The following is a 56,035-nucleotide window of genomic DNA, read 5'->3' on the forward strand; positions in this document are numbered from 1 at the left end:
CAGCAGCCCGGCTACAACAAACGGCTCCGGGCCGCCGGGACTCTGATCTCCGCGACTATCACAGCCTTGGCCAAGGACACTCCGTCCTGGCATGACGTGCTCCGCCTGGTCGATTCCACCCCGCTGCCCTGCGGGATGTCACGGGAAACCGTCAAACGCAGCGATCTCTCCGGTCACGCCGGTTATGGCTACTGCGCTTCCCATTCCCGCTACTTCTGGGGCTTCCGGCTCTACCTCATCAGCACCCCGGACGGCATGCCTGTCATCTGGGGTCTGGCGAACCCGAAAATCGGGGAACGCGAAGTCACCCAGGCCCTGCTGGAAAAAGACCACCACCTCGTCCGCGCCGGCCAAGTCATCCTCGGAGACAAAGGCTTCGCCGGCAAAGACTTCGAACGGTTCATCACCGAAGACCTCGGCGCCCACCTCATCAGACCCGACCGCAAGGACGAAAAGCCACGCTTCGGCAAACTCGGCGGCATCCGGCAATGGATCGAATCCGTCTTCGACACCCTCAAAGGCCAACTCACCCTCGAACAACACGGCGGCCGAACCACCGAAGGCGTCTACGCACGCGTCGCCGCCCGGCTCCTGGCCCTCGCCGCCGGAATCTGGCACAACTGGCTAACCGGAGCACCCCGCAAACGCTCCCTGATCGCCTACGACCACTAAATCCAATCGGAATTAATCATCTAGGGGACCATCCAGCGCGTTCACATCGTTGCTGGCTTGATGCGCAACCCAACTCACAACGCCGCACACCAGCGGCCCCTGAAAATTTGGAAGAGGAAAGCAGCATGACACTTCGAGTCGGAATCATCGGTGCCGGCCCCAGCGGCCTGGCCCAACTGCGGGCGTTTGAATCGGCACGCCAAAAAGGCGCCCCCATCCCCGAGATCCTCTGCTTTGAGAAGCAGGACGACTGGGGCGGGCAGTGGAACAACAGCTGGCGGATCGGCCTGGACGCTCACGGCGAGCCGGTGCACTCCAGCATGTACCGCCATCTATGGTCCAATGGGCCCAAGGAATGCCTCGAGTTCTCGGACTACTCCTTTGACGAGCACTTTGGCCGCCCCATTTCCTCTTTCCCGCCCCGCGAGGTTCTCTTCGACTACATCAAGGGCCGGGTGGAAAAGTCCGACGTCCGCAAGTACGTCAAGTTCAACACCGTCGCCCGCCACACCAGCTACAACGAGGCAACGCAGGAATTCACGCTGACGGTTGAAGACCTCAAAACCAACCTCACCGAAACCCACGTGTTCGACAAGCTCGTGGTCGCCACCGGACACTTTTCCGTCCCCTCCGTCCCCGAGTTCAAAGGCATCAAATCCTTTCCGGGCGAGGTTCTGCACGCCCACGACTTCCGCGGAGCCGAGCGCTTTTACGGAAAAAACCTGCTCATGATCGGCAGCAGCTATTCCGCCGAGGACATTGGCATGCAGGCCCACAAAATGGGCGCCGCATCCATCACCATCAGCTACCGGACAGCCCCCATGGGCTATCACTGGCCGGAGAACACGTTTGAGCGCCCACTCGTCACCCACTTCCAAGGCAGCACCGCACACTTTAGCGACGGCACCCAGGATGACTTTGACGCCGTTGTACTTGGCACCGGATACCAGCACAAGTACCCGTTCCTGCCCAGCGAGCTATCGCTGAAGTCGCCAAACGTGCTGTACCCGGGCAACCTTTACAAAGGCGTGGTGTGGCAGCAAAACACCAACCTGTTCTACCTTGGCGCGCAGGACCAGTACTACACCTTCAACATGTTTGACGCGCAAGCGTGGTTTGCCCGCGACGTCATGACAGGAGCGATTGACCTAGCGTCCATTGCCGAGCGCGAGGCGGACATCCAGCTCTGGCTCGCGCGCCAGGCCGCGCTGCCTGATCACGACGCGGAGGCCGATTTCCAGACGGACTACCTGCGGGAACTCATCGATGCCACGGATTACCCGCCCTTCGATCTGGATGCTGTTTCCCAGTTGTTCAAAGACTGGATGCACCACAAGGAAACGGACATCCTGGGGTACCGCGACATGGTCCATCGCTCCGTGGTCACCGGCACCATGGCAACCAAGCACCACACCCGCTGGCTCAACGCCATGGATGACTCCATGAAGCGGTATTTGGAAGGGCCTTCGCAGGATGTGGACACCGGCTCACCTGCCGCTGTAGATGACATCCTTGCCGCGAGGTAGCTACAGGATATTCGCGCTCCGGACCGTATCCTGGCTGTTGCATCGACAGCCAGGGTACGGTCTCCTGCGGTACCAAAATCCATTCCTTCAACGCCAGGTGCAAGGGGTGCTCCATGCGGGCCATTGCCAAGGAGGCTAATGCTCCGTTGGCTACGGCTCATTATTGCTTCAGCGATAAAGACGAGCTCATGGACAAGGCCGCCGAGGCCTGGCTAAAGAGCAGGCAAGCCTACTTGCTGAGATCGAACTCATTCTGTGGGCAACACGCAATGCCGCCGTCAGCCCGCTGGCAGCGAAGATTTATCCCGCCTGCGAAGTGCAACTGGGCAACATGTTCTTACGCTGCCGCGAAGTGTTCTCCCATCCGGACGAAGTGGTTTCCGCCGCCGGGAAGGCGGAGCATGCCCGCAATGCTGGTGTCGATTCGACCGTCGTCGTTGGCGTCGCGATAGTTGCCAAAGGCGGCGACATGAGCCGGCTCCTGCCCCGTGACCATCCGGCTCATGTTGACGCAGTAGCACCCAGCATCGAAAAGTGCGCCGCCGCCGAGCCCTGCATACCAGCGGATGTTGTCGTCCCCGCCCGCATCAAAGGAGTGCCCAACGTGGACAAAGGTCAACGTGCCCACCGCGTTGGCTCCAAGCAACTCCTGCAGCTTTTCGAAACGTGGGTGGAAACGGTACATAAAGCCTTCTAAGACTTTCATCCCGGTTTTCGTCGGCCTTTTCCTAGGTGCGGGAAGCGACCTACGGCATCGCCGATGCTTCTCGAGGCGTCAAATGAACTCATCAAAGATGCCCCATCAACAACGCGTCTCTCGTTACCGGATGCCCTGTTTCCGTGAGCCGCCCTTGAAACGGGAGGTCGGAAAATGGGACAGGCACGCGAGGTAATGGATCGCTTAACCTCGGCCATGACAGCGAGAGATAAAGAGACGCAGGCAGCTTGTTATGCCGCTGATGCGGTCGCCGTTACCCCGGATCAAGGCGAGATTACCGGGCAGTGTCACCGGAACCAACACAGGACCGCTGCCCTTGCCATCCGGCGAAAGCCTGCCTGCAACGGGCAAAAGCATCAGGGTGAGAAGTTGCGACGTAGCGCACGTAGAGGCTGGCCTAATCAAACAGCACGCATTCTACTTTGACCAGATGGAGCTCATGGCACAGCTTGGCCTGCTCCCTGAATCCGTTTCCAAGCCAGGAGCCTGAATGGCAGATCAGGACCACCGGTAGCGCCACAATCGGAATTTTTCAAGCTGAGCGGTACCAGTGGGAGTTAGGCGGCTGACTGTTCGGTGATTTCCTTTGGCTGGTTGATCCAGGCTGGTCCTGGGAGTGCGAGGATTTTGGGATCTGTTTTCTTGGTGAAGCGTTCGGGGTGTCTCGCGCGGGCTGCAGCGAGGGTTGCAGAGCGTTCCTTGGCCACGGTGGAGGCGTGGCCGTAATGGACATTGGCGGGCGTGTGGAAGCCGATGCCGGAGTGCTGGTGATGATGGTTATACCAGTCCACGAACCCGCTGATAAATGCGCCGGCATCGTGGACTGAGGCGAAGCGTTCGGGGAATTCCGGACCGTATTTCAGCGTCTTGAACAGCGCCTCGCTGTAGGGATTGTCATTGCTCACCCGGGGTCTGGAATGGGATCGGGTGACTTCCAGATCCGAGAGCAGCGCGGCGACGGTTTTGGATGTCATGGACGTTCCACGGTCCGCGTTAAGCCGAATTCGGCTTAACGCGGATTATGCCGAGGAAAACGCTAAGCCGAGGAACTGTGTTGTGGGCCGTGCTACTCGGGGAATCGGGATTCTTTCTTCGGCTTAGCATTTTTGAGGTTACCGGAGCGTGTAGAGGATTTGTAGTCTTTCTTCGCTGAGCCATTCGGTGTCAGCGTGGCTGATTCCGGGGGTTGCGGCGTTCATGGCTTTCGTCATCATGTCCAGGGTGGCAAAGGCGTAGAAGGCCGAGGTGGTGCTCATGCTTTCGTGTCCGAGCAGTTGCATGATGATCGGCAGCGGAATCCCTTGCTTGTAGAGGTCCATGGCCTTGGTCTTGCGCAGCATGTGGCAATTTAGCTTGTCCGGAATTGACGGACAGGATCCCCGCGCGATTTCCCCGGCCTTCTTGAGGATCGCCGAGACACTGTCTTCCGAGAGCCTGGTAGGTTCCCCGAAATGGGTGCTGTTGAACAGCGGGCGCGTGGCCGGCAGGCTCGCCCGCCGGGAATGAAACTCCTCCAGATAGACCTGCAGGTGCTCGACCGTTTTATCGCCCAGGGGGACGACGCGGCTCTTGTTCCCTTTACCGGTCAGCGTCAGGTGCGCCGACCGTGCCAGCTGCAGGTCCCCGAGGGTCAGACCGGTGATTTCACTGACGCGTGCCGCGGACTCGTAGAGGAGTATCAGGAGCATGCGGTTGCGCCGCGACTTCACGCTTGCGCCGGTGAAGGCCGCAAGGATCGCCGCGGTTTCGTGCTGCTCCAAGTATTCGATGGGCTTCTTCGCCACGGCTGGGGCCTTGAGTGTCTTGGCCGCATCATGCAACGCCACCAACCGAAGGTCCTCTTGGGAGGCGTAGCGCAGGAACGCCCTGATCGCGGTCGGTCAGACGCAGACCCAGGGTTTTTGGCTGATAGTTTTTGCTCTCCCGCATCCAGATCAGCCAGCCCTTGAGGAAGCGTCGTTCGAAGTGGTCAAAGCCGATGTCCTCGTGCTGGATATGCTGCTCGGTGACGAGGTAGTCCACGAAGCACTCCAATGAGATCCGGTAGGCTTCGATGGTTTTTGGGGACAGGTCCCTGACTTTGGGCATGTATTCGTGCAAATAGTTACGCGCGTATCCCCAGAAGTTCGGGGTATCGCTGCTGGTGTCTCGTTTCATTCGAATCCCACCTCAGGCAGTATCTTCTGGCCTTCACGGACGATGTCGGCGTAGCCGCCCATGAAATCCGCGGATGTATGGATGTAGTAATAGGTGCTGTCTAGCGACGCGTGGCCCATGTACCGGGCCAGGTAGGGCAGCATGGCATTGACGTCAACGCCTTCGGCCATCCACCGCTCGATGTTGGCATAGGCATAGTGATGTCTCAGGTCATAGGGCCTCGGTTGCTTCCCTTCAAGGGGCCGCGGCAGCCGGGCCTGGTCCCAGATCCTGGTGAACATCACCCCAACGGATACCGGGTCTACCGGGTTGCCGGTGGAGGAAGCGAAGAATGCGGCTCGTTTTTTGCCCAGGGTCCGCTCCAACGCCCGATCGCATTCAGCCAGGATGCCAACGACCTGATCGGTGATCGGAAGCTGGCGGCTGCGGTTGCCCTTGGACCAGCGCACGTCGATGAACCTTTCATCAAGGTTCACATCGTTTACTGCCAGGCGGCGCACCTCGCAGGTGCGCAGCCCGCACGAATGCATGAGGGCGAAGAACGCGAGCCCCTGCCACTTCCATGGCGAGATGCTTTCCAACCGTGCCGCGGCATCGAAGAACCTGCTGACTTCTTCGTGCGAGAACAGATACGGCTGGATGCGGATGCGTTTGCTCTTCCACTGATCCGATAACACGTACGCATTCTCGTTGCCGTTGATGCGCTCCCAGCGCCCGAAGTCTCTGATGTATGACATCCACGACCGGCAGGAATTCGGCCGGCCCGAAAGCCTTGAGGTGACCCATCCTTCAAGGGCGGACCGGTCAAAATTCTGCAGGCCGTGGTCTGTGCAGTAGCGATCGAAATTCTTCAAATACCACAGCCGGGATGCGCAATGAATGCCCATGCTTTCCTTGAAGCCAAGGAAACGTTCAAGATCGGGCGCGAACACACTGGTGAACCTGGGCCCGTTCACCGGATGACTCCTTGCCGGATCGGGAGCGGGAGCACGCACGCGCGCATATGCTCGGTGTCAGTACTCAAATAGACGTCGGTGGAATCAGGGCTTGAATGGCCCAAAACCGCCGATATCGTTGGCAGCGGTGTCCCTGCACGCAGGAGCTTGGAGGCCGCATTGTGGCGTAGCAACCTTGTCCCCACCCTTGTACGTTCCAACCCTGCTGTTTTGAACACCCGCGCGGTCACTCGATAAATCGCCGCGTGGCCCGCCAGTTCAGTATGGGGCGCCACCACACGCAAAAACACGTGCTCGTCCACAACGTTCGGCCGCTCACCAAGGACGTACTCTGCAAGTTTCCCCGCGATCGCAGGAGGCAACGGCATTGTCAGCGGATTGCTGGTCTTCTGTTGGACGATCCCGACCGTCCGCCCTCGCCAGTCGATGTCCTGCAAACGCAGGGAAACAAGATCACACGCCCTCAGGCCGGTCACCAGCGCCAGCAGTGTGATCGCTGCGTCACGTGCGGAAACTTGCCCATTCATGCAGGCTTGAACAACAATTTCTTCTTCGTCGTTGCCCAGCAAGGGAACGATGCCGTGGTGACGTTTCACCCCGGCCATTTTCAGTGCATTGAGCAGGTCGACACGTTGGGTGAAGTTCAGGAACGGACGGAAACTCGTGACCGCAGACCACAACGCAGTTTTCGCCCAGCGATCGCTCAATGATTCCAGGAACCCAAATACACTGGCCCCGTCGGCCTCCTGAAGGGACATGATTCCGTTGGCCTCCAAATAGAGGAGGTAATCGCACGCGGCACGACTGTAAGCGCTCTGGGTGGCCACTGCCAGACCGCGCTGCTCCATCTCCGCCGACCACGCAGCCAAGAGCACGGTGAAATCCTTTGACTGCGGAACAACCCGACCACCGCCGTGCCTTTTCGCCGAAAGGTCCACCTGCCCGGTGAACACGTAGGAGTCGAAGACTCCAGCCAAGCGGGCAAAGTCCGCACGCGGCCTCGGACTGAATACCTTTCCAGTGCGTGGGTCTGCAGTCATCACGGCAAAGTCGGCACCTAACGCAGGCGAATATTCTTCACCACGATCTTGAGCGAGTATTTCCAACCACCGAATTGCGTTGCGGTACTGGACAATCGTTAGCTTCGCATGGCCGTCGGCTTCCAACGCAGCAACAACCCGCTCGCCAATCTCTCTGACCTTCGTATCCATGACATTCCCCTTTCACCGGGTCTATGGATACGACGACGGTAACCCCGCAATGAGTCCCCAGCACTAAGCCGAAGAAAGAATCCCGATTCCCCGAGTAGCACGGCCCACAACACAGTTCCTCGGCTTAGCGTTTTCCTCGGCATAATCCGCGTGCACGACCTGGGGGATGCCGTGGATTCCGAAGATTCCCTTCATCATTTCCACCGCCAGCGCCCCGGATTCGGTGGCGTGGACGTGCGCGCCGACTATGAATCTGGAATGGATATCGATCATCATGTAGCAGTCGAAGTACTTGCCCCTGACCGGGCCCGCAAGCTTTGTAATATCCCACGTGAACACCTGCCCCGGGGCGGTGGCGACCAGTTCAGGAACCGTCCGGGGCGGGTGCTTAGCCAGCCGGCGGCGTTCTTTGACCTGCTTGTTTTCCTCCAGCACACGATAGAAGGTCGACAGGGATCCCAGATAGATTCCCTCGTCCAGCAGCTTCGTATAGACCTGCATGGGTGCCAGGTCCACGAACTCCAGCGAGTTCAGCGCGGCCAGGATCTCCGCCCGCTCAGCGGCGCTGAGCTTGTTCTGCGGCAACACCGCATGGTGGTCCCGCGGCGGTGCCGGTTTGCGGTTCGCGGTCGTCCTGGAAACGCCGGTCAATGCCGCCGCCCGGCGTGATGGAATCTTCAGTTCCAGCATCGACCGGTACGTTGCCATCAGCGTTTCTTGGATCGGGGCTCGTCCGGCATATCCTCTGAGGCGCTCTCTAAGAACGCCTGTAGTTTTCCCATCAGGTCCAGGGCTGCCTCGGTCTTCTTCAACCGGCTCTCGCTCACCTCTAACTGGCGGCGCAAACGCGCGTTCTCGGCCTGGTCCGCCGAGAGTTTCCCGATCGATTCCCCGGCCTTCTTTCCGGCCAGGACGCCGGCGTCCCTCAGCCGCCTCCATTCGGTCATCTGCGACGAGTACAGGCCCTCTGTGCGCAGGAAAGCACCACCCTCATTGCTCTCGCAGGCATTCTCATATGCCGCCAAGAACTCGAGCTTCTGGGCCGGGGTGAATGACCGGCGAGGCCGCGGCCCGCCGGCCCGCGGCCCAGAACTACTACTACTACTACTACTACTACTACTACTACTACTACTACTACTACTACTACTACTACTACTACTACTACTACTACTACTACTACTACTCACAGCACTATCTTCGCGTACTGCACTCAAAACTGGACTGGACATGATGACTGGATTCCTGGCTCTCGCCCCACGCGATTAAACGGACTTGCTACGAGCCCCTGGTACCGTTCCAGCCTGACACGTAGGGCAATCGGAAATGATCTGGGCGGCCGGGAGCTATCCCAAGGGTAAGACCTCGCTTCTTGCCTAAGAGCAGGCTCGCCCACCTGACAGAAGGGGCCAACAACTGGATTAGTTGGAGGAAAATCGAGGGGAATCTAATATTTGCACGGGAAAGGTGCAGGCAAAGACCTGTCCATCACATTGTGGGACTCTGAGGATTCCATGACCGCGAGCCGGGAGACGGCGAATAAGATCATGACAGAGACCAGCGCAGCTGAAGGAACTCAGATCCTCACAGTGAATTCGAAGTGACGGCCAGCAGCTTCGAAGACTGAACATCCCCAGCCTGTGTCACATCCACCAGGACTTGCCCCCTTGCGGCCCGCAACAACAGGGGTCCCCGGGGAGGTGGTCCGGTACATGCGCGTGCTCGAACCGGACGCGGCCCGAGGCGGCGGGCGGGGACTCAGCCGCCGGCGGCGGCCACCTGAAACCTCAATCCCTGCACCCGGAACTTCTGCACCTGGGCCGGGTCGGCGCCGAGGAACACGCGGTCAAAGCTCATCCGCTCCAGGGCCGCCTCGGCCAGGGGGCCTGCGAAGCTTTGGCTCAGGGTCCGCAGGGGGCCGCCGAGGCAGTCCACCTCGATGCCGTCGGACTCGGGCAGTTGCTGCATGGTGTTGACGCCCGGTGTGGTTACGGACAACCGATCAAACCCGCGCAGTTCGTGGGCCAGGGCACCCACGGTGGAGCCGGCGTCGAGCAGGATGTGCTCCCCGGGCCGGATCACGGACGCCGCCCGGCGGGCGATTGCCTGTTTCTGCTCAAACGCCTCGCCGGTGCGCTGCCGCAACGATGCTTCCGGGTACCAGGCAACGCTCTTGGCCTAGCCAGAAGCCCTCAGCCGTTCACGCCGCCGGTGCATAGGGCCCCCGGCTCCGGAGCGTTGGGGGACTGGGCGTAGGCGCGCATGAAAGTGGCAATGCGCGGATCGGCGGCATCGGTCACGGTCAGCTGGGCACCCCAGGCCGTGGCCGTGATTTCGGTCCCGGAGTCCGTACCGGGGCTGAGTAGAACGTAGGGCTTGTCCTTGGCTACCGCGGTCAGCGCGGTAACGTCGGCAGCGGCCAGGCCGGAGCCGTACGTGATGCTGACGGCGCCGTGCTCCAAGGAGTGGACGGCGCGCTCTTTGTTGACGGGTTCGGTGTAGATCCCGCAATTGGTCCAGGTGGCCGCATGGTCACCACCGACGCCGGGCGGGTGGGGGTAATTCACGGGTCCTTCCACGTGGTTCCGGGACAGGCCGGTAAAGGTCTGGATGCCCTCGATGGGTTGCTTGGCGGCCTCGGCTGCGGCGTTCTTTTCCTGCACGGACCCGACGATGGTCAGGGTGACGGCGGTGATGATGCCCGCCACGAGCAGGCCAAAACCGCCGAAGAGGAGGATCTTGAGGCGGCGCCGTTTCGCCTGCTGCCGTGCGCGGATACCGGCCACGGTCTGTTCGTTTTCGGCGCGTCGTTGTTCTACGTTACTCATGCGGAGTTTCCTTTACTGGCGGGGCGGGTTCCGTGGCGTCGTGGAGTGCGACGGGTCCGCCGGGGGCGGGTTCTTTCGGGGCGGGCGGGACGGCGGAGCGGGGTCGGGTCCTGAGCCGCTGGAAGAGGACGAGCCCGGCCAGGAAGAGCAGGCCGGCCACCCAGGTGTTCACGCGCAGGCCCAGGATCAGGTTGGCCGGGTCCGAGCGCATCAGCTCGAAGGCGAAGCGACCGGCAGTGTAAAACACGATGTACAGGGCGAACACTGAACCGGAACCAAGGGTGTAGCGGCCATCCAGGAACATCAGCAGCGCCGCCGCGGCCAGGACCCAGAGTGACTCGTACAGGAAGGTCGGCTGAAAATAGCCCAAGACCTCAGGGCCGCCGTCGGCACCGGTCAGCGCTTGCCCGGTGACGGGGTCCATGGCATGGATCTGGAGTTTCCAGGGCAGATCCGTCGGTTCGCCGAAGAGTTCGTTGTTGAACCAGTTGCCCCAGCGGCCCAGGCCCTGGGCGATCAGCAGGCCCGGTGCCGCCGCGTCCACGAACGCAGGGAACGGAACCCCGGCGCGGCGGGCCCCGATCAGGGCTCCAACGAGTCCGAGGGCAACGGCGCCCCAGATCCCGAGGCCGCCTTCCCAGATCCGGAATGCACCCCAGGGGTCACGGCCGGGGCCGAAGTAGAGCTGGTTGTCCGTGATGACGTGGTAGATCCGGCCGCCGACGATGCCGAACGGCACTGCCCAGGTCACAATGTCGAGGGTCTGGGAGGTGGTGCCGCCGCGGGCCCTGAGCCGGCGGGCGGTAAGCCAGACGCCAACGACGATGCCGGCCAGGATGGCGAGGGCGTAGAAGCGGATGGTCAACGGCCCGAGCTGGAAGGCACTGAACGTGGGGGAGGGAAAGAAGGGCTCTGTCGCGACAGGTATGTTCATGGTCCGGCTCCGTTATTTGATGTAGGAGAAGACGCCAATCATGCCGCGTTCGGCATGGTAGGCGTTGTGGCAGTGCGTGAGCCATTGGCCGGGGTTGTCGGCGTCAAAGATCACCGTAACCGTTTGTTTGGGCCGGACGATGACGGTGTCCTTCCGGGCGCCGTCCGCCCCAACCTGGAAGGTGTGCCCGTGCAGGTGCATCGGGTGCCACATGTCCGTTTCGTTGACGAACCTCACCTTAACCCTCTCGCCGGCTTTGATCTCGAAGGCATTCCGGAACGGGTCGTTCATGTCGAATCGGCCGTTGTTGATGCCCCAGTCGTACTGCATCATGCCGCCGGTGAGCCGGAGCTCGTGGGTCCGGTCCGGGGTTTTCGGGGCGAAGCTGACACTGGGGTCCGCCTTGAGTTGGCCGCCGTCGACGACGGTGCCGTCCAAAGTGAACGGCAGCGTCGCAGCGGGCGGTTGCTTGCCGGAGCCGGTGCTGATGAATCCCAAGGCCTGCCCGGTCTTGCCCTCTGGCAGCGCAAGTACCGGAGTGAACCCCTCAGGGACGGTCAGCAGGGCGTCGATGCGTTCGCCCATGCCGAGCACGACGGCGTCGACGTCCCGGTGCTGCACCGGGAATCCGTCGGTGTGCGTGAGAGTGAGCGTACGCCCGGGGACGCCGACGCGGTAGGCGGTATCGCCGGCGGCGTTGATGATCCGGAGCCGGATGACATCCCCGGCCTTGGCGGCAAGGACGTCAGCTTCGTCCGGCGCCTTGGTATTGAAGAGGTGGAGCGGGAAGCGGACATCACCGGCGTCGCCGCCGAGGAAATCGCTGCGGGCACCCATCAGCATGTGACTCGTTCCCATGCCCGATGCTCCGCCGCTGGTGGAGGGTTCCGGGGTTGAGCCCATGGAGCCGTGGTCCATGCCGGGCCTGGAGGTCCCGGACATAGCCCCGCCAGACATGGACATTCCGCCGGAGAGTTCTTCCAGGACTTCGTCAGGGGTGCCGGTGATGCCGTCCAGCCAGTCGTCAAGCACGATCACCCAGTCCTGGTCGTAGATGAGTTTTTCGGCCGGGTCCTCGATAATGAGCGCACCGTAGAGGGCCCGTTCGCGCTGCATCTCGACGTGGGAGTGATACCAGTAGGTGCCGGGGTGTGGCAGCAGGAATTCATAGTCGAACCCGGCCCCGGCTGCGGTCGGGGCCTGGGTGACGTGTGGGACGCCGTCCTGGTCGTTCCGCAGCGCCAGGCCGTGCCAGTGGATGCTGGTCGGATCCTTCAGGCCGTTGGCCAGGCCGACCTGGAGCCGGTCACCTGCCACGGCGCGGATGGTGGGGGCGCTGAGTCCGCCGTTATAGCCCCAGGTCGTGACGGGCTTCCCCGCAACAGTGGTTTGGAATGATGCCGCTTTCAAATCCTGTGTCACGGTTGTTCCGCTGAACGCCCGTCGGGCCTCGTAATCGGCGACGGCGGCATCAGTGGGCAGGACCCGGTCCGGCAGGTCTGCCGGGGGCTGGGTGTTGGTGCAGGCTGCGAGGGCCGCGGCGGCGGCCGTGGCGGCGGACAGGCCCATAAAACGGCGCCGGTCCAGGTGGTAATCGGTGCGAATGCTCATGTGAAGTCCTTCGTAGGGGGTTCTGGAGACGCCGGTGCGCACCGGATCAGTCCGCGTCTGAGGGCCGGAATGACGCCCCGCCGTCCTTCGACACGATCACACCCTTTGAGGTGGCGGCCCAGATCCACGGCTTTCCGTCCGTGCCTTCCGTTGCGGTAATGGCCTGAACCTCGCCGCTGACGGCGCCCGTCTGTTCCCAGGACACGCCGGCGTCGGGGGAGTAGTACACGGTCCCGTCCGGTGCGACGCCGACGGCCTTGCCGGCGCTCGCAAACGAGGCGAACTGAATCACAGGTGCCGCCTCGTTCAGCGTCCAGGTGGTTCCGCCATCGGTCGAGCGCTGCACGCCCTTCTGGGTGGTGGCGAGGACGGCGTCGCCGGCGGGATGAGCGGCCAACACAGCGGGCACGAAGTCGACGGCGGCCGTCTGCCACGTTTCGCCGTCGACACTGGTCCGAAGTGTCCCGTCGAAGGCCACGATGCCGGATTTTGTGGCGGCCAGGGCGTGGAAGTCGGATTGCTTCTGCCGTGAGAGTTGCTGCCAGGTCCTGCCGCCGTCAGTGCTCTTGATCAGGCCGAGCGGATTGGGCAGGTCCGAGCCTGCGCCAGGGTGCCCCGAAGCGTAGAACACGTCCGGGTCACCGGCCGCGGTGAATCCCATGTAGTCATTGGTTGGTCCGATCTTGACGGCAGGGTTCCGGGACATGTCGAACAGGCCCTCGTGGGTGGCCAGGAGCACCTGACCGGTTTCGCCGTTGACGCTCAGCCCATGGACGTGGGCGCTCGGCAGTCCGGGCGCCGCGCCGGCTGCTGGGGCTGTTGCTGATCCACCTCCGGAGGGCGAATCGGTGGCTGCCGGGGTGCAGGCGGAAAGAGCAACAATCAGGGCTGCTGCCGCGGCTGCCGCGGCTGCCGCTGCTGTCCTGGCGGAGACGGGCGGGCGCTGGCGGGAGGTAAAAGACATAGGGGGCTCCAAACGAAGACGGGAAAAGTCAGGGAATACATGCGCCGGTCCGCTGCGGGGACCGGCGCGTCTACAGCGCTGGCTAGAGGGAGCCGAGCAGAATCTGCATTTCCTCGATTTCTGCCTGCTGGGCCGCGATGATCTCCTTGCCCAGCGCCAGCGCGTCGGCATTCTGGCCGTCGGCCCCCTCAGTCCGGGCCATCATCACGGCCCCCTGGTGGTGCGCGATCATCTGGGTCAGGAACAACCTGGCCGCGTCCGCGCCCTGCGCGGCCTGGAGCTTGGCCGTGTCTTCCCCGTCCACCATCCCGGACATGCTGTGACCGGCGGCCATCTGTTCGGGCTCATTCCATGACTTCAGCCACCCGGTCATGGTGCTGATCTCCGGGGCCTGGGCGGCCTTGATTTTGGTGGCAAGGGCCGTGACCTGCGGATCAATGTCAGGCTTCTGGAGGATGATGTCGCTCATCTCCACAGCCTGGCTGTGGTGCGGGACCATGCCCTGAACGAACATGATGTCGGCCGCGTTCGGAGTCACGGTGTCGAGCGGGGCGGCGGTCGCCGGCATGCTGGAACTGCCGTGGTCCATGCCGGGCATGCTGCTGCCGGCAGTTCCGGTCCCGGCCGAGCAGCCGGCAAGGGCCAAAGTGGCTGCGAGGACGGTGGCGGAAATTGTCAGGGTTTTCGTCATGGGAATCTTGATCCTTCAAGGTGATTGCGGAAACAACGCTGGGCGGGAACGGTCACCGTCCAGCGACTCGAGCCCTGGCAAAGAGGGCGAGTTATAAAGGGCTGCGCGCCAGTTAACGGTGGCGCGGCACACACCTTTACGTTCGGCTGATGCAGAGGTCGCCCGGCGAAGGAGTCGTGGGCAGGAATGAATAGTCAGCGTGGCCGGACGGTTGTCCGGCGCCGGATACATTCCCAAAGGGTGTGCTGCCGGGCAGCGGGGCTAACAGCGATCCGGTTCCCGGTGACGGGACGCAGCCGGCATCCATGCCCGCCATCTCGGCGCACCCGCCGGATCCGGTGCATGAAGCGGCAGGGTCCGGCGGTGTTGGAGCCGACGTTGTATCGGCGACGTGGTGGCCGGTGTGGGCATCAGGTGCACGCGCTACGGAATAGGTGTCGGCGGCGTGTATGGCTCCGGCAGCGGCCATGGAATGCGTGCCAGGCACGAAGTGCATCCCGAAGATCCCGGAGATGAGGGCCAATAGCCCAGCCAGGAGGCCCGCACGGCGGAGGAGGGCCGGGAAACGGCGTAGCAGTGTTGTTAGCATGCAAGTTCCTCCTTTCGCGCGGGATCAACTCAATAAGGGTACTCGTGGGGTGGTTCCGCAACCCCATGTCTCTAACGTAGCCGGAGGCTGATCAGTTCCGACCGGTCGACGCACCTCGCGGCGGGAGTGGGCCCGTGAGGGACGTCTGGTAATACCCCCGAAAGTGAGTCTCCTCGCCCTACCGCCGGGGCCGTGTTGCAAGCGGAGAATGGCCCTACTTGCGGTGTCCCATATCTCTCCGCCGTGGGTATAGGGGCTTCGTCGTAGCCCTATTCCAGGAGGAACCCATGAACGTCAAACGCACCTCTGCCGCAGTGAGTGCCGCCGTACTGGTTGTGCTCTTCAGAGGCGCCGTCCCCGCATCCGCCGAGATTTCCAACAGTCACGCTGCCTGCACCGGACTTGGCATCTCGGATCATGCCGTCACGGACGGCCCAGGTGCCGTTCCCGAGATTATCAAAGAAATAAAAGGGGCGGCCGCCTACTATGGCTTCGCTAACTCGGGCCAGGTTGTGAGCAGGTTCTCTAAGGTCCATACAGGCACGCACGCGCCGGGCTGCGAGGAAGCCATTGTGGAAATCCTTGTCGCCGGACCATAACGTGTGGGTCATGCCCTGAACCGCACTGACCGGGCTGGAACGGTAATGGCCCCGCCAGCAGCGCGATGCTGCGGACGGGGCCATTTACGCGGTTGCCTGATGATGCAGATGGTCGCTTAGGCGCGGACCTTGGTGTGTCCCTTGCTGAGGACCATGGCCAAGGCGATCATGCCGACGCCGAGCAGCAGGTGCAGAACGTTGTCGAAGCCGTTCAGCGGCACGAAGTTCCCAGCCGATTCCTGGGGGACCACCAGGCCGTAGACGAACAGCACCAGATAGATGACGCCGCCGTAGAGGAGGAACGAACGGGCACCGGTGGCGGACTTGGCCAAGGCGATGCCCGCTGCGCCGAATAGCAGGTGGACCACGTTGTGCAGGACAGATACCTGGAACAGGCCCAGCAGCATTGCCTCGGAATCGTGTCCCGCGAAATGCAGCTCGCCGAAGTTGGCCGTCAGGCCCGGCACGAAGCCGAGGACGCCGACCAGCAGGAACACGGCGCCGACAACCATGGATGCCTTCTGGACGTTGGTGCGGGCTACCGTGCCGGTGTGGGTGTGTGTGGCCATGATGATCTCCTGATGCGATATGGGTTTGCGGATCAGCGGGTTGTGCTTACCTGCCAAACCGTTGGGTTATGCCTGCAATTCGGGGCTGGCATGCAACCCGGATGGCTCATTCGCAAAATTTTGTGTAGTCGGCCGGGGCACCAGCGGACTTCGACGAGGCCCATCATTCCCTGGTCCTCGTGATCGAGGATTTAGCAGGGTCCACTCTTCCACGGTCTGCGCGGCCACGACGGTGTCCGTCCGGCTTGCGTTGAATACCCGGCCGTTGATGGTGAGTCTCATCATTCCCGTCCCCATCCCCAATCCGCCGACGCCGGGGGTCAGCTGCCGGTGCGCGGCAACCACCGCGGTCCTTAGGTCTGCCGGTGCCGGCCCCATCAGGCCGGCCATGCTGCAACCCTCCGTTGGCGCGCGCTGTGCAGCGCATCTGGTTCGGTGAAGTCCGCGCCTGCAATCGGGGAGAACCGGGAACTGGCCGTCCACCAGAGCCCGGCTCCGCCGGCGGCCGTGGCTCTGCCCGCGCCAAACAGGCGCACCGCAACCACCACAAGCAGGGCTGTCCCGACGAGCAGGAGTATGCCCCACAGCCACATCGTCCAGCCCATATTCATGCCGTAATCCCACATCATGAGGGCGCCTTTCGCTGGGAGCCATTGACGCTGCGATCTCCGGCAGTTTCCCGCCGGCCGGAAGGGTTCGAAGGCTCCTAGCTCAAAGAACTTTTTTGTGCGACGTTTCGACCGGGCTCACCTTCCGTGGACTTCGTACCGGGCCTTGCCGCCGTGCTTGGCCCGGTACATGGCCGAATCGGCCTGCCGCAGCAGCTCCGTCACGTCCGCCGTGTCCGCGGTGCGCTGGGCGACGCCCATGCTCAGCGACCCCCGCAGTGACCGGTCACCGATCATGAACGGCTCGCTCAGAGCCTCGTAGATCCGCTCGGCAACAGGCCCCGTGGCCGGAGTGCCGTCGTCGTTATCCAGAACGACGACGGCGAACTCGTCGCCGCCCAGCCGTGCCACCAGGTCGTGGCTGCGGACGCTGGCCCGCAGCCGCTCGGCCAGCTGGGCGAGCAGCGCGTCGCCGCCTTCATGGCCGAGGGAATCGTTGACGTCCTTGAAATCGTCGATGTCGATGAACAGCAGGCCCTCGTGCCGGGTCCGGCGGTTGCTGTCCGGCTCGAAGGATGCCAGAAGTCGCTCCGCCAAGGCCGCCCGGTTCGCGAGCCCGGTGAGGTCATCGTGTGTTGCCCGATAGGTCAATGCCTTGTGGCTGTTCTGGAGCGCCGCGGCCATGCCGTTGAAGGCCACCGCCACCTCGCCGAGTTCGTCCCGCCGGGCCACGTCCAGGCGGTGGCCGTAATCGCCGGACTGCAGCTTCAGGACGCCCCGGCGCAGGCTGTTGACGGGCCGCATCAGGTCCTTGACCATTCGGCGCCGGAAGTACAGGGTGGCGACGATGGCCACAACGAAGAGACCGAACCGGCCAATCACCAGGAATCCCTGGAGCTCTCGCGTGTCCACGAGCCCCCGGTTCAGTGCCTGGAGGGAGGCCTGCTGGACGGCGGCCAGCTGCGTACGCACGCTCGCGCTTGCCGCGGCAAAGGCAGGTGCGTCAGCGACGTTGTTTCCTGTGAGGTTAAGTACCTGGTCGCCCCAGAGACCTGCCTTCTCCAGTCCGGCCTGCCAGTCCTGCCGTGCCGCGGACAGGGCCTCGGACCGGCCTTCGTCCACAGCTTTGACCGCGGCGGCTGCCCGGTAGAGCTCCTCAATGTCCTGCTGTTCCCGGAAAAAGGCCTCCCTGTTCACGGGAGCCGCCGCAAGTAACTGGTGCCCCAGTTGCTCATGCGCCTCAAGGGCTGCCTCCAGGTCCGCGACGCTGCCGTACTCGGCCTGGAGCCGTCCGTTCGCAGCTTCCATCTCGTTCACCACGAACCGGACGCCGACAACGGTGACCGCTGCGCCGAGGAACAGGGCCAGCAGCATGAGCGTGAATGCCCCGGACCATTCACGCTGCAGGCTGTACGAGCGCGGCGGGGCAGAGGCCTTAGCCACGGGTGGGCTTCGGCGGGCCCGACCACAGGAAGGCATGGTTCTCAGGCGGTGCAGTCATAGCGCAGGAATCCATGGCGTCCTCGGGCCGGGGTGATGTTATGCCAAACGTACACGGAGCCACAGACAAATTCGGTGGCGTATTGCGGGCCGGGCCGGATAATTACGGGCGCCTCCAATCAAGGTCGAACCAGCTAGGCTGCTCAGCAGTGTGCCAACGGGCCACCGAACAGGTCCGTGGCAGACCAGGCGGCCGCGGCAGTGCCGTCCGAATCACGTACGAGTTCCCGAGGCCCGTTGTGATTCCCGGCGGTGCTTTACTTCTCGTTTTGACCTTCCACCCTTCATGGGGTGGGGGCCGGTTCCCCTTGATCGGGAACGGGTTAAACCCCCGTCCCTACACACGAGATTATTCCTGTCATCCGCAGCCCCGCCAGCAGTCCCGGCTGGTCCTTCCGAGGCCTTGCTTTCGGACGCCGGCCGGTCCTTACTGATGGAAGGAGCCCGGGCCATCCGGCAGAAATCTGCTGCTTGGCTGCACCAGGTTCCTGCCGCACGGACTGGTTCCCTGTGTCGCAACGGGGAGCCGGCCAGCGGTTCCGCGCAGTGACTACGGGAGGGAAAAACCGATGTTCGCGAGAGTCAGCACGTACAAGACCGGCCCCGAGACGGTCTCAGACACCCCTACGGAAGACATCGTCAGCAGGGTGCGCCAGATCCCCGGGTGCAAGGGGATCTACTACCTGAGCGGGAAAGAGACAGACAAGGCCATCTCCATCACCCTTTGGGATACCGAGGAAGCCATGACCGCAAGCCGCCAAGAAGCAAACAAAATCCGCAAAGAGAACAGTGATGAGGAAAAAACGGAGATCGTCGCAGTGGAAGAATTCGAAGTCACCGTGAGCAGCCTCAACGACTGACCGCGAACCGTTCCAGCGCCCAGTCCCAGCGAATCAGCTCCTGCTCCAGCCTGACAGCGGTCCCGAAGGCGTCATTGCGGAGTCCTTCATAGAGTGCGGATTCGTCAGGAGTCAGCCGGCTCAACACAGCCTTCGACGGCGACGGCTCGCTGGCCCAGGCATCGCGGTGGGCCAGCAGCGTGGCCTCGTCCATCAACACGCTGGCCACGTGCGGGTGGACGGCGCGGAGCTGGTCCAGGATCCGGAACCCATGCGTGTCCAGGTCGCCCCAGTACAGGACCTCGCAGTTCCGCAGCCACCCGGCGTCCCGCAGCGACGAGAAACCATACCCGGCACCGTAGATGGCCAGCGTGTCCGGGCGTTCCGGGAGGGCCAGGAAGTTGACCAGGTTCTCGGTGATCATCACCGTGCGGGCGGGCAGCTGCAGGGTGCTGAACGCCTCCGCGGTGACGGTCAGGTCCCGCGCCTGGCCCAGCCGCGCCATGCCGGGATCCAGCAGGCGGAACCTGACCAGCTCGGGCGGGTGCAGGAAGCCATGGGCTGCCGCGAAGCGCGCCGCCGGGGTACGTGCGGCGCTCTGGCCCAGCAGGGATCCGGGGGAGGCCTGGGCGTCGGCCAGCGGCCCGCCGTTACCGGCATCAGCTTGCGGGTCGGGTTCGGCACGTAGCTCCGTCACGAGCTCATCGATAACCTTCCTGTGGTTCTCGATGAACTTGGTGTGCACGCCGGGAACGCTCAGCTGCCGCACGTAGATGCCTGGCCCGGGATTGTCCTGCAGCCACAGGGCCACGCGGGCAGCGGTTAGCGCGTCGGCACCGAGTTCCAGCAGCTTGAGCGGCCGCTTCAGGGCCCACCCGCGGAACAACGAGTGCAGCGAGGCCAGACTCCCGGCGAGCTCCACGAACCGGGCTGCGTCCTTCGCCTTACCGATAAAGCCGATCTCGTCCTCCACAGCGGCAAAGACCGCCGCCGCCGGCAGGTGGTTGGCCCCCACCGTGGTGCGCCCCACTTCCGCGGTTTCCAGGCTGAACGGACCCACTGCGCCGAACAGCTCCGCCGCCCATGCGCTCGCCGCAGCATAGTCACTCCGGAGCGTCCCCGCCGTCGGACGTTTCAACGGACGACGGCGGGGGTACAGTACGCCCGGTTCCAGCACCTCGCGGAGCAGCGCCCCGCTGCCCCAGGACTTCAGCGACTGCGCCCGCAGGTCAGCCACCGTGGTCCAACCCTGTGCAGGCTGTTTAGGCACGCCGGGCCCGCTCGTCGCGGTACTCCTGGATGGTCATGTTCCGCAGCTGCGAATCGTCGCCGTTGGTGTTGGCCACGAACCCCACATGGGACACAAAGGGTTCGATCACATGGATCTTCTGCAGGGGAGTGACGATCAGCAGCTGCAGCTTCATCCGCTGGAACAGCTCCAGCCCGTACCGCGCGGACTCGTCGGAGCCGCGGCCGAACGCCTCATCGATCACCACGAACCGGAAGCTGCGCCCACTGCCGGCATTCTTCCCGGCGCTCTTGCCGGACGCCAGCCCGAACTGGAATGCCAGGGCGGCCGCGAGGATGGTGTAGGCGAGCTTCTCCTTCTGGCCGCCGGACTTGCCGCCGGAGTCCGTGAAGTGCTCGAACTCCTCGCCGGTTTCGGTCCACTTCTCCGCGGCGGAAAACGTGAACCAGTTCCGGACGTCCGTGACCTTGGCGGTCCAGCGCTCGTCGAGGGTGGTGTAGCCGTCCCGGCCCCGGAACCGCTCAATCAGGCGCTCTACCTGCAGGTACTTCTGCTCGGAGTACTGGTCATCGTCGCCGATGGTCCCCTCCGAGCAGGCCCGCAGGTCCAGGCCGAACTGCCGTACGTCCAGGTCGGTGCTGTTCTGGTGCTCCAGCTGGATGTGCCGGCCGGCGTTGTACTCAATCCCGGCTAGGGACAGGTTGATTTCGCCGATCCGGTTCACGATGTCCTGCCGGCGGCTGTCCAGGAACGCGTTGAACGCCACCACCTCGTGGATGGTGTTCTGGTTCAGGGATTCCTTGAAGTGGGCTTCGAAGCGCGGGAGATCGTTGCTGACCAGCTGCTCCAAGAGTTTGCCGAAGTCGACGGCGGACTCGAGGGCGGCGTCGATCTCCGTGGTCTCGTTCTGATATTTGTTCCGGAACTCAGCCATCAGCCGGACAGTTTTCTCGGCGGCCCGGGCGATCTGCTTGGACAGTGCGTCAATTGTGTCGGTCAGCCCGTTCCGGACGGCGCTTTCCACCGTGCCCGTGTTCTTGTAGGTGAGCGGCTTGCCGGCGAGTTCCGCGGCGGCGAGCCGGGCGACGGCGGCCAACAGTCCGCCGTCGTCCGTTAACGGTGTCTCCCGCAGGACGTCGTGGCAGTCCTCGATCGCCTCGACGATGTCCTTGGCCGCGCCTTCGTTGGAGCCGATCCGGCGTTGGATATCATCAGCCCGCACCTGCAGGCGTTCCAGCTTTCCGGAGAGCTCGGCTTCCTTCGCCGTCAGCTGCCGTAGTACGTCGCTGGTGGACTCCAGCTGGGCCTTTTCCGCTTTGAGCTCCTCGATGCGGCGTGCGGTGAGCTGCCAGCTCAGCTCGGCGAAGTCAGACACCGCCCCGATGATGCCCAACTGCTGGTTCTGCCTGCCAATGGCGCCCAGGGAATCGTTGACCCGGGACAGCTGGCCGGCCAGTACGCTGAGCTGGCCCTGGACCTCGTCCCGTTCCGCACGGAAGCGGCTGATCTTGTCCAGGTTGTCCCAGCCCAGGACGTAATTCCGGCGGTCCGACAGTTCCTGCCGGTCGTCCTTCTCGTGCCGGCCGCGGCCGCCCTTGAGCTGGCCGTTGGCGGTGAGGGCCTTGGAGCGGCGGCGGAAGTCCTCCAGGGTGTCGCAGCAGAAGTAGTCGAAGCGGCTGCTGAGCTCATCCAGCAGGAAATTGCGGAACGGCGTCCCCTGCTTGATGGCGATCTTCGCCGCCAGCGTGCCCGCCTCGGCCGGCTTCGGCGCGTACGATTCGCCGATCTTCAGGTACACCAGCCGGCCGCGCAGGTTATTCCCGTCCACCCAGCCGCTCACCGCAGCGTAGCGCTCCGAGGGCACCAGCAGCGACAGCGCAAAGCCGCGCAGGGTGCGTTCGGCGGCGCCTTCCCAGGCCGCTTCGCCATCGCGGACGCGCAGCAGCTCGCCCGCGTACGGCAGGTCGGACTCCACGATACCGGTCCCCTCGCACAGACGACGGCGGAGTTCCACCTGGGGCCGCGGCAGCAGGTTGGGTCGCGCCTGCAGGCTGGTCAGCTCCGCGGCGACGTCCGCGGCGCGGCCGGTGAGCACGGTACGCGTCATGCTCAGCTCGGTGCGGCTGTCCTGAACTTCGCTGGCTGTGGTAGCGAGCTCCTTTTCGACGTCCGCGAGCCTGACCCGGTTGTCGTCAAACTGGACGCGGTCAGCGGGGGCCTGCAGGCCGAGGTCCGCCGCAGCTTCGGCGTATTTTTCGAATCGTACCCGCTGGGACCGGGACTCCTCGCCCAGCCGTGCGGCCTCTGCCTCGATGGCGGCCAGCCGGCCGCCGCCGTTGCTGCGGATGTCCTCCTTGACGGCGGCCAAGTCCAAGCGGAGCTGGGTGATTTCGGTAGCCAGCTTGCCGCTGTCCTCCTGCAGCCGCAAGCCGGTGTTCCGCAGTTCCGCCTGGTGCTCGATGCTCAGCTGCAGCTTCTGGTCCGTGAACCAGGGGTGCAGCTGGTCCCGCTGCTGGCGGGCGAATTCATCGTCCCGGCTCAGGGCTGTGTGCTGCGCCGCGCCCTCGGTGATGGGGGTGAGCAGCCCGATCTGGTCCTTGGCCCGCAGGACGGCGTCGTGGGCCTTCTTCAGGTCGTCGAAGTGATGGATGAGGTTGCCGATCCGGGCCTCGACGTCGTCTTCCTCGAGCATGTTGGTCCGCACGAAATTGGTGATGTTCTCCACCTGCTTCATGGACACCGTGCGGTGGAACAGCTCCATCGCCTGATTGCCGCTGATGCCGAACTGCCGCTTGAACGCCGCCGCGTAGGGCTCGAAGGTTTCATGGATGGACGCCCCCGCGGCCCGGAGCTGCTTCTTCAGCTTCGCGGGGTCCTGGCCGAAGTTGGCGAAGTCCCCGGCGATGGACTGCTCGCCCTCCAGCAGCGAGTAGAAGCGGTTCGGCTGGCCGGCTTCCTGGGTGGCCCAGAGGGTGATGGCCAGAGTGATTGATTTGCCCAGGACGGCGTTGTGGAAGACGCCCAGAACCACGGTGAGCTTGCCGGTGCCGCGCAGCGCCACAGGCTTGGAGTATTCGCCGCCGGCACTGCGGGTGCTCTTGTGGAAGCCCCGGACGTAGCTCATCAGGGTGCGTTCCTTCTTCTGCGCGCCCGCGGCCTTGTTGTACTCGATCCTGTTGGCCGGCAGCAGAAGGGTGGTGATCGCATCCACCACGGTGGACTTCCCGGAGCCGATGTCGCCGGTCAGCAGGCTGTTGGAACCGTCCAGCCGGAACGTCCGCACCTCCCGATGGAAGGTGCCCCAGTTGAGCAGCTCCAGACGGTGCAGCCGGAACCCCGGGGGAGTGCCGGCGTCGTCCGCTTTTTCATCGAGGCTGAACAGCATCTCCTGCTCGTCTGTCCCGCCTTTAACTGCGGTTGCCGTCTCGGTGCTCATATGCGGTCCTCTTCCTTACTGCCGGTACCGGTTCCGGTGAGCGAAGCGCGGTAATCGGACAGCCGCGCGTCGAATTCCTCCAGCCACTGGGCATCCACGTATGCCTTCAGGATCCGCGCGACCTCGTACGTGCCCGTCTGGCCGCGCAGTTTCCGCAGGAAGCCCAGCTCCACCACCTTCTTGATGTTGGTGCCGAGCTGGTCCAGGATCCGAGCCTCGTTGCTGGATTCGGGCAGGAAGACGGCCACCATGTCCGCAATGTCCTGATCCGTCATGATCAGGCGCAGTTCGCTGCTGTTGGTGTCGAATTCGAGCATCCGGCCGCGGAGCAGCGCCAGGAGGAGGCTGACGTTGAAGGTGAGCGGGCGGCGTGGGATGAGCCGCGGAAGTGTGCCGTCCGGATCCTCGCGCGATTTCAGGAACGCGTAACCCTCTGACTCGTCCAGGATCAGGTCAAGGCCCAGCACGGCCACGTAGTCGCGGACGTGCGAGGACAGGCCCAGCAGCGACTGCCAGATCTTCTCGTCGGACTCGGCGTACACCACGCCCTTGAAGAGCTTGGTGACGACGCCGGGAAGTTCCTCGGGCGTGTGTGTTTCGGGTGCGTCTGTGGTGGTCATGCGGGCCTCACAAAAATGATCTGTTCGACGGTGGCTTCCCGGATGCTGCCGTCCGGGAGCTGCCAGGACAACTGCTGTGACTCGTCCGGGTTGATGGCGGCCCACTCGGATTCGGTGGCCAACTGGTAGTAGGCGACGATTTCGGCCAGCCCCTGGGAGAGCGGATGGGCGGATGCTACTTCGCCGAGCGTGGCCTGTTCGGTGCCGGCCAGGACGTCGTCAATGTTGGACTTCAGCCGTTCCGTGTCCACGTGGAACTGGCTGAAGAGGGCGCCGGCGTCCACTTCAGTATCGTCTGCCGCCACCACGACGTCGTCCACCATGATCCGCCGGCTCGGCTCATATAGCGGCCGTTCGAAGGGGAGCGCGACCTCGACGGACTGAGCCGCAATCTCCAGGAAAACGCCCGACGGCGGCACCTCCCGGGTACCCAGGGCGCCGGATTCTATGCTGCGGACCAGCTGCATGATGCGCTTGTTCTCCAGGAACACCTTGTCATCGAGGAGCCGGCGCATCTGCTGCGAGAGCTGGCGGACTGTGGCCTGGGTCTGCTCGACGGCGGGCAGCCAGTCCTGGTGCAGGTTGGTCACGGCGTGCAGATTGTCCAGTTTGGCGAGGGCGTCGATCTGGGTGGCCCGGTGCAGCAAGTCCCGCAGTTCGGTACGGAGCTGCGGGGACATCAGGTAGTCCCAGAAGCCCTGGAACGTGCGGCCCTGGAGCGAGCCGCTGATGTCCTGCTGGTTGGCGAAAATGGAGGCCAGTAGCTCGCCCTGGGAGCCGTCCCAGGTGGCGATCTGCTCCCGGACCTGCCGGTCAAGCTTCCGGAAGTTCTGCTCCACCTCGCGGAAATCGGAGAGCAGGTCCTTGGCCAGGGTGGTCAGCTGCTGGAAGTGGTCCAGGGCTTCGGGGCCGGTCATCACCCGGATGTTGCCGTCCTTGATCCGCTGCATCTCGGCGTCGATCCCGTCCCGCTGACGCTGGAGCTCGGCGAGCCTTACCTCCGGATCGGTTTCGGACTGCTGGACCAGCGCCTTCAGGACGGCGAAAATGCTGGTCAGCCTGGACTGGGTGGCCACGAAGTCCCGGCCGCTCAGGCTCTCCACCCAGCGGACCACGTCCTCGGCGGCGGCCGTGAGATCGTAGCGCGGCTCGTCCTGGCCCGGGACGTAATATTTCCGCAGCCACGCGCGTTCCGGGGCAGCCCACTCGTCCAGGTACTCCGCGGCCGGGCGGGGGTATTTGTCTTCGCCGAAGACTTCGCGGAGGCCGAATAGGACATCATCGAGGTGGTCGATGAGCTCTTGCCGGCCGATGTCCCGTTGGTTGGGCCCGGTGAAGGCTTTGATGAAGAAACTGACGGCCAGCGGGGCGTTCTGAGCGCGGAGCAGGGACCACCCCGCGTGGTTCTCGCGCAGTGCGTTGATGGCGTAGAAATCCATGGTGTCCTCGGTGCGGGGCTGTTGTTTCTAAGCTACACGGGGGCGGTGACAATTTCCGGACGTTCAGTCCTGCCTCGACGGCGGCGGCCTTCAGCCCGGCGTCATAGGCCACCACAACGTCGGACTGCAGCCGGATGGCTGCGGCCAGATGAATGGCGTCGGCACTGCGGAGCTTGCCGGCAGGGCCGCCGCGTACATAAGGTCCGAGCGGACAAGATCGACCAGGTTGATGGCCCCCAACACCGTATTGACGGGCTCGCCGGGAAATCCGCGGCGATGGGCCGCGCAATGGAGTTCCGTATGGAGCTGCATCGAAGCCACCAACTGGTGGCCCTGGGCCGCAGCCGATGAGATGTATTGGGCGGCCGCGGATGACTCTCGCTCTTGGACCACCAGCTTGAGGACAGCCGATGTGTCCACGTAGATGATCAACGGTCCCCGCGCAGGTCAGCCAGGATCTCAGCCGTGCCGGCTTCGGGCGTGACGCGCGGCAGTGCCTGGAAATCGACCGGGCCCTTCGTGGCCGGGCGGACCTGGCCCGCCAGCAGCAGCCGCTCAAAGGGTGATGCCGACGGCGGGATCAGCGTTGCGGCTACCTCGCCGTTGTTCGTGACGTCGATGGTTGCGCAGTTCCCGATCGTAAGGATCAACCACCGTGGGTTTCGAGCGGATCGGTTTCGACGGGCTCAACCACCGCGCCGACTCCGGCCTGCGCCCAGTGCCGCCGGAGCAATTCAGCCAGCCGCTCGGGCTCGATCCGGTGTGGTGGGTCGAAATGGTGGCGCTTGGGGAAGACCTCCAGATGGAAGTCCGGGAAGAAGACCCTTGACAGCCGGCTGGCAATATCGCCGTAGTCGTCGGGATTGCTCAGGCCGCCGAGGGCGAAGAAGACGGGCTGGCGAAAGGCGGCCAAACGCGCCCTCTCCAGGTCGTAGGTTTTGAAGGTCCGCAGGAACGCCCTGATACCCGCGGGCCGTTTGGCCATCCACGCCGGCGGGGGATCGGCCGGCGGCGGAAGGGCGACGTCGGGCTTAACTCCCAGCCTCATGAAGGCGGGCATGAACTGCTCGGGCGGGAGTGTTTCCAGCTGCTCGTACTGTTTCCAGAGTGCGGTGTGGGCAGGGCTCCAGTCCCAGTTCCCGGCCCAGGCCGGCTCCAGCAGCGCCAGGCTCAGCAGTCTTTCAGGATGCTTGGCAGCGAACGCCAGCGCCACCGCCCCGCCACCTGAGTAGCCTGCCAAATGGAACGACTCCCATCCCCGGGCATCGGCTTCGCGCAGCACGCCGTCGATCTCTGTGTCCAGGGTCCAGTCCGCCGGCGGCTCATCGTCCGTGTAGAGCTCGAGATCCTTGGCGATTGCCTCGACGTCCGGACCGAGGGCTGCAATGAGTCCGCCGTAGGCGGCCTGGGCCGGAAGTACAGAACCCGGTAGAAGAATGGTCCGAATTGGTTCCATGGAAGAAGGCTACGCCGGGGTTTCGACGGGCTCAACCATCAGCCTTGGTGGCCGGTGGTAAATGGTTCTGAAAATCTCCTGTACAGTTGATCTTGTTGTTGTGTTTATGCAGTTGGTAATTCAGGCAGTACGCGCGGTCGAAAGTCCGCGTCTTTCTGAAGTAGCGGTTTTGAACACCCCACACCGGAGGACCCGAAAGTCGGGATTGTTCCTCCACCTTCACGAAGGACAAAAAATAATGGCTACTGGTACCGTCAAATGGTTTAACGCTGAAAAGGGCTTCGGCTTCATTTCCCCCGATGACTCCTCACAGGACGTTTTCGCTCACTACTCCGCGATCGCCTCTTCCGGCTTCCGCTCACTCGAAGAGAACCAGAAGGTTTCCTTCGAAACCGAGCAGGGCCCCAAGGGTCCCCAGGCCGTCAACATCCAGGCACTCTAATTCTTTAGAGATTCTGGGGCCTTAGGGTTTCATTTTCAAAGCAGGGCCGGTCATTTGACCGGCCCTGCTTTTGTTAACGGCAAACCCTCACTGGTCCGGGTTTGGGTCCCGCACATCCCGTTCGCCGATATCGGCAGCACCCAGCGCGGCCGCGGCTGGGCTATGCGTGGTTTCGTGCGCGCGGATGCTGAGCTCGGGGTGGTGCAGGTCCAGGGCGGGACGCTCCGAACGGATCCGGGGCAGCGAGGTGAAGTTGTGCCGCGGCGGCGGGCAGGAGGTAGCCCACTCAAGCGAGGCCCCGAAGCCCCACGGGTCATCCACCTCAACGCGTTCGGAGCTCCGCGACGTGAGGTAAACGTTCCAGAAAAACGGAATCATCGAGGCGCCGAGCAGGAAGGAGCCGATGGTGGAGAACTGGTTCATCCAGGCGAAGTTGTCCTCCACCAGATAGTCGGCGTAGCGGCGGGGCATGCCCATGACCCCCAGCCAGTGCTGGATGAGGAACGTGCCGTGGAAGCCGAGGAACAGCATCCAGAAGTGGATCTTTCCGAGGCGCTCGTTGAGCATCTTGCCGGTGAATTTTGGCCACCAGAAGTAGAAGCCTGCGAACATCGCGAACACCACCGTGCCGAACACCACGTAGTGGAAGTGCGCCACCACAAAGTAGGAGTCAGAGACGTGGAAGTCCAGCGGCGGCGACGCCAGGATGATGCCGGTCAGGCCGCCGAAGAGGAACGTGATGAGGAAGCCTAGGCTCCACAGCATGGGAGTCTCGAACGTCAGGGACCCCCGCCACATGGTGCCGATCCAGTTAAAGAACTTCACGCCGGTGGGGACCGCGATGAGCATGGTCATGAAGGAGAAGAACGGCAGCAGGACCGAACCGGTCACGTACATGTGGTGCGCCCATACAGTCATGGACAGGGCTGCGATGGAGATGGTCGCGTAGATCAGGCCTTTGTAGCCGAAGATCGGCTTGCGGCTGAAGACCGGGAAGATCTCGGACACGATGCCGAAGAACGGCAGCGCGATGATGTACACCTCGGGATGGCCGAAGAACCAGAACAGGTGCTGCCACAGCACCGCGCCGCCGTTCTCCGGATCATAGATGTGTGCACCGAACTTGCGGTCGGCCCCCAGGGCAAACAGGGCCGCCGCGAGCGGCGGGAAGGCCATGATGACCAGGATGGACGTCACCAGGGCGTTCCAGGTGAAGATGGGCATCCGCCACATGGTCAGGCCCGGAGCGCGCATGCAGATGATGGTGGTGATGAAGTTGACCGCACCCAGGATGGTGCCGAATCCGGACAGCGCGAGGCCGAAGACCCAGAGATCACCGCCCACGCCGGGGGTGAACGTGGTGTTGTTCAACGGCGCGTAGGCGAACCAGCCGAACGCAGCAGCGCCCTGGGGGGTGATGAAGCCCGCGACCGCGATGGTGGAGCCGAAGAGGAAGAACCAGAAGGCCAGGGCGTTCAGCCGTGGGAACGCGACGTCGGGGGCGCCGATCTGCAGCGGCATGATGAAGTTGGTGAAGCCGGCGAACAGCGGGGTGGCGAACATCAGCAGCATCATGGTGCCGTGCATCGTGAACAGCTGGTTGTACTGCTCCTTGGTCTGCAGGATCTGCATGCCAGGTTCGAAGAGCTCGGCCCGGATGAGCAGGGCCATAACGCCGGCCAGCATGAAGAACACAAATGAGGCGATCAGGTACATATACCCGATGACCTTGTGGTCGGTGGAGGTGAGCCAGCCGACCACCATGGAGCCTTTACGCAGCGGTACCAGCGGGGGAGCGGCCGTTGAAGCGGTCCCTGTTCGTGAATGTCCGGTGATGGCCATTTTTCACCTCACAGATTAGTCTGCACGGCATGTTTGGACCCTTTGCATGAGCCCCTAAGTGCAGGCTACTCACTTACGCGGCGTCCCGGAAGAGTCAGTGCAGTCCCATCGCATTCCGGACCTCGTCCAGGATGTGGTGGACGGCGGTCTCCGCCGCCACAGCGTCACCGCGGGCCACCGCTGCAGCAACATCCTCGTGGGCCTGCAACGCTTCGTTCCGCGGCTTGAAGGGCATGAGACCCTGTTTGGTCCGGCTGGTGAGCACCTCGGCCACCATGCCCTCCAAGGCGGTGAACATTTCGTTGCCACAGCTTTCGAGCAGCAGGCAGTGGAACTCGATGTCCACCGACAGGAACGCCTCGAGTTCGCCGGCTTCGCCCAGCCGCCGCAGCTCTGCGGCCAGAAAAACCAGCCTGGCCCGTTCAGCCGCGCTCGCCCGTCGGGCAGCACCTGCAGCCGCAATCGGCTCGACGGCGATGCGCAGCTCCGTGAGGCTGCCGTACTGCTCGGCGCGGTTGGCCGAGGCGAGGCGCCACCTCACCAGCTTGGGATCATAAACATTCCACAGCCCGCGCTCCTGCACCACGATGCCCACCCGCCGCCGTGAGTACACCAGGTTCATGGATTCGAGCACTTTCATAGTGTCCCGCGCGACAGTGCGGGAAATCCCGTACTCCAGCTGGATGCCCTCAAGCGTAAGCCGGCTTCCCGGTGGGAGGCTTCCGGATGCGATGGCGACGCCAACCGACTCCAGAACGCGTTCATGCATCGCGGGGGAAGCCCCGCCGTCGTCCGCGGTATCCGCGTGGTCCACTGTCGCCGTCGACATGTTTCCTGCCTCTCTATGCGCCGCAGCGCACTCACAGGATACCGAAGATTAAGCCAAAGGTATGACTTGTGACACTCAAAGATAGTATCTATGGTTCCAAATGGTGATACCTTATCTCCCGGCGCAGTTCCCTGTGAGGTGCGCTTAGAGAGTTCTTCACTTAGCCAACGGCGTCTTCGGAGGTAAACATGCAGTATCCAGCCACGCACCTGGTGGTGATGGGCGTTGCCGGTTCCGGCAAGTCCACCATTGCGGCAGCTCTTTCCCAGCAGCTTGGCTGGGCCTGTGCCGAAGCGGACGAGTTCCACCCCCAGTCCAACATCGACAGGATGACCCAGGGCATTCCCCTGCAGGACGAGGACCGCTGGCCCTGGTTGCAGGAAATCCAGAACTGGATGAGCGCCCATGCCGCTGCCGGGGAAAGCACCGTGCTCACCTGCTCCGCGCTCAAGCTCAGCTATCGCCGCTTGCTCTCCGAAGCACAGGGCCGGGTCCTGTTCATCCACCTCGACGGCGGTGCCGACCTGATCGGCCAGCGTATGCAGGGCCGCGAAGGCCATTTCATGCCGACCACCCTCCTGCCCAGCCAGCTGGCCACCCTGGAACCTCTGACCGACCAGGAACTTGCCGCCGGCAGCCTCCGCCTGGACATCTCCAACTCCCCGGAAAAGATCGTCGCCGCCGCGCTGGCAGGCCTCACGCTTCCCGCCCAGGCGGAACTCACCGACTGCTGAGCCCGCCCAAATTTTCACAAACCCCAATAAATTCTGTTTCAAAGGAGAACCATGGTCATCGAAGGATGGACCCAGACGCTGGGCGCAGGACCGCTGCTGCTCATCGCAACAGCAGCGATCGTCGTACTGCTGTTCCTGATCATCAAGCTGCGGATGCACGCGCTGATCGCCCTGATCGCGGTCAGCCTCGCGACGGCATTTTCCACCGGAATCCCTGCCAACCAGGTGGTACCGGTGCTGATAAACGGGTTCGGCACAACCCTGGGCACCGTGGCCCTACTCGTTGGCCTGGGCGCAATGCTCGGCCGCATCGTTGAAACCAGCGGCGGTGCCAAAGTGCTGGCGGACTACCTGATCGGTGTCTTCGGTGAAAAGCGTGCACCGTTCGCCCTGGGCCTCGCCTCCCTGATCTTCGGCTTCCCCATCTTCTTCGACGCCGGCCTGGTAGTTATGCTGCCCGTGGTGTTTGCCGTGGCCCACCGCCTGGGCGGGGGAGTGCTGCGCTACGGACTCCCGGCCGCCGGTGCATTCTCCGTGATGCACATCTTCCTGCCGCCGCACCCGGGTCCGGTCTCGGCTGCCGCCTTCTTTGATGCCAATATCGGCCTGGTCCTGATTGCCGGTCTCATCGCCGCCATCCCCACCTGGTATGTCACCGCCTACCTGTTCGGCCTCTGGACCGGCAAAAAACTGGTCCTCCCGGTACCGGAAATCCTGGGCCACGCCAGCGCCGAAGCCGAGTCCAACCCGCCGCGTTTCCGCACCATCATCGGCCTCCTGCTCCTGCCGCTCGTCCTGATCTTCATCAACACCGGCCTGAACACCCTCGCGTCCTCCGGCGTCCTGGACGCAGCCGTCAAGAAGGAGCAGTGGTTCCAGGTCCTGCGCACCATCGGCGAAACCCCGGTGGCCCTGCTGATCGCCGTGCTCGTGGCCATGTTTGTGCTCGGCGCCCGCCGCGGCACCGAGGCCGGTGCCCTGGAGAAGCTGCTCGAATCCTCGCTGGGCCCGGTCTGCTCCGTCATCCTGATCACCGGCGCCGGTGGCATGTTCGGCGGCGTGCTCCGTGCATCCGGCATCGGTGCCGCGCTGGCAGATGTCCTGGGCAGCCTGGGCATCCCGCTGATCCTGGCCGGGTTCCTTATCGCCGCCATCCTGCGCATCGCCCAGGGTTCGGCAACCGTGGCCCTGACCACCACTGCGGGCCTTATCGCCCCGGCCGTAGCGCTGGCGGGACTAAACGGCATGCAGGTCGCCGCCCTGGTCATCGCCGTGGCGGCAGGCTCCGTGGTGGTCTCCCACGTCAACGACTCCGGCTTCTGGCTGGTGGGCCGTTTCTTCGGCATGGACGTCAAAACCACGCTGAAGACCTGGACCGTCATGGAAACGCTGATCGGTGTTATGGGCTTCGCCATCGCGGCGGTCATCTTCCTGCTCGCCGGCGTGGCAGGTTAGCGATCTGACTCCAGCCACGGCTGCCTGAAGTACGACGGCGGGGCGTCCAGGGAAAATCTGGCCCCCCGCCGTCGTCGTACTCCCGGGCGCCGCTACTTGCGGGGTTTGGCTGCCTTGGGCGCTTTCGGCGCTTTGGGCGGGAGCTCCGCGACGTATTCGAAGGCCTTCCCCACCCAGGCCTTTGCCCGTGCATCGTCACCGCCGGCGTTCCACATCTCCGGGAGTCCGGTGTAGCCGCCCATGGGCCGCTCCGCCGGGCCGAACGGGATTGTCGGCTGGGTGCTTTCGAGCTCCTGCCGGTCGGCGTCGGCGAGCTTCACCCCGATGGTGGAGCCGAACAGTCCGGCAAACATGTTGCCGTTGACGAAGGCGCCCAGGTTGCCGAACATCGGCTTGACCACCACCTCAGGTATGTCCGGCACTACGGAGCGGAACCGCTCCTTGGCTTCGTCGGATGCTTTGGCCATCTCCATGGTGATTCTCCCAGGGTCGAGGTGTGATTCTTTGGGCAGCTTATGCCCGTTAGGGCGCTGGCGACAGAATTGCCTACCGCTAGGCTGGCAGGAGTCCGCACCCACTTCTCAGGTTCCCACCCCAACCAAAGGACATCCCTTGACCCAACGCACCATTGTGATCACCGGCGCCAGCGACGGCATCGGCGCGGCAGCCGCGAAGACGCTGACGCAGGCAGGCGACCGGGTGGTCGTCGTCGGCCGTTCCGAGGAGAAGACCAAGGCCATCGCGAAGGAGCTCAACGCCGACTATTTCGTCAGCGACTTCGCCGACCTGGGCCAGGTCCGCACCCTCGCCGCGCAGCTGAAAGACGACTATGAACGGATCGATGTCCTGGCCAACAACGCCGGAGGCATCATGGGCAAGCACCACCTCACGGTGGACGGCAACGAATCCACCTTCCAGATCAACCACCTGGCGCCGTTCCTGCTCACCACCGAGCTGATGGACGTCCTCACCGCCAGCAATGCCAAGGTCATCAACACCGCAAGCGCCGCCAACGGCTTCGGCAAAATGGATCTCTTCGACCTCAAATCGGAGCACAGTTACTCCACCAACCGCGCCTACGGCACGGCCAAACTCGCCAACATCCTCTTCACGTCCGAGCTGCACCGCCGCTTCGGCGAGCAGGGAATCACGACGGCGGCGTTCCACCCGGGCGTAGTCCGCACCAACTTCGCGGCAGCGTCCACCAGCCCCATGCGGCACGCCTACAAGACGCTGCTCAACCGCTTTATGCTCACCCCGGACCAGGGTGCCGACACCCTGCTCTGGCTCATCAACGGCACCGCCGGCACCGACTGGATCTCCGGCGCCTACTACGCCAAGCGCGCCTTGGCGAAGGCTAACGCACAGGCGTACGACGCCGAGCTGGCGCAGGGTCTGTGGGAGGCAAGCGAGGCGCTCGTCGCACGCTAAGCCGGGGCCTTAGCGTGCGCGTTCGACGTCGGCGGCACTCTCTGATGCTCCGCGGGCGTTGAGCCCTGCGACCACGCCGTCGACGTCCGCCGCGGACCGGTTCTGGCTCAGCTTGGTCTTCGCCTCGATTCTGGTGATGACCAGTTCGATGCCTACGATGGCGCGCAGCTGGCCGGAGATGTAACGTTCCGGCGCATCGTCCACGCTCCACGGGTGTTCAAGGCCCGCTTCGTTGACATCAGTGAGCCGCCTGACCTGGCCGGCGAGCCAGGCCGGGTCGTCGTGGATAACCAGTGTGCCGTACACGTGCGCTGTGGAGTAATTCCACGTGGGCACAACCCGTCCGTGCTCGGCTTTCGACGCGTACCAGGACGGCGAAACATAAGCATCCGCGCCCTGAATGATCATGAGTGATTCGCCGATCGCCGGCTCGGACCACTGGATGTTGTTCCTGGCGACGTGCGTCTGCAGGGCGCCGTGCTGGCCCACCGCGGGGTCGTAAAGGAACGGCAGCAGCGTGGCCAACAGGCCTCCTGACGTCATGGTGATCAGGTTTGCTGCGCCCGGCCGAGTCAGTAGTGGCCGGACGGCGTCGGGGCCGGCTTCGAAATGGGCTGGCGTGTACATGGGTCTACTCCTTTGCAGGCTGGAGGGATTTTGTGGCGTCGAGGACGGCGGGCTGGGCGGGCGCCGGTTGAGTTGAGGCCGGCCTCATCCGGACCCGGACGGCGGCGCCCGCGCAGAGGATAACGGCCAGGCCGCCCACGATGGTGCTCCATGTCAGGGGCTCACCGAGCAGGAGGCCCGCCCAGCAGATGCTCAGCACGGGCTGGACAAGCTGGATCTGGCTGACCTGGGCCATGGGGCCAATAGCCAAGCCGCGGTACCAGGCGAAGAAGCCGAGGAACATGCTCACCACACCGAGGTAGGCAAAGGCCAGCCACTGGACCGGTGTGCCCGACGGCGGATCCTGGGCCACGGACACCGCCACCAGGAAAACCATCAGCGGGGACGCCAGCACCAGCGCCCAGGACACGGTCTGCCAGGCGCCCAGCTCGCGGGCCAGCAGGCCGCCCTCCGCGTAGCCGATGGCCGCGGCCACCACCGCGCCGAGGAGCAGCAGATCGGCCCAGTGCAGCTGCCCGAACCCGCCGGACTGCAGGGATCCGAAGGCTATTGCGGCCAACCCGCCCACGCCGGTGATAGGCCAGAACGCCAGTGGGGGATGCTCGCGTCCGCGCAGGACAGCCACGGTGGCCGTCGCGGCGGGCAACAGAGCGATCACCACTGCGCCGTGACTGGCGGGCGTGGTCGTGAGCGCAAAGGACGTGAGCAGGGGAAACCCGACGACGATGCCGCCGGCCACCACGGCGAGGCGCGCCCACTGCGTGCCGCGGGGGAGCCGCTGCCGGGTGAGGGCGAGCGCGAAGGCGGCGAGGATGGCAGCTACCACCGCACGGCCTGACCCGATAAACAGCGGCGACAGGGACTCGACGGCCACCTTCGTGAACGGAACCGTGAAGGAGAACGCCGCTACTCCGAGGAGACCCCACCAGAGGCCGATGGGCTGGCGGGGCGGTATCACTGGCGATAAAAGCGTAGTAGCGCTACTATTGTCTCTCATGAACAACGATAGCAGTTCCCGGATTGTGGCGCACTTGAAGAAATGGATTTCTTCGGCCGCGCCCGGTGCGAAGCTGCCGTCCACGCGGTCGCTGGTGGCCGAGTACCAGGCCAGTCCCGTCACGGTGCAGAAGGCCCTGCAGACGCTCACGGCACAGGGGCTGATCGAGAGCAGGCCCGGCGTGGGGACCTTCGTGCGTGCGTTCCGGAGTGCTCGTCCGTCCGACTACGGCTGGCAGACGGCGGCCCTCCGTTCCCCGCTGGCGCCGCCGCCCCCGGCTTCCAGCACCATGCGCAACGTGGCCAACGATGCCATCGCTTTCCATTCCGGCTACCCTGACCGCGAACTCCTTCCCGAGCGGCTGGTGCGGGCCGCCCTTGCCCGGGCAGCCCGCGGCGACGCCGCCTTGTCCCGTCCGCCCGCAGCCGGCATGCCGGAACTGCAGTCGTGGTTCGCGCACGAACTCGGTGCCTCCACGCCGGCCGGGACCACCCCGCCGAACCCGAGTGACGTCGTCGTACTCCCCGGAAGCCAAAGCGGGCTGAGCTCCATCTTCAGCGCGCTCGCCGGCCGCGGGCAGCCGCTGCTGATGGAATCGCCGTCCTACTGGGGTGCCATCCTGGCCGCAGCGCAGGGCGGCGTGCGCATTGTCCCGGTGCCCAGCGGACCGGACGGACCCGACCCGGCCGAGCTGGCCCGTGCCTTTGAGGAGTCCGGCGCGCGGCTCTTCTACGCGCAGCCCAACTACGCCAACCCCACCGGCGCGCAGTGGTCAGCTGAACGGCGCGAACAGGTCCTGGACGTGGTGCGCGCGAAGGGGGCGTTCCTAGTGGAGGACGACTGGGCGCACGACTTCGGCATCTCCTCCAACCCCGTGCCCGTCGCCTCCCGCGACGACTCCGGCCACGTGGTCTACTTGCGCTCGCTGACCAAAAGTGTGTCACCGTCCATCCGCGTCGCCGCGGTCATCGCCCGCGGTCCGGCGCGGGAGCGCATCCTGGCGGACCGGGCGGCCGAATCGATGTACGTCAGCGGGCTGCTCCAGGCGGCAGCGCTCGACGTCGTGACGCAGCCCGGGTGGCAGACGCACCTTCGCAGCCTTCGCCACCAGCTCGAGTCACGCCGCAACCTGCTGGTCACCAGCCTGCGCCAGCACGCCCCGCAGGCGCACATCGAGCAGGTGCCCAAGGGCGGCCTGAACCTGTGGGCCAGGCTGCCCGACGGGACCGACCTCGAACGGTTGACCCGCGACTGTGAAACCGCCGGGGTGATCATCGCCGGCGGCAACGAGTGGTTCCCGGCCGAACCTGCCGGCGCATATATCCGGCTCAACTACTCGGGATCGAACCCGGGCGCCTTTCCAGACGGCGCCAGGATCATCGGCGCAGCCATGGAGCGGAACGGGGACTGACGACCGAGTGTGTTCTTATTCGCCCAGCAGGCCGTAGGTGCTGATGACGTTGCCCTTCGTGGTCCGGTACTGGTCCTTCAGGCCGAGCCGCGTCACGGGGTCCCCGTCTTCGAACAGCTTCCTGCCGCTGCCGGCCACCACAGGGTGGGTCATCAGGGTCAGCTCATCCAGCAGCCCGGCGAACAGCAACTGGCGCACCACCGAAATGCTGCCGGTCACGGCGATCTCGCCGCCGTCGCGCGCTTTCAGGCTGGCCACGAATTCCTCCAGCGGTCCCTCGATCAGGTGCGAGTTCTGCCACTCGAGCGGCTCCGTAAGGGTCCGGGAGGCCACAAACTTCTCCACCGGGTTGATGAAGCCGGCGAAGTCATTGTCCACGGATGCTGTTGGCCAGTAGCCGGCCCACTCCTGGTAACTCACCCGGCCCAGCACCACGGTGTCCACGCGTTCCATCATGCCGGTCAAGCCCTTGCCGAGGTCGTCGTCGAAGCTGTCGAACTGCCATCGGAAGGGGTCTGACACCACGCCGTCAACGGAGTGGAACAGGCCGGACGTGACTTTGCGCATAAGGTCCTCCAAGGTCAGGGGCAGATGGCATCCACAGTATTGGCTGGCCCGTTAGTAGGGAAGCCCCAGCCGCTGCTTGAGCCTGTCGAAACCTGGATCACGAGGGGCTGGATCACCGGCCCCAACCTGGCCGCAGTTATGTTCGTCACCACTGCCTGCGTGTTGCGCGAATCCACGGGCCTGCAGCCCCATACTGGTGAATATGCGGCCTCTCGCCGCACCCGGCCAGGCAGGAGGAAATGCATGGAAACCCTGAAGAAAATCCTACGCAACCAGTACTTCCCGGCGGCCGCGGTGCTGACAGCCGTGTTGCTGTTCTGGATGATTGCCATGTTCGGCGGGCTCTCGCTGCTGAACAACAACCAGCCGCCCATGGCCACCCTGACCTGGATGCTGTTCGTCTACGCTGCGGCTGTCCTGACGCCGCTGGCAGGCGTCCTGGCCGCCGTGGACCTGGTCCGCCGCTGGCGCCGCAACCGCATGTACGCCGCGGTTGACATGACGCAGTCCGCCGAGCCTGAAGCCCCTAAGCAATCCGCCCCTAAACAGCCGGCGCAGCACCGCCCGGTCACCCAGCAGCAGCCCGGCAAGAAGCAGCCGGCTCAAACCACGCAGCGCAAAAAAGCGGCGTAGCCGCTACTACAGCGCCAGCTCCACCCGGTTCCGGCCGGCCGCCTTGGCAGCATAAAGTGCCGCGTCCGCTTCGCCCAGGAGGGTGTCGGCGTCGGCCCGGTGCTCGGCGGTGAACGCGGAAATCCCGGCGCTGAGCGTCAGCTGCCCCAGCGGGTCCCCGGAGTGGGCAATCTCCAGTTCGCGCACGCTTTCCAGTGCCCGCTCCACAAAGGTCTTGGCGCCCAGCTGTGACTGGTTCGGCAGGACAAGCAGGAATTCCTCGCCGCCGTACCGGTACACGCCGTCGCTCTTGCGCGCCGCGCCCACCAGCGCCTCCGCCACGGCCCGCAGCGCGAGATCGCCCGCCTGGTGCCCGTAGATGTCGTTGTAGCTCTTGAAATGGTCCACATCGCACATGGCAACGCAGTATCCCTCCTCGTACCGCTGGCTGCGCGCGTGCAACTGCTTGAGGTCCTCGGAAAGCTTGAGCCGGTTGTGCAGGCCCGTCAGCGGATCGGTCCGCGCCTGCTGCGACAGCGCCTTCCGGTAGTGCGCCAGGTCCGCGTGGAGGGTGGTCACCCGCAGCGCTACCAGCAGCCGGGCATGCAGGACAAACGGGTCCAGCGGTTTGGTGACGTAGTCATCCGCCCCGGCCTCAAGCCCGGCGAGCACGTCGTCCCTGGATCCCTGCGAAGTCAGCAGCACAATATACGTGTACAGGTCAGCCTCGCGCGCCCGGATGGCCCGGCACAACGCCAGCCCGTCCATCCCCGGCATCATCCAGTCCGTGACCACGACATCGGGCTGGTGTTCCAGGTACAGGGCCCACGCCTCGTCACCGTCCGCCGCCGTCAGGCAGTCATGCCCGGAGCGTTCGACGGCGGCGCGGGCCACCAGGAGTGAGCCCGGATCGTCATCTGCCACCAGGACTTTCACTACGCCACCTCCAGCGCCAGATTGAGTTCAAAGTCCACGCGCATAAGCTCAACTTCCAGCCGGCTGACCAGTTGCGGGCCGCCGTCGAGCTTTCCGTTGCGGCCCATGTCCTCCAGCTTGCCGCACAGGCTTGCGACGGCGGTGGCGCCGATGTTGGCCGCCGCACCCTTTAGGGCATGGGCCACCTGGGCCAAAGCCGGGCCGCCGCCGTTGGTCACGGCTTCATGCAGCGCCGCAAGCCGCGCGGGAACGTCCTTCCGGAACGCCGCCGTCGTGGCGGGCAGCAAGCCCAGGCCGTCCTCCGGGCCGAGGCCGCGCAGCATGGCGAGCCGGTCCGCGTCCAGTGCCGGGGCACCTCCACCGGTGACGGCCAACAGCCCAGGTGCCTCAAGCTGGCGAGCGTCGTCCGGCCGAGTAGCCTCCACCTTTTCCGGCGAAGAGAGCGTCCCCTGTTCGGGGACCCATCGGGTGAGGGCCGCTTCAAGTGCGGCGGCGTCCACCGGCTTGGAGAGGTAGTCGTCCATGCCGGCGGCGAGGCAGCGTTCCCGGTCCCCGTCCAGGGCGCCGGCGGTCATCGCAATGATGGGAAGATGGCTGGCCCCGTCGCGACGCCTGATGACGCGTGTAGCCTCGAACCCGTCCATCACCGGCATATGGCAGTCCATCAGAACGGCGGCGTAGCGGGTGCTGGCGGTGGCGGCTACGGCCTCTGCTCCATCGGCAACCACGTCCACGGCGTAGCCGAACTTGGTCACCGTGGCCCGGGCCACCAGCTGGTTCACCTCGTTGTCCTCCACCACCAGGATGCGGCCCCGTGACGGCTCAAGGGGCCTCCCCCCAAGGGACAGCCCAGCGGAGGAGCCGGCGAACGACTCAGACGACAAGTCAGCATCGGAAGACCGGCCAACCGCGGAAAACGCCGGGGCGTGGTGTTCACTCGTGGACATCAGCCGGACCAACCGGTTGTAGAACTCGGAGCTGCGGACCGGTTTCATGAGCCATTCGCGGACTCCGGCGCCGGCGATCTCGGCGGCGTTGACCTGCATGGTGGACGTGAGCATGATCAGTTCGATGTCCGCCAGTGCGGCGTCGGCCTTGAGCTCGCGGGCCAGCTCCAGGCCATCGGTATCAGGCATGCAGAGGTCCAGCACGGCCAGGTGGAAAGGCACTCCGTCTGCTGCGGCTTCGTGGGCGCGGGCCAGTGCGGCGCGGGCATCCGGCACCGCCTCCGGCTGCAGCTTCCAGCCGCGCAGCTGGGACTCCAGCACCAGGCGGTTGGTGGCGTTGTCGTCCACCACCAGGACACGCAGCCCGGTGAGGAAACCGGCGGCCGGCACAGGATCCATGGACGGTGGGGCCACAGGCACGGGGATGCGGAACCAGAATGTGCTGCCCTCGCCCGGAGCGCTGTCCAGGCCGATCTCGCCGTCCATGGCCTCAGTGAGCCGGCTGCAGATGGCCAGGCCCAGGCCGGTGCCACCGTAGCGCCGGGTGGTGGAAGCATCCGCCTGGGAGAAAGATTCGAACAGCCGCGCGTGGTGCGCGGGGTCGATGCCGATGCCGGTATCGCGGACCTCGAAGGAGAGCATGGCGGTGGACCCGGGCTTTGCGTCCGGCGTCTCGGTGGTCACGCGGATGGAAACTTCCCCGGCCGCCGTGAACTTCACGGCGTTGGACGCGAGATTCAGCAGGATCTGGCGGATCCGGCCGGAATCACCGTGCAGCCTGGCCGGAACGTCCGGTTCGCAGTAGGCGATCAGCTCCAGGTTCTTGGCCTGCGCGGGCTCGGTCAGCAGGCCCGCCACTTCCTCCACCAGGACGCGGGGATCGAACGCGCGGATATCCAGGTCAACCTTGCCGGCTTCCAGTTTGGAGAAGTCCAGGATGTCGTTGATGAGGGACAGCAGCGCCTCACCGGCGCCCTTGACGCCCTGTGCGTACTGCTTTTGCGTCTGGTCCAGCGGCGTTTCCAGCAGCAGTGCGGTCAGCCCCACCACGCCATTCATGGGGGTGCGGATCTCGTGGCTCATGGTGGCCAGGAACTCGGACTTGAGCCTGCTGGATTCCAAGGCTGCTTCCCGCGCCGCCTTCAGCTCCTGCTCGGCGGCGCGGCGCAGGGTAATGTCCCTGGCGATGGTGGCCAACCCGCTGAGCCTGCCGGTCTCGTCCCGGATAGGGGAGACGGTCATCGATACGGAAATGGCGGCGCCGTCCTTCGTCAGGTGCTCCATCTCGAAACTCATGGCTTTGCCACTGGCGCGGAGCTCGTCGAACACCTCGGCGGCAGCGGCGATACTGCCCGGCGCCAGCAGGAACCGCGCGTCGCGGCCGATCGCTTCCTCAGCCGTGTAGCCGTACTGATGCTGTGCTCCAGGGTTCCAGCTGGTGATGACGCCGTCCGGAGTCGTGCTAAGGATAGCGTCCGAGGAGGAGTTGACGATCGCGCCTAGCCCCTCCAGCTCCGCCGTCCTGGCCGCCACTTCCTGCTCCAGGCCTGTGGTGAGGGTGAGGTTCTCGATGATGATCAGGACCTGGCGGACCAGGATGAGTGCCACTGTCAACCGGGCCACCGTCAGCAGGAAAGCGCTCATCTCGCTGACGTAAGGCTGGGCGATCATCATGACGGCTACCAGGATCGGCGCATAGGGCAGCAGTTCAAGGCCCAGCGCAAACGCCCTGCGGTCCGGCCGGGGGTTCTCCGCATAGGGGAGCAGCGGTGCCAGCGCAATCAGGAGGAAGGCGCCAATCCAGCCCAGGGCGAGGGGCGATCCCGTGACGCCCGTGACGCCGTCGAACGTCAGCTTCACATAGGTGCTGTCCGTGATGGTGAGCACCAGCAGGCCGCCGCCGAAACACAGCCACGGCAGCCGCTCGCCAGGCTGCCGTCGCATCCCCAGGACAAGCACCAGGGACGTGATGACCACATCCACCACGGGGTAGCCCATGGACGTGAGCCGGGTCAGGAGGTCGCCTTCGGCGCTGAACGCCGGGCCCAGCGCCGTGTACCAGCTGACCACCAGGACTGAACCGGCGATCACCGCGGCGTCCAGCACCGTCCGGACCAGTCCCACGCGGGTGGTGCCGCCGGGGCGCTTGAAGCTGAGGAGCGCGACGGCGGCCGGCACCGAATACGCGAGGAACAGGGCATCGGCCAGGGAGGGGAACGGGTACACATGGTCGTTGGCGAGCCCGAAGTAGGTCCAAACCGCCTGCCCGCCCGCCCAAATGTAGGCGGCCACTGACATCAGGGTCCAGGCCCGGGCGTTCACCCCGCCAAGACGTGCAGCCCGGGCGCAACTGCGCCCTGCCAGCATGGCGGCCAAAAGAATGGCGAAATCACCCGCCACCACGGCCATGGACGTGCCGCTGTTGGCGGCAAAATACAGTCCAAGAACGCCCAGCACCACAGCACCAAGCACGATCAGCCAACCCAGCCTGGCCGTGCTCCTGCTGATGGCGGAACGTTTCTCCAGGAGACCTGTCTGAGACACGCGGATACCTCCCCATAGGTGCGTCCGTCACCCGCAAAGCTTGAGACCCGGGCCCGCCCGAGACCTGGGCAGAGACGCATCCTTATGATATCCCTCACAAGTCAAGAACGACGGTACTTCGCGTCCACGTGAACTACGTCCCGCCCGGCGCGCTGCAGCAGGCTGGCTGCCACCCCCGAGCGGTATCCCGACTCGCAGTGCACCCACACGGTGCCCGCCGGAATCTCGGCCATCCGCGCCAGAAGCTCATGCAGCGGGATGTTCACCGCCCCGGAGAGGTGGCCGGCGTCGTACTCCTCCGTCCGGCGCACATCCAGCACCACGTCCCCGGCACTGCGCCCGTGTAGCATTTCGGCCCAGTCCACACGCGCATAATGCACGACGGCGGTGCCCGGCGCGAGTGCCGACGGGTCCGTTCCGAGGGCGGCACCGGGGGAGTCGATGCCGATGCGTGAGAGGTCCCGGATGGCCTTTTCGACGTCCTCCTCTGACCCCACCAGAGTGAGCTGCTGGTTCCACGGCAGGACCCAGCCCAGGTAGGCGGTGAAGCTGGAGCCGCGGCCGTATTCGAAACTCACCGAGCCCCGCAGGTGGCTGCTGGCAAAGGCCACCCGGTGGCGCAGGTCCACCACCCATTCGCCGTCCGCGAGCCGGCGGCTGAGCTCCGCCGGATCCACGGACTCCGGCACGGTGAGGTCCGCGGGCCCCGGACCCTGCCGGTTCGCCGGCGCCATGTGCGCGTAGTAGGACGGGTAGGCGGTCAGGTTGTTGATGAGCTCCTGCACAAAGTGGTCCTCATCGGCGTCCGTGAGGGCGTGGTTGGCCTCCTGCTGTTCGGCAATGGTGGAGGCGTGGACGCTCGACGCCGGCCCGGACGAACAGAACGAACCGAACCCGTGCGTGGGATACAGGGCAGCGTCGGGCTTGGCCTCGGCGGCCAGGCGGCGGACCGAGGAGTACTGGGCACGGGTGAGGACTTCGGTGTCCTCGCCGCTGACCAGATCAGTCCGGCCCACCGACCCGTACAGCAGGCTGCCGCCCGAGAACACGGCTTGCTGCTCGCCGTCGCTGACCACATAGCTGAGGTGGTGGTGGGTGTGGCCGGGTGTGGCCACCGCCTTCACGGTGAGCCGGCCTACCTGGACCGTGCCGCCGTCGGCTATTGGTGTGTGCTCAAACCCGACGTCGTCCTGTGCGCTGACGAGATACTCGGCGCCGTGCGCGCGGGCGAGGATGAGCCCGCCTGTGAGGTAGTCGTTGTGCAGGTGCGTTTCGGCAACATGGGTGATGCGGACGCCGGCTTCCGCCGCGGCGGCTTCTACCCGGTCCGTGTCCCGCTGCGGATCGATGACCAGCGCCACCTCGCCGTCGTGGACCACGTAGCTGCGGTCCCCGAGCGGCCTCGTTTCGATGACAACAACGTCCATAGGTTCATTGTCCTCGCGCAGCCCGATGTTGGCGCGGTCAGCCGGTCAGCCGGTATTTGGCCGCCGCGGCGCCAAGGCGGCCAGGGCGTCTTCCGCCTGCCGCCAGGCCAGCTCCAGCCGAAGGCCGGACTCCGGCCGCGAGAAAAGGTATCCCTGCAACGAGTCGCAATCCAGCGCGGTGAGGTAGTCTGCCTGCACGGCCGTTTCGACGCCTTCGGCGGTGACGGTCAGGCCCAGGCTGTGCGCCATGTTGATCATGGAGCTGAGGATTGGCAGCCGTTCCTGTCCCGTCCGCACCATGGACACAAACGTGCGGTCGATTTTCACGGTGTCCACCGGCAGGTCCTGCAGCCGGCCCAGCGACGAATAGCCCGTACCGAAGTCATCCAGGGCCACCCGGACGCCGGCCCCGCGCAGGCTGCCGAGTTGCCGGATCAGGCCGCAGTCAGGGTCGAAAAACACGCTCTCGGTGACTTCCAGGACCAGCTGATTCGCGCCCACGCCACAGGCCGCTGCCAGGCGGAGGACGCCGTCGGCAAAATTCGGTTCCTGCAGCTGCATGCCGGACACATTCACCGCGAGGGACCGCGACGGATCTGCACGCAGCCACGGCGCCAGCTGCACCAGGCTGAGCCCCATGACTTCGTTGCCGATTTCGCCGATCAGGCCGCTCCGCTCCGCCATCGGGATAAAGTCCGACGGCGGGATGCGCTCGCCGTCGTGGTCCCACCGTGCCAGGGCCTCGAACTGGACGGCGAGCCCGCTCCGCGGAGAGACAATCGGCTGGAATGCCACCGAGATCTCACCGCGCGTAACCGCGAGCTGGAGTGCTGCTTCCATCACCGTGCGCTGCACCAGGGCAGTCATCATCTCCGGATGGAAGCGCCGGAAACGGTTCTTACCGGCTGCCTTGGCCGCGTACATGGCGATATCCGCTTCACGAAGCAATTCGGAGGCGACTATCGCTTCCTTGCCGATCGAGGCGAGCCCCAGGCTGAGGCTCGGCCGCGCAGCACCGTGCCGTTAATGGTTATGGGGACGTGCAGGCAGCGGACGATGCACGCCGCTATGGCGTCGGCGTCGGGGCAGGCCGTCAGCAGCACCACAAACTCGTCGCCGCCGAGGCGGGCCACCACGTCCGCGGTGGGGATGCAGCCGCGGAGCCGGCGTGCCACTTCCACCAGCAACTCATCGCCTGCCTGATGGCCCAGGATGTCGTTGACTTCTTTGAAATCGTCCAGGTCGATAAGCAGGACATCTACGGTCTTGAAACGTGGTTCGGTGAGGGCCTCCGTGAGGGACTGGTTGAACACCGCCCGGTTGGCCAGCCCGGTGAGCGGATCCTGGAAAGCCAGGGCCCGCAGCTGTTCCGCCTGGGCCGCCAAATCAGTCATGGCCTGCTCGGCCTGCTCCTGCGCCAGCCTGCGCGGTGTGACATCCCTGAAGCTCCACACCCGGCCCGCGATCCTCTCGCCCACCCGTTGCGGGCGCGAATACCGTTCCAAGGTCCGGCCGTCCCTGAAGTCCAGCACATCATGGCTTTCGGCCCCCGGGTTCTCCGCAACCTCTCCGAGCCGGGCCATAAACGCCTCCGGATTCGCCACCTGCGAGATGATCAGGCGCATGATCGGTTCATCACTGTCGCCCTCGAGTAACTCGGGCGGAATGGTCCACATTTTCAGGAACTGGTCATTGAACCCGGCAACACGGCCGTCGGCGCTGATCACTAGGATGCCGTCCGCCGTGGATTCGAGCGTGGCCGTCAGCAGCGACATGGCCTCGCGAAGGTTGGCGTCAGCTCCTTTGCGGTGTTCCGTGCTCCGGACTGAGACCAGCAAAACCTGGGATCCGCCGTTGTCCAGGAGTGCGCCTGCCATCTCGGCCAACGGGCCCGGCTACGACGGAAGCGCCGGCGTTGGTGCCGAGGCCGCGGACCACCCAGCCTTCCGCCTGCCAAGCCACAACGTCCAGTACGTTTCGCGCATCCAGGACCACCCGGCGTCGTACCAAAGCGCCCGCGGCGGCAGGGTCGAGGTGCCGGTACTCGTCCCACTCCGTGAGGAGCAGCACCAGCTCCGCACCTTCCAAGGCCCGCGTTGCGGAAGCTTCGAACCGCAGTTGCGGATACCGCAGCCACGCGTGGTTGACGGCCTTCGGATCGGTCACCGTGACGTGCGCGCCGGCGGCTGCCAGCCGGGCCGCGACGTCCAGGGCGGGGGAGTCACGGATGTCATCGGTCTCCGGTTTGAAGGAGGCGCCCAGGATGGTAACGGCGCGTCCGGAGAGCCCGCCGTCGCACAGCTCCGCGGCAAGCGACACCGTCCGGGTCCGCTGGCGGACGTTGACGGCATCCACCACGCCCATCCAGTCGTTGACCGGGTCCACGCCCAGCGCGGCGGCCTGGCTGCGGAGGCTGCGGATGTCTTTGGGCAGGCACCCGCCGCCGAAGCCCAGCCCGGCATGCATGTAGCGGTTGCCGATCCTCGGGTCCATGCCCATGGCCTCGCTGAGTTCGGCCACGTCCGCGCCGGCCGCGTCGCACAGTTCGGCGATGGCGTTGATGAAGCTGACCTTGGTGGCCAGGAAGGCGTTGGCGGCCGACTTGATCAGCTCCGCGGTGGCAAAGTTGCACACCAGTCGCGGAATGCCGGCGTTCAGCAGCGGCTCATACACGGCATCCAGCGCAGCCGTCACCGCGCGCGGCGCCCCCGTCCTGGGGTTGAACGCCGCGGTGCGTCCGCCCGCCACGCCGTAGACCAGCCGGTCCGGCACCAGCGAGTCCTTCACTGCGGTGCCTTGGCGCAGGAACTCCGGATTCCAGCCCAGCTGCACGTCCGGCCGCCCTGCGAGGACGCCCTGGAGCATGTCCACCGTGCCCACGGGCACCGTTGATTTACCGACGACGACGGCGCCCCTCGCCAGGTGCGGGAGCAGCGCCTCGGTGGCGGCGACGAGAAAGGTGAGGTCGGCGCCGTCGGACGTTTTGGACTGCGGTGTCCCGACGCACAGGAAGTGGACCTGGGCGCCGGCGGCAGGGGCGACGTCGGTGGAGAACGTGAGGCGGCCGGTGCTGCGTCCGTCACGGAGCAGTTCGTCCAGGCCAGGTTCGAAGAAGGGTGCCAGGCCGCGCCCCAGCTGGTCCACTTTGGCGGCGTCCACGTCGATGCCCACCACGGTGTGGCCCATGGACGCGAGCGTGGCGGCGTGCACTGCGCCGAGGTAGCCGCAGCCGATCACCGATATTTTCACAGGGACACTCCATTTCCGGAGATAGAGGACACAGCCAGTACCTCGCGGTATTGCTCCTCAAGCTGGGCGCACAGCACCGGCCACGTCCGTGCCTGGACCGAGGCGTGCGCTGCCGCGGCGAACGCGCGGCGCTTGGCGTCGTCGCCCATCAGGTCCATCACCCGGGCCCGGAAACCGGCCAGGTCGCCGGGACGGTACAGCCAGCCCGTGCGGGAGTTTTCCACCAGGTCCAGGGGCCCGCCGCGCCCGGTGGCCACCACCGGTACCCCCGATGCCATTGCCTCCTGGATGGTCTGGCAGAACGTCTCGAACTCGCCGGGATGGACAAAAAGGTCGAAGGACGCCACCGCCTTCGCCAGCTCCTCACCGCCGAGAAACCCCGTGAACACCGCGTCCGGCAGGGCTTCCTGCAGCGCGGACTTCTCGGGTCCGTCGCCCACAATCACCAGCCTGGAATTCGGGACGTTGGCGAGCGCGGCGAGGTCCTCCACCTGTTTTTCGACAGCCAGCCGGCCCACGTAGCCGATGATCCGCTCACCGCCGGGGGCAACCGTTGCCCGCCACCCGGCGTCGCGCTTTTCCGGGGAAAACCGCGCGGTATCCACACCGCGCCGCCACATGCCAACCCGCGGAATCCCGCGGCCGCGCAACTGGTTCAGCGCGAAAGTGGACGGCACCAGGGTCCGGGTTGCCAGCAGGTGAATGTTTTCCACCCGGTTCCACGCCCAGTTCTCCAGGAACGGCACACCATACCGGGCGGCGTAGCTGGGAACCTCGGTCTGGTAGATGGCTATGGTGGGGATCCCCAACTGATGCGCGGCCTGCACTGCACGCCACCCGAGGATGAACGGCGATGCGAGGTGGACAACGTCGGGTGCGTAGTCGGCAAGGATTCGCTTGACCCGGTACACACCGCCCATCGCCACTCGCATGTTGGTGTAGCCGGCCAGCGGAACGGCAGGAACCCGGTGTACCGTTGCGCCGTGAACCACCTCGGCGGGTCCCGCGAACTCGGCGACCGCATGGGTGGAAGGGGCGAGGACCAGGACTTCGTGGCCCTGGTCCTCCAGGTGTTCAAGCACCCTCAGGATGGAGTGGGTCACCCCGTTTATCAGCGGCAGGAATGACTCGGCAACAATTGCGATCCTCACCCCTCTACGGTGGGCGCGGCGCCTGACGGGGCGGGGTCACGCGGGTTGAGTGGAGGGAAAGGTTGGGTTAACAGATCAGCCCTCGAGGTCAGCCGCCTTCGCCGTGCCGCAGCATGTCCGGGAGCTCGTCCACATAGACCGTCTGCGGCGGCTCGAAGTAAATGACCAGGACTTCGTCACCCACTGCGAAGACGCTCGTCTTGTCGAATGGGTGGGCATGGAACGCGTTGGTGCCGCCCAGGTAAGGCAGCATCACCTCGCCGAGCGTTCCGGGCCCAATGCGACCCGTCACGCGGCCGATCTTGCCGGTCAGGCTCCGGTCAACGTTTTTATGCATCGGGGGCTTTCCCGGGGCGCTTACCTTCCCGGTTGTTCTTCAGCGCCGAGGACAAGGCAGGAAGGTAGTCGCCCACCTGGGCCAGGATGCCGCCCAGCATCTTGTTGACGCCCTCGCCGCCGTTCAGCACGGTCATCTGGCCCACGTGGGAGAAAGGCTCGGCCGCTGCGGCGATGATGGCTGGCATGTTTTCGGCCAGCTGCTGCGAAATGACGGCATCCTGGTTGGTGCCGAGTGCTTCGGCCCGCGCCTTGATGCCGTCTGCCTCGGCCAGGGCCTTGGCTTTGATGGCGGAGGCCGCGGCGTCACCACGGGCCCTGGTGGCAGCGGCTTCGGCCTCGCCGGTGACCTTCGTGGCTCCGGCCGCGGCCGCAGCAGCGGTGGCGTTCGCCTGCGCAGTCAGTTCCGTCCGGCGGGCGTTGGCCTGGGCCTCAAGTTCAGTGCGGCGGGCCAGTGCTTCGGCGGCGCTGATGTCGGCCGCCTTCTGGCCTTCCGCGTCGGTGCGCTTGGCGTACGCCTTGGCATCGGCGGGCTTCCGGACCGTGGTCTGGAGCTTCTGCTCCTCCCGGTCCGCCTCAAGTTTGGCCACTTCCGTTTCCTGGACGACCACATGCTGCCGCGCGGTCGCATCCGCCAGCGGTCCGGCCTGGGCGGCCTCGGCTTTGGCCCGCTCGGCGTTTGCCTGCGCCACCGACTGTCGGATGGCCGAAACACTCTGTGCGTCCGCGATCATCGCAGCCGCCTCGGCCTCCTTCTCGGCGGCCTCACGGTTCCGCGTGGCCTCCGCGATCCTGGCCTCCATTTTGACCTGGGCGATGTGGGGCTTGGCGATGTTCTGGATGTACCCCGTGGGGTCCTGCAGGTCCTTGATCTGCAGCGAATCCACCACCAGCCCCAGCTTCTCCATTTCCACCCCGCTGGCGCTGCGGACCTGGGACCCCAGCTTGTCCCGTTCGCGGATGATCTCTTCCATGGTCATGCTTCCGATGATGGACCGCAGGTGGCCCTCAAAGACGTTGTAGACCTGGCTTTCCATTTTGGGCTGCTGGCCCAGGAAACGCCTGGCCGCATTTGCGATAAACGGCGGGGTGTCACCGATTTTGTAAATTACCACGCCTTCCACAATCACTTGGATGCCCTGCGAGGTCACACAGGAAACCTTAAGCTCCGTTTCGTTCAGCGTCAGGGACAGAGCGCGGACCGTCTGCAGGCCAGGAAATACCAGGGCGCCCTTTCCGGTGACAATCTTGAAGTCCATTCCGGCCCGGGTTTCCAGGGTGCCACGGGTCAGGCCGGAGATGATCAGAGCCTCATTGGGCTCCGCCACTTTCCACATCAGTTTGATGGCTCCCCAAACAAAGCCGACCACCAGTATTGCCCCGATCATCGCGGCAAGAAGCGGGAAGAATGTTGACAGATCCGGCATGACGAGGTCCTTTCGCGGGTGCGGAAAAGGCCTCGCCGCACAGCCCCAACAAATGCACCTGACCTGGCCTGCCGGTTTGCGTGCCTGTAATTCCGGTCAGCGGGGCCAGCTGTTGTAGACAGTCTCGTTCGCGCCCGCCCAGGAGTCCAGAGCGCGGGCTGTTTGATTATTTGCCGAGGATCTCACGGGCAACACGCTGGGCCTCGATCTCCTCAGGGTCAACGGTGGTTCCGCGGAGGAATCCCGCGGTGGCCATGAGGCGCCGCAGCTCCGCTTCCGTGCGGGGCGTGGTCACCCCGTGGTGTGCCATGGCGTGACAGTTGGCGCACAGCGGAACCAGGTCCGTGAGCGGGTCCAGCAGGTAGCCGATGCCAAGCTGGGACGCCGGCACCACATGGTGGACGTCGATGAAGTCTTTGCCGAGCTCCCCGTACGCCAGTTCGAAAGAGAACCCGCAGGCCGCGCAGTTGGTGCCGCGGTGCGCGATGCAGGCCCGCCGCGCCACGGGGTCGTGCTCGTAGCGGTTGGCGCTGACGCGCACGACGGCGGTCTCCGGGTACGTGCCGGGCACAGGCTGGGTGGGGTCCTGTCCTTGCGTTGGCCCGTGTGTGGCCCAAACGCTGCGAATGGCCGCCGCATCGCCAGGTCCGAGCGCCATGCTTTCGGTTTCGGCGCTGTCCCACGCGACGCCAGGCACCGCTTCGATCAGGACCGCGGCGGCCACGTGGTCTCCTAGGGGCAGGAGCGCATCGAACGCCACCTGCACGGTGCATTCAGGCTGATCCGGGGTGGGCGCGAACTCCGACAGGACAACGCCATGGCCGATCAAACCGGGGCCGTGGGCTCCCATCAGGACCAGCCACACGCCGGTGCCGGCGGCTGCGCTTCGGCCCACGCTCCAGGGCTCAAGGTGCAGCCCTGTCGCGGCGGCTTGTTCGATAACGGCCGCGTAGTTCCAGCGGTTCCGCCCGGCCGGGTCCCAGCCTAGGATGATGTCGCTCATGTGGCCATTGTTGCAGGCCCCATGGCCTGTGGCGCCTTTGGCGCGGACAGCCACTTGCGGCCGCTAAGAAGCGCACAAAGAAGCCGGTGCAGCCGTTCGCGGAACGCGGCAACTGCACCGGCAGTAGGACGAAAATTCAGAACTTATGGATCATTTCTCATTCGCGGCTCCTGTATCCCGGCCTGTCATTTCCGGGCTATTTCCTCTCGCCGGACATGTTCCGTGAGAACAGCCAGCCAGCAGCAACCATCACTGCGCCCAGCACCAAGTGGGTCCAGTTGTCAGCCATGTTGAGCGACAGGAAATTGGCCGCCGAACCCACACCGACACTGAGACCGAAAATGGCGAGGACGATGTACAGTGCGCCTGCCCCGATGAGGAAGTTCCGTGCGCCATGTTCGGTCCGGGCCATCGCCCAGCCCGTGGCACCAATTGCCAACTGCACGATGTTGAGCAGCATGGACACCTGGAACAGGCCAAGGAACATTGCATGGGAACCAGGTCCCAGGAACATCAATTCGCTGTACTGAGTGGTGACGCCGGGGATAAATCCCAGGACACCCACCAACAACAAGACAATACCTGCTCCCATGCCGGCGTTCTGGACGTCTGCGCGCCCAAAATGAACTCCGTGTGCATGTGGGGATGCGGTAGTCATTTTTCTGCCTCCAACCGTGATTGCGGACATTCCAATTTTACGGCGGTCCTGTGAAAAAAGCGCCGGATCACGCCCGGATGAGGACTTCTGTCCAGCGACAGAATTGGCGTCTTCTGCTGGACTGGGACCCTTATGCGATCCTTGCCACTCCTCGCCCGTCCCGTGCTTGCGGCTGCCGTTGTGCTCCTCGCCAGCGCCTGCAGTGTCACGGTCCCGGAGAGCCGGACGCCGGAGGTCGGCGCGCTGCTGGTGAGTGACCCGGCGGGGGTGCCCGGACAGGCTGGACTCCCGACGACGGCGCGCACCTCAGCACCGGACGCGGGTTCATGATCAGCACCGCGGACTACGAACTCTGGTGAGGCACGTCTCGCAGGGAGAATGAGCCTGTCGAAGCCCGATCAGACGGCCCTGCCATGACACCATGGGACACGATGAAACTGCGCGCTGATCAGACCGGAGACCGTGGCCTTCCCATGCCCTTGTGGCTGCAGGGAGGCCTCGAAACGGCGCAGGCCGCCATCATCTCCGCGCTCCTGGCGGTGGTACCCATTGTGGCCGTCTGGGTCACAGCCGGGTTCCAGAACACCGCCTTTGATGCCCTGGCCCGCCTCGCCGGCCAAGGCTGGCTGCTGATTCACGGGGTGCCGCTGCAGCTCGCCGTTGTCTCCGGTGAGTCTGGCGCGGCCGTCGGTTCAGGCTCCGGCCTGCTGACCCTGGTGCCTCTCGGCCTGACTTTGATTCCGTTCCTGCTCGCCTGGCGCGCGGGGCGACGCCTGGCCCGGGCCTCCTATACGGACCAGCTGTGGCAGGCGCTGCTCGGGTCCTGGGTGGTCTACGCGGCGTTCGGCGCGGCCACCGCTTTTGTGTGCCGCACCGCAGACGTCGTCATAAATATCTGGTTCGCCATGCTCATCCCGCTGATTCCGTTCGCCCTCGGCATGGTGATCGGCGCCCGACGCGAGGCCGGCTCATGGAGCCGGCTGATCGGCGTCGACGCCGTGGACTGGATCTCGCGCACCAGTCAGCATTCCCGCTGGGCCGGCTCGTATTTGGGCTCCGCGTCCAAGGCGGGCTGTGTCGCGTTATTGGCGGCGTTTGCGCTCGCAGGTGCGCTTCTGGCGGTGGACCTCTTCATCCACTGGAACCTGGTTATTGCTGTCTATGAAGCGCTCGACGCCGGCGCGGTAGGGGGTGCGGCGCTCACCATCGCGCAGCTTGGGTACCTGCCCAACCTGGTGGTTTTTGCGCTGGCCTGGGTCTCGGGCTCGGGTTTTGCCCTGGGCGTTGGCTCGCAGGTGGGTCCGCTGGGCACCGCCACCGGGCCGCTCCCGTCCATCCCGGTCTTCGCTGCCATCCCGTCGGGTCCGCTGGAGTACGGGTTCGTGGCCCTGGCAGTGCCGGTATTGGCGGGCATCCTGGCTGGCTGGTGGTTCCTGCGCGAAGGCGAAAACCACTTCGACGAATGGCTCTCCATCAAGATTGACGTGCGCTGGTTCACGGCCACGGTGTCCACGCTTGCCCTCGGCGCGCTGGTCGGGGTTGTGTCCGGTCTGATGGCCGGGGGGCTGGCCTGGCTGGCCCGCGGCTCTGCCGGCCTGGGCCGCCTCACCTCCATCGGACCGGACCCGTTGTGGATGGGACTCTGGGTTGCCGCGGAGGTGGGCATCGGCGTCGCGATCGGTTACGCGGCCGGACCGTGGCTGGAACGCCAGCAGCACGTGGATGAGGAAGCGGAACTGGCCCGCTGACCGTCGTGGCTGCCGCTGGTGTGGCTGCTACCGGAGACCCGGCAGGGAGTTTTCCAGCTGGACCCGGCAATTGGAGAGCGCCTGGTCGGTGAGGGCCTCACGTGAGCAGGTCTGGAAGTCCTGGACCTGGCGGAAGAACAGTGCCGTCGTCAGGATGACCAGCAGCAGGATCAGTGACACCACCAGTCCCGAGATCGTGCCGAACAGGACAAGTTTGGACTCCTTGAGCGTGGCCGACCGGACCAGCAGGAGGATACCCAGCACAAAGCTCGCGGCGGTCAGGATTCCGGTGAGCCAGAGGTAGCTGACGTCGAGCTGGTAGACGAAGAAGGCGCCCAGTACGGTAACAATAAAGGTCCGGAACAGGTTGCGGGTTTTGGTGAGCGAGTCCTTGGCGGCCTCGCTGAGCGGCTGTTTGGTCCGTTGCTGGCCAGCCGGTTCCGGGGTGTTGTTCATGTTTTCCAGCCTACGCGAGCGTGCCCATAAGCTAGACCCATGCGAATCGTAGTCCTCGTTTCCGGTACCGGGTCCAATCTCCAGTCAGTCATCGACGCCGTTAAGGGAGGGGAGCTGGACGTGGAAATCGCGGCGGTGGGTGCCGACCGGGAGGGGACCTACGGCCTCGAACGCTCCTCGGAAGCAGGGCTGGAGACATTTGTGGTCAACTTCAACTCCTTCCCCACGCGCGACGAATGGGATGCCGCGCTGACCGCCCGGGTGGCATCCTACGCCCCGGACGTGGTGGTCTCCTCCGGCTTCATGCGAATCGTCAGCGCCGACTTCATCGCAGCTTTCGACGGCAAGTACCTCAACACACACCCGGCCCTGCTGCCCGCCTTCCCCGGCGCCCACGGCGTCCGCGATGCCATGGCCTACGGTGTCAAGGTCACCGGCTGCACGGTGCACTGGGCCGACGCCGGGGTGGATACCGGGCCCATCATCGCCCAGGAAGCCGTCGCGATTGAACCGGGGGACACCGAAGAATCCCTCCACGAACGCATCAAGATCGTGGAGCGCCGCCTCCTGGTCAATACGCTGGCTGCCCTCGCCGCCGCCTGATTTTCGGGCGACGACGGGAGCTACTCGAGGCGGCGCTGATTCGTCTCAGGGGAGAAGAACGCCATCCACAGGACAGCCACCAGCACCAGCCCGCCGGCCAGGGCGAAGGATGTGGCCAGACCTAGCTCGGGCCAGAAGTAGTTCGCAAAAATGAGCGGCCCAAAACCTGCCCCCAGCCGCGAAAACGACGACGCCCAGCCGAAACCAGTGCCGCGGAGCTCGGTCGGATAGAGCTCTGACACGTAGGCGTAGAGCACCGGAATCGCTATCTGCACTACAAAGCCGAACACCAGCAGCCAGAACACCGCCGCCGTCGGGATGTCCACCACAACCGCAACGATCACCAGGGTCAGCGCGGACAGCGGGCCCGTGATGGCAAGGATCCATTTGCGGCCCACACGCTCCACCAGCAGCGCGGCCACAACCACGCCCAAAAGCCCAACCGCCGCCATGGACGCGGTGGTCACAAACGCCTTGTATTCGGCGAAGCCCGCACCGATCAGGATCCGCGGCATCCATGTCAGGGACAGGTAGTAGACCAGCAGGATGCTGAAGAACAAAGCCCATGCCGCGGTGGTGATCTTCCAGTTGAACTGCCACACCAGCCGCAGCTGGTGCCAGGCGCTGCCCGCGGAGAGTCGCGGGACTTCCCGGGCGTCGGGAAGGCTGTAGGCGCGGGGTTCGGCACCGGTTGCGGCCACCAGGGCGTCGATGACCTTGGCAGCCTCCTCACGGCGGCCCTTGCGGATGAGGAACAGCGGAGATTCCGGGACACTGCGCCGGACCCAGAACACGAGGAGCGCAGGCAGCACCATGACCAGCAGGGTCAGCCGCCAGTCGCCGAATACGGCCACGAGTCCGGCTGAGACAAAGCCGGCAAGGGCCGCGCCCACCGGCCACCAGCCGTCCATCGCGGTGAGGACTTTCCCGCGCTGCTTGCGTGGTGTGAACTCGCCCACCAGCGCGTAGTCCACAGGTATGCAGCCGCCCAGACCGAAGCCGGCCATAAAGCGGAACGCGCAGAACCAGATGAAATCGGGGGAGAACGCGCCCAGCACGGTGAAGAGCGAGAAGATCAGCAGCGTGGCCGTAAACGCCTTCTTCCGCCCGATCGTGTCCGCTATGGTGCCCCACACAAACGCGCCCACGGCCATGCCGATCAGGTTGGACGTACCCACCCAGGCCACTTCGCCGGGGGCCAGGGCCCAGTGCGTCGAGAGCAGCGGAATCAGGATGCCGTTGAGCGTCACGTCCCACGCATCGAACATAAAGCCGAGGCCGCCGATCACGAAGATCCTGCCCTGAACTTTCCAACGCCAGGGGAGTTCCTGGACCACCTGTTCGCCGCTGGGCACAGTGGTGTAAGTATTCATCGCAGCCTCCTGTGAAAACTCTAACCGTGCCCACTGACGTTCACACTGCCGCCGGCAAGCG

54 protein-coding genes and 3 pseudogenes (1 of these 57 cut by a window edge) are annotated in these 56,035 nt (G+C 64.8%); 14 read left to right on the forward strand and 43 right to left on the reverse strand.

What is annotated here, in order from left to right:
- Both ACQCSV_RS06020 and ACQCSV_RS06025 read left to right on the forward strand, forming a co-directional pair.
- Window positions 1-672, forward strand: partial view of an IS982 family transposase gene (locus ACQCSV_RS06020; protein WP_426938844.1) — the 3' portion only. 231 nt of this gene lie to the left of the window's left edge; 672 of the gene's 903 nt are visible here — the last part of the coding sequence; the start codon falls outside the window, past its left edge; its stop codon occupies window positions 670-672.
- A gap of 125 nt (window positions 673-797) precedes the next feature.
- Complete coding sequence (locus tag ACQCSV_RS06025; protein WP_354154025.1) at window positions 798-2,198, forward strand: NAD(P)/FAD-dependent oxidoreductase; 1,401 nt, start codon at window positions 798-800, stop codon at window positions 2,196-2,198.
- A gap of 337 nt (window positions 2,199-2,535) precedes the next feature.
- Here ACQCSV_RS06025 and ACQCSV_RS06030 read toward each other — a convergent pair whose 3' ends face one another.
- On the reverse strand, window positions 2,536-2,904 hold the full coding sequence (locus ACQCSV_RS06030; protein WP_426939329.1) for a Gfo/Idh/MocA family protein: 369 nt from the start codon (window positions 2,902-2,904) through the stop codon (window positions 2,536-2,538).
- A 253-nt stretch (window positions 2,905-3,157) separates the two neighbouring features.
- Between ACQCSV_RS06030 and ACQCSV_RS06035 the strand changes: the two genes are divergently transcribed.
- Complete coding sequence (locus tag ACQCSV_RS06035) at window positions 3,158-3,406, forward strand: ester cyclase (RefSeq protein WP_426939533.1); 249 nt, start codon at window positions 3,158-3,160, stop codon at window positions 3,404-3,406.
- Between the two features lie 67 nt (window positions 3,407-3,473).
- Here the strand turns inward: ACQCSV_RS06035 and ACQCSV_RS06040 are convergent.
- The 6 genes and pseudogenes from ACQCSV_RS06040 to ACQCSV_RS06065 form a co-directional block, all read right to left on the reverse strand.
- Window positions 3,474-3,914 (reverse strand): annotated as a pseudogene (locus ACQCSV_RS06040) (transposase); the annotation flags it as partial.
- 114 nt (window positions 3,915-4,028) lie between these two features.
- Window positions 4,029-4,742, reverse strand: coding sequence for a tyrosine-type recombinase/integrase (locus ACQCSV_RS06045; protein ID WP_426939330.1), 714 nt, complete (start codon window positions 4,740-4,742; stop codon window positions 4,029-4,031).
- A complete protein-coding gene (locus tag ACQCSV_RS06050) occupies window positions 4,729-5,073 on the reverse strand; it encodes a hypothetical protein (protein ID WP_426939331.1) in 345 nt (114 codons plus the stop codon). The genes ACQCSV_RS06045 and ACQCSV_RS06050 overlap by 14 nt, the downstream gene beginning before the upstream one ends.
- Entirely contained in the window at window positions 5,070-5,810 is a 741-nt protein-coding gene (locus ACQCSV_RS06055; RefSeq protein ID WP_426938916.1) for a tyrosine-type recombinase/integrase, read from the reverse strand. The genes ACQCSV_RS06050 and ACQCSV_RS06055 overlap by 4 nt, the downstream gene beginning before the upstream one ends.
- Before the next feature lie 215 nt (window positions 5,811-6,025).
- On the reverse strand, window positions 6,026-7,240 hold the full coding sequence (locus ACQCSV_RS06060; RefSeq protein WP_426938917.1) for a tyrosine-type recombinase/integrase: 1,215 nt from the start codon (window positions 7,238-7,240) through the stop codon (window positions 6,026-6,028).
- 144 nt (window positions 7,241-7,384) lie between these two features.
- A pseudogene (locus tag ACQCSV_RS06065) lies at window positions 7,385-8,337 on the reverse strand (IS3-like element ISAar46 family transposase); the annotation flags it as partial.
- On the opposite strand from ACQCSV_RS06065, the gene ACQCSV_RS06070 reads away from it, so the two are divergent.
- Complete coding sequence (locus ACQCSV_RS06070) at window positions 8,292-8,471, forward strand: hypothetical protein (protein ID WP_426939591.1); 180 nt, start codon at window positions 8,292-8,294, stop codon at window positions 8,469-8,471. The pseudogene ACQCSV_RS06065 and the gene ACQCSV_RS06070 sit on opposite strands and share 46 nt — an antisense overlap.
- Window positions 8,472-9,061: 590 nt before the next feature.
- Here ACQCSV_RS06070 and ACQCSV_RS06075 read toward each other — a convergent pair.
- The 7 genes and pseudogenes from ACQCSV_RS06075 to ACQCSV_RS06105 all read right to left on the reverse strand — a co-directional run.
- Window positions 9,062-9,397, reverse strand: a pseudogene (locus ACQCSV_RS06075) (DeoR/GlpR family DNA-binding transcription regulator); the annotation flags it as partial.
- Window positions 9,398-9,429: 32 nt separating this feature from the next.
- Window positions 9,430-10,065 (reverse strand): DUF3105 domain-containing protein, encoded by a 636-nt coding sequence (locus tag ACQCSV_RS06080; protein ID WP_426939332.1) that lies wholly within the window; start codon window positions 10,063-10,065, stop codon window positions 9,430-9,432.
- On the reverse strand, window positions 10,058-10,999 hold the full coding sequence (gene lgt / locus ACQCSV_RS06085; protein ID WP_354154022.1) for a prolipoprotein diacylglyceryl transferase: 942 nt from the start codon (window positions 10,997-10,999) through the stop codon (window positions 10,058-10,060). Before lgt ends, ACQCSV_RS06080 begins: the two co-directional genes overlap by 8 nt.
- 12 nt (window positions 11,000-11,011) lie before the next feature.
- Window positions 11,012-12,610 carry a multicopper oxidase family protein gene (locus ACQCSV_RS06090; RefSeq protein WP_426939333.1) on the reverse strand — a complete coding sequence of 533 codons (1,599 nt, stop codon included), beginning with the start codon at window positions 12,608-12,610 and terminating at the stop codon, window positions 11,012-11,014.
- Window positions 12,611-12,656: 46 nt separating this feature from the next.
- On the reverse strand, window positions 12,657-13,574 hold the full coding sequence (locus tag ACQCSV_RS06095; RefSeq protein ID WP_354154020.1) for a F510_1955 family glycosylhydrolase: 918 nt from the start codon (window positions 13,572-13,574) through the stop codon (window positions 12,657-12,659).
- Window positions 13,575-13,656: 82 nt separating this feature from the next.
- Window positions 13,657-14,265, reverse strand: coding sequence for a DUF305 domain-containing protein (locus ACQCSV_RS06100; RefSeq protein ID WP_354154019.1), 609 nt, complete (start codon window positions 14,263-14,265; stop codon window positions 13,657-13,659).
- A 136-nt stretch (window positions 14,266-14,401) separates the two neighbouring features.
- Complete coding sequence (locus ACQCSV_RS06105; protein ID WP_354154018.1) at window positions 14,402-14,854, reverse strand: hypothetical protein; 453 nt, start codon at window positions 14,852-14,854, stop codon at window positions 14,402-14,404.
- Window positions 14,855-15,141: 287 nt separating this feature from the next.
- On the opposite strand from ACQCSV_RS06105, the gene ACQCSV_RS06110 reads away from it, so the two are divergent.
- Window positions 15,142-15,453, forward strand: coding sequence for a hypothetical protein (locus tag ACQCSV_RS06110; RefSeq protein ID WP_354154017.1), 312 nt, complete (start codon window positions 15,142-15,144; stop codon window positions 15,451-15,453).
- Between the two features lie 116 nt (window positions 15,454-15,569).
- Here ACQCSV_RS06110 and ACQCSV_RS06115 read toward each other — a convergent pair whose 3' ends face one another.
- The 3 genes from ACQCSV_RS06115 to ACQCSV_RS06125 form a co-directional block, all read right to left on the reverse strand.
- Window positions 15,570-16,022 carry a DUF4383 domain-containing protein gene (locus ACQCSV_RS06115; protein ID WP_354154016.1) on the reverse strand — a complete coding sequence of 151 codons (453 nt, stop codon included), beginning with the start codon at window positions 16,020-16,022 and terminating at the stop codon, window positions 15,570-15,572.
- 377 nt (window positions 16,023-16,399) lie between these two features.
- A complete protein-coding gene (locus ACQCSV_RS06120; protein WP_354154015.1) occupies window positions 16,400-16,651 on the reverse strand; it encodes a hypothetical protein in 252 nt (83 codons plus the stop codon).
- A gap of 117 nt (window positions 16,652-16,768) precedes the next feature.
- On the reverse strand, window positions 16,769-18,073 hold the full coding sequence (locus ACQCSV_RS06125; protein WP_426939334.1) for a diguanylate cyclase domain-containing protein: 1,305 nt from the start codon (window positions 18,071-18,073) through the stop codon (window positions 16,769-16,771).
- Between the two features lie 626 nt (window positions 18,074-18,699).
- Here ACQCSV_RS06125 and ACQCSV_RS06130 point away from each other — a divergent pair.
- The gene (locus ACQCSV_RS06130; protein ID WP_282331002.1) at window positions 18,700-18,990 is read left to right on the forward strand and encodes an antibiotic biosynthesis monooxygenase; all 291 of its coding nucleotides are present in this window, start codon (window positions 18,700-18,702) and stop codon (window positions 18,988-18,990) included.
- On the opposite strand, the gene ACQCSV_RS06135 is transcribed toward ACQCSV_RS06130, so the two are convergent.
- The 7 genes from ACQCSV_RS06135 to ACQCSV_RS06165 form a co-directional block, all read right to left on the reverse strand.
- Window positions 18,980-20,239, reverse strand: coding sequence for a Wadjet anti-phage system protein JetD domain-containing protein (locus ACQCSV_RS06135; protein ID WP_426939335.1), 1,260 nt, complete (start codon window positions 20,237-20,239; stop codon window positions 18,980-18,982). The two genes, ACQCSV_RS06130 and ACQCSV_RS06135, sit on opposite strands and share 11 nt — an antisense overlap.
- Complete coding sequence (locus ACQCSV_RS06140; RefSeq protein WP_426939336.1) at window positions 20,232-23,654, reverse strand: ATP-binding protein; 3,423 nt, start codon at window positions 23,652-23,654, stop codon at window positions 20,232-20,234. Before ACQCSV_RS06140 ends, ACQCSV_RS06135 begins: the two co-directional genes overlap by 8 nt.
- A complete protein-coding gene (locus ACQCSV_RS06145) occupies window positions 23,651-24,274 on the reverse strand; it encodes a DUF4194 domain-containing protein (RefSeq protein ID WP_426939337.1) in 624 nt (207 codons plus the stop codon). Before ACQCSV_RS06145 ends, ACQCSV_RS06140 begins: the two co-directional genes overlap by 4 nt.
- A complete protein-coding gene (locus ACQCSV_RS06150) occupies window positions 24,271-25,713 on the reverse strand; it encodes a DUF3375 domain-containing protein (protein WP_426939338.1) in 1,443 nt (480 codons plus the stop codon). The genes ACQCSV_RS06145 and ACQCSV_RS06150 overlap by 4 nt, the downstream gene beginning before the upstream one ends.
- Window positions 25,714-25,803: 90 nt before the next feature.
- Complete coding sequence (locus ACQCSV_RS06155) at window positions 25,804-26,133, reverse strand: hypothetical protein (protein WP_426939339.1); 330 nt, start codon at window positions 26,131-26,133, stop codon at window positions 25,804-25,806.
- Window positions 26,134-26,141: 8 nt separating this feature from the next.
- Window positions 26,142-26,363, reverse strand: a complete 222-nt coding sequence (locus tag ACQCSV_RS06160; RefSeq protein ID WP_426939340.1) for a prevent-host-death protein antitoxin of TAS system — start codon at window positions 26,361-26,363, stop codon at window positions 26,142-26,144.
- A complete protein-coding gene (locus ACQCSV_RS06165; RefSeq protein WP_426939341.1) occupies window positions 26,360-27,169 on the reverse strand; it encodes an alpha/beta fold hydrolase in 810 nt (269 codons plus the stop codon). The genes ACQCSV_RS06160 and ACQCSV_RS06165 overlap by 4 nt, the downstream gene beginning before the upstream one ends.
- 238 nt (window positions 27,170-27,407) lie before the next feature.
- On the opposite strand from ACQCSV_RS06165, the gene ACQCSV_RS06170 reads away from it, so the two are divergent.
- A complete protein-coding gene (locus tag ACQCSV_RS06170) occupies window positions 27,408-27,611 on the forward strand; it encodes a cold-shock protein (RefSeq protein WP_024365339.1) in 204 nt (67 codons plus the stop codon).
- 87 nt (window positions 27,612-27,698) lie between these two features.
- On the opposite strand, the gene ctaD is transcribed toward ACQCSV_RS06170, so the two are convergent.
- Window positions 27,699-29,453: an aa3-type cytochrome oxidase subunit I gene (gene ctaD / locus ACQCSV_RS06175; RefSeq protein ID WP_354224429.1), complete on the reverse strand. Its 1,755-nt coding sequence runs from the start codon at window positions 29,451-29,453 to the stop codon at window positions 27,699-27,701.
- 94 nt (window positions 29,454-29,547) lie between these two features.
- Entirely contained in the window at window positions 29,548-30,282 is a 735-nt protein-coding gene (locus ACQCSV_RS06180; RefSeq protein ID WP_193340323.1) for a FadR/GntR family transcriptional regulator, read from the reverse strand.
- Window positions 30,283-30,470: 188 nt separating this feature from the next.
- Here ACQCSV_RS06180 and ACQCSV_RS06185 point away from each other — a divergent pair, with 188 nt between their 5' ends.
- A complete protein-coding gene (locus ACQCSV_RS06185; protein WP_426939342.1) occupies window positions 30,471-31,016 on the forward strand; it encodes a gluconokinase in 546 nt (181 codons plus the stop codon).
- 51 nt (window positions 31,017-31,067) lie between these two features.
- Window positions 31,068-32,471 (forward strand): GntP family permease, encoded by a 1,404-nt coding sequence (locus tag ACQCSV_RS06190; RefSeq protein WP_354154003.1) that lies wholly within the window; start codon window positions 31,068-31,070, stop codon window positions 32,469-32,471.
- Window positions 32,472-32,563: 92 nt separating this feature from the next.
- Here the strand turns inward: ACQCSV_RS06190 and ACQCSV_RS06195 are convergent, their stop codons facing one another.
- Window positions 32,564-32,944: a TfoX/Sxy family protein gene (locus tag ACQCSV_RS06195; RefSeq protein WP_354154002.1), complete on the reverse strand. Its 381-nt coding sequence runs from the start codon at window positions 32,942-32,944 to the stop codon at window positions 32,564-32,566.
- A gap of 139 nt (window positions 32,945-33,083) precedes the next feature.
- Here ACQCSV_RS06195 and ACQCSV_RS06200 point away from each other — a divergent pair, with 139 nt between their 5' ends.
- Window positions 33,084-33,902, forward strand: a complete 819-nt coding sequence (locus ACQCSV_RS06200; RefSeq protein WP_426939343.1) for an SDR family NAD(P)-dependent oxidoreductase — start codon at window positions 33,084-33,086, stop codon at window positions 33,900-33,902.
- A 9-nt stretch (window positions 33,903-33,911) separates the two neighbouring features.
- On the opposite strand, the gene ACQCSV_RS06205 is transcribed toward ACQCSV_RS06200, so the two are convergent.
- Window positions 33,912-34,529, reverse strand: coding sequence for an FMN-binding negative transcriptional regulator (locus ACQCSV_RS06205; RefSeq protein ID WP_354154000.1), 618 nt, complete (start codon window positions 34,527-34,529; stop codon window positions 33,912-33,914).
- A gap of 4 nt (window positions 34,530-34,533) precedes the next feature.
- Entirely contained in the window at window positions 34,534-35,526 is a 993-nt protein-coding gene (locus ACQCSV_RS06210) for a DMT family transporter (RefSeq protein ID WP_354153999.1), read from the reverse strand.
- On the opposite strand from ACQCSV_RS06210, the gene ACQCSV_RS06215 reads away from it, so the two are divergent.
- Window positions 35,525-36,937, forward strand: a complete 1,413-nt coding sequence (locus tag ACQCSV_RS06215) for a PLP-dependent aminotransferase family protein (RefSeq protein ID WP_354153998.1) — start codon at window positions 35,525-35,527, stop codon at window positions 36,935-36,937. The genes ACQCSV_RS06210 and ACQCSV_RS06215 overlap by 2 nt on opposite strands.
- 15 nt (window positions 36,938-36,952) lie before the next feature.
- Here ACQCSV_RS06215 and ACQCSV_RS06220 read toward each other — a convergent pair whose 3' ends face one another.
- Window positions 36,953-37,504, reverse strand: coding sequence for a dihydrofolate reductase family protein (locus ACQCSV_RS06220; protein WP_354153997.1), 552 nt, complete (start codon window positions 37,502-37,504; stop codon window positions 36,953-36,955).
- 24 nt (window positions 37,505-37,528) lie between these two features.
- On the opposite strand from ACQCSV_RS06220, the gene ACQCSV_RS06225 reads away from it, so the two are divergent.
- Entirely contained in the window at window positions 37,529-38,137 is a 609-nt protein-coding gene (locus tag ACQCSV_RS06225; RefSeq protein ID WP_354224447.1) for a hypothetical protein, read from the forward strand.
- A 6-nt stretch (window positions 38,138-38,143) separates the two neighbouring features.
- On the opposite strand, the gene ACQCSV_RS06230 is transcribed toward ACQCSV_RS06225, so the two are convergent.
- From ACQCSV_RS06230 to ACQCSV_RS06280, 11 genes are all read right to left on the reverse strand, one after another.
- The gene (locus tag ACQCSV_RS06230) at window positions 38,144-39,052 is read right to left on the reverse strand and encodes a diguanylate cyclase (RefSeq protein ID WP_354153995.1); all 909 of its coding nucleotides are present in this window, start codon (window positions 39,050-39,052) and stop codon (window positions 38,144-38,146) included.
- Window positions 39,052-42,543, reverse strand: coding sequence for a response regulator (locus ACQCSV_RS06235; protein ID WP_354166552.1), 3,492 nt, complete (start codon window positions 42,541-42,543; stop codon window positions 39,052-39,054). The genes ACQCSV_RS06230 and ACQCSV_RS06235 overlap by 1 nt, the downstream gene beginning before the upstream one ends.
- A 101-nt stretch (window positions 42,544-42,644) precedes the next feature.
- Window positions 42,645-43,970 (reverse strand): MBL fold metallo-hydrolase, encoded by a 1,326-nt coding sequence (locus ACQCSV_RS06240; RefSeq protein WP_426939344.1) that lies wholly within the window; start codon window positions 43,968-43,970, stop codon window positions 42,645-42,647.
- A gap of 45 nt (window positions 43,971-44,015) precedes the next feature.
- On the reverse strand, window positions 44,016-44,918 hold the full coding sequence (locus ACQCSV_RS06245; RefSeq protein WP_426939345.1) for a putative bifunctional diguanylate cyclase/phosphodiesterase: 903 nt from the start codon (window positions 44,916-44,918) through the stop codon (window positions 44,016-44,018).
- An 11-nt stretch (window positions 44,919-44,929) separates the two neighbouring features.
- Window positions 44,930-45,847 carry a diguanylate cyclase domain-containing protein gene (locus ACQCSV_RS06250; RefSeq protein WP_426939346.1) on the reverse strand — a complete coding sequence of 306 codons (918 nt, stop codon included), beginning with the start codon at window positions 45,845-45,847 and terminating at the stop codon, window positions 44,930-44,932.
- Window positions 45,765-47,219, reverse strand: coding sequence for a UDP-glucose dehydrogenase family protein (locus ACQCSV_RS06255; protein ID WP_426939347.1), 1,455 nt, complete (start codon window positions 47,217-47,219; stop codon window positions 45,765-45,767). The genes ACQCSV_RS06250 and ACQCSV_RS06255 overlap by 83 nt, the downstream gene beginning before the upstream one ends.
- The gene (locus tag ACQCSV_RS06260; RefSeq protein ID WP_426939348.1) at window positions 47,216-48,370 is read right to left on the reverse strand and encodes a glycosyltransferase family 4 protein; all 1,155 of its coding nucleotides are present in this window, start codon (window positions 48,368-48,370) and stop codon (window positions 47,216-47,218) included. Before ACQCSV_RS06260 ends, ACQCSV_RS06255 begins: the two co-directional genes overlap by 4 nt.
- Window positions 48,371-48,458: 88 nt before the next feature.
- Complete coding sequence (locus ACQCSV_RS06265; protein WP_354153991.1) at window positions 48,459-48,707, reverse strand: hypothetical protein; 249 nt, start codon at window positions 48,705-48,707, stop codon at window positions 48,459-48,461.
- On the reverse strand, window positions 48,700-50,133 hold the full coding sequence (locus ACQCSV_RS06270) for a flotillin family protein (protein ID WP_426939349.1): 1,434 nt from the start codon (window positions 50,131-50,133) through the stop codon (window positions 48,700-48,702). Before ACQCSV_RS06270 ends, ACQCSV_RS06265 begins: the two co-directional genes overlap by 8 nt.
- A 166-nt stretch (window positions 50,134-50,299) precedes the next feature.
- Entirely contained in the window at window positions 50,300-51,136 is an 837-nt protein-coding gene (locus ACQCSV_RS06275; RefSeq protein WP_426939350.1) for an HNH endonuclease, read from the reverse strand.
- Between the two features lie 196 nt (window positions 51,137-51,332).
- On the reverse strand, window positions 51,333-51,794 hold the full coding sequence (locus ACQCSV_RS06280) for a DUF4383 domain-containing protein (protein ID WP_426939351.1): 462 nt from the start codon (window positions 51,792-51,794) through the stop codon (window positions 51,333-51,335).
- Between the two features lie 431 nt (window positions 51,795-52,225).
- On the opposite strand from ACQCSV_RS06280, the gene ACQCSV_RS06285 reads away from it, so the two are divergent.
- Window positions 52,226-53,542, forward strand: coding sequence for a DUF6350 family protein (locus tag ACQCSV_RS06285; protein ID WP_426939534.1), 1,317 nt, complete (start codon window positions 52,226-52,228; stop codon window positions 53,540-53,542).
- 27 nt (window positions 53,543-53,569) lie between these two features.
- On the opposite strand, the gene ACQCSV_RS06290 is transcribed toward ACQCSV_RS06285, so the two are convergent.
- Window positions 53,570-53,998, reverse strand: coding sequence for a hypothetical protein (locus ACQCSV_RS06290; RefSeq protein ID WP_354153986.1), 429 nt, complete (start codon window positions 53,996-53,998; stop codon window positions 53,570-53,572).
- 39 nt (window positions 53,999-54,037) lie between these two features.
- Here ACQCSV_RS06290 and purN point away from each other — a divergent pair, with 39 nt between their 5' ends.
- Window positions 54,038-54,601, forward strand: coding sequence for a phosphoribosylglycinamide formyltransferase (purN, locus tag ACQCSV_RS06295; RefSeq protein ID WP_354153985.1), 564 nt, complete (start codon window positions 54,038-54,040; stop codon window positions 54,599-54,601).
- A gap of 20 nt (window positions 54,602-54,621) precedes the next feature.
- On the opposite strand, the gene ACQCSV_RS06300 is transcribed toward purN, so the two are convergent.
- Window positions 54,622-55,974 (reverse strand): MFS transporter, encoded by a 1,353-nt coding sequence (locus ACQCSV_RS06300; RefSeq protein WP_426939352.1) that lies wholly within the window; start codon window positions 55,972-55,974, stop codon window positions 54,622-54,624.
- Window positions 55,975-56,035 lie beyond the last annotated feature (61 nt).

The organism is Pseudarthrobacter sp. S3, assembly GCF_050156905.1.
GTDB lineage: Bacteria > Actinomycetota > Actinomycetes > Actinomycetales > Micrococcaceae > Arthrobacter.

Coding starts and splice junctions, on each gene's coding strand:
- ACQCSV_RS06300 (WP_426939352.1), bottom strand. CDS start 55,974: ATGAATACTTACACCACTGTGCCCAGCGGCGAACAGGTGGTCCAGGAA.
- ACQCSV_RS06190 (WP_354154003.1), top strand. CDS start 31,068: ATGGTCATCGAAGGATGGACCCAGACGCTGGGCGCAGGACCGCTGCTG.
- ACQCSV_RS06060 (WP_426938917.1), bottom strand. CDS start 7,240: ATGGATACGAAGGTCAGAGAGATTGGCGAGCGGGTTGTTGCTGCGTTG.
- ACQCSV_RS06090 (WP_426939333.1), bottom strand. CDS start 12,610: ATGAGCATTCGCACCGATTACCACCTGGACCGGCGCCGTTTTATGGGC.
- ACQCSV_RS06100 (WP_354154019.1), bottom strand. CDS start 14,265: ATGACGAAAACCCTGACAATTTCCGCCACCGTCCTCGCAGCCACTTTG.
- ACQCSV_RS06265 (WP_354153991.1), bottom strand. CDS start 48,707: ATGCATAAAAACGTTGACCGGAGCCTGACCGGCAAGATCGGCCGCGTG.
- ACQCSV_RS06115 (WP_354154016.1), bottom strand. CDS start 16,022: ATGGCCACACACACCCACACCGGCACGGTAGCCCGCACCAACGTCCAG.
- ACQCSV_RS06270 (WP_426939349.1), bottom strand. CDS start 50,133: ATGCCGGATCTGTCAACATTCTTCCCGCTTCTTGCCGCGATGATCGGG.
- ACQCSV_RS06210 (WP_354153999.1), bottom strand. CDS start 35,526: ATGAGAGACAATAGTAGCGCTACTACGCTTTTATCGCCAGTGATACCG.
- ACQCSV_RS06105 (WP_354154018.1), bottom strand. CDS start 14,854: ATGCTAACAACACTGCTACGCCGTTTCCCGGCCCTCCTCCGCCGTGCG.
- ACQCSV_RS06110 (WP_354154017.1), top strand. CDS start 15,142: ATGAACGTCAAACGCACCTCTGCCGCAGTGAGTGCCGCCGTACTGGTT.
- ACQCSV_RS06290 (WP_354153986.1), bottom strand. CDS start 53,998: ATGAACAACACCCCGGAACCGGCTGGCCAGCAACGGACCAAACAGCCG.
- ACQCSV_RS06030 (WP_426939329.1), bottom strand. CDS start 2,904: ATGAAAGTCTTAGAAGGCTTTATGTACCGTTTCCACCCACGTTTCGAA.
- ACQCSV_RS06095 (WP_354154020.1), bottom strand. CDS start 13,574: ATGTCTTTTACCTCCCGCCAGCGCCCGCCCGTCTCCGCCAGGACAGCA.
- ACQCSV_RS06035 (WP_426939533.1), top strand. CDS start 3,158: ATGCGGTCGCCGTTACCCCGGATCAAGGCGAGATTACCGGGCAGTGTC.
- ACQCSV_RS06140 (WP_426939336.1), bottom strand. CDS start 23,654: ATGAGCACCGAGACGGCAACCGCAGTTAAAGGCGGGACAGACGAGCAG.
- ACQCSV_RS06240 (WP_426939344.1), bottom strand. CDS start 43,970: ATGGACGTTGTTGTCATCGAAACGAGGCCGCTCGGGGACCGCAGCTAC.
- ACQCSV_RS06070 (WP_426939591.1), top strand. CDS start 8,292: ATGACCGGCGAGGCCGCGGCCCGCCGGCCCGCGGCCCAGAACTACTAC.
- ACQCSV_RS06250 (WP_426939346.1), bottom strand. CDS start 45,847: ATGGCAGGCGCACTCCTGGACAACGGCGGATCCCAGGTTTTGCTGGTC.
- ACQCSV_RS06025 (WP_354154025.1), top strand. CDS start 798: ATGACACTTCGAGTCGGAATCATCGGTGCCGGCCCCAGCGGCCTGGCC.
- ACQCSV_RS06280 (WP_426939351.1), bottom strand. CDS start 51,794: ATGACTACCGCATCCCCACATGCACACGGAGTTCATTTTGGGCGCGCA.
- ACQCSV_RS06215 (WP_354153998.1), top strand. CDS start 35,525: ATGAACAACGATAGCAGTTCCCGGATTGTGGCGCACTTGAAGAAATGG.
- ACQCSV_RS06130 (WP_282331002.1), top strand. CDS start 18,700: ATGTTCGCGAGAGTCAGCACGTACAAGACCGGCCCCGAGACGGTCTCA.
- ACQCSV_RS06180 (WP_193340323.1), bottom strand. CDS start 30,282: ATGTCGACGGCGACAGTGGACCACGCGGATACCGCGGACGACGGCGGG.
- ctaD (WP_354224429.1), bottom strand. CDS start 29,453: ATGGCCATCACCGGACATTCACGAACAGGGACCGCTTCAACGGCCGCT.
- ACQCSV_RS06220 (WP_354153997.1), bottom strand. CDS start 37,504: ATGCGCAAAGTCACGTCCGGCCTGTTCCACTCCGTTGACGGCGTGGTG.
- ACQCSV_RS06285 (WP_426939534.1), top strand. CDS start 52,226: ATGAAACTGCGCGCTGATCAGACCGGAGACCGTGGCCTTCCCATGCCC.
- ACQCSV_RS06145 (WP_426939337.1), bottom strand. CDS start 24,274: ATGACCACCACAGACGCACCCGAAACACACACGCCCGAGGAACTTCCC.
- ACQCSV_RS06165 (WP_426939341.1), bottom strand. CDS start 27,169: ATGGAACCAATTCGGACCATTCTTCTACCGGGTTCTGTACTTCCGGCC.
- ACQCSV_RS06195 (WP_354154002.1), bottom strand. CDS start 32,944: ATGGAGATGGCCAAAGCATCCGACGAAGCCAAGGAGCGGTTCCGCTCC.
- ACQCSV_RS06080 (WP_426939332.1), bottom strand. CDS start 10,065: ATGAGTAACGTAGAACAACGACGCGCCGAAAACGAACAGACCGTGGCC.
- ACQCSV_RS06055 (WP_426938916.1), bottom strand. CDS start 5,810: ATGTCATACATCAGAGACTTCGGGCGCTGGGAGCGCATCAACGGCAAC.
- ACQCSV_RS06170 (WP_024365339.1), top strand. CDS start 27,408: ATGGCTACTGGTACCGTCAAATGGTTTAACGCTGAAAAGGGCTTCGGC.
- ACQCSV_RS06120 (WP_354154015.1), bottom strand. CDS start 16,651: ATGATGTGGGATTACGGCATGAATATGGGCTGGACGATGTGGCTGTGG.
- ACQCSV_RS06150 (WP_426939338.1), bottom strand. CDS start 25,713: ATGGATTTCTACGCCATCAACGCACTGCGCGAGAACCACGCGGGGTGG.
- ACQCSV_RS06050 (WP_426939331.1), bottom strand. CDS start 5,073: ATGAAACGAGACACCAGCAGCGATACCCCGAACTTCTGGGGATACGCG.
- ACQCSV_RS06225 (WP_354224447.1), top strand. CDS start 37,529: ATGGCATCCACAGTATTGGCTGGCCCGTTAGTAGGGAAGCCCCAGCCG.
- ACQCSV_RS06185 (WP_426939342.1), top strand. CDS start 30,471: ATGCAGTATCCAGCCACGCACCTGGTGGTGATGGGCGTTGCCGGTTCC.
- purN (WP_354153985.1), top strand. CDS start 54,038: ATGCGAATCGTAGTCCTCGTTTCCGGTACCGGGTCCAATCTCCAGTCA.
- lgt (WP_354154022.1), bottom strand. CDS start 10,999: ATGAACATACCTGTCGCGACAGAGCCCTTCTTTCCCTCCCCCACGTTC.
- ACQCSV_RS06275 (WP_426939350.1), bottom strand. CDS start 51,136: ATGAGCGACATCATCCTAGGCTGGGACCCGGCCGGGCGGAACCGCTGG.
- ACQCSV_RS06205 (WP_354154000.1), bottom strand. CDS start 34,529: ATGTACACGCCAGCCCATTTCGAAGCCGGCCCCGACGCCGTCCGGCCA.